This is a genomic window from Brevundimonas sp. NPDC046655, from assembly GCF_044901625.1.
Lineage (GTDB): Bacteria > Pseudomonadota > Alphaproteobacteria > Caulobacterales > Caulobacteraceae > Brevundimonas.
The window spans coordinates 1-56528 of the sequence record NZ_JBJDPV010000006.1 but is presented as its reverse complement, the minus strand read 5'-3'; the positions used below and the strand labels follow the sequence as shown (position 1 = coordinate 56528).

At 66.6% G+C, this 56528-nt stretch carries 50 protein-coding genes, 1 tRNA gene and 1 pseudogene (1 of these 52 running past the window's edge); 24 read left to right on the top strand and 28 right to left on the bottom strand.

What is annotated here, in order from left to right:
- Together ACI2KI_RS15205 and ACI2KI_RS15200 are read right to left on the bottom strand one after the other, a co-directional pair.
- Positions 1-2996 carry the 5' portion of a M1 family aminopeptidase gene (locus tag ACI2KI_RS15205; protein WP_404621404.1) on the bottom strand. 580 nt of this gene lie to the left of the window's left edge, so only the first 2996 of its 3576 coding nucleotides appear in the window; it begins with the start codon at positions 2994-2996; the stop codon falls past the left edge of the window.
- A gap of 10 nt (positions 2997-3006) precedes the next feature.
- Entirely contained in the window at positions 3007-3900 is an 894-nt protein-coding gene (locus ACI2KI_RS15200) for an ABC transporter ATP-binding protein (protein WP_404621402.1), read from the bottom strand.
- A 170-nt stretch (positions 3901-4070) separates the two neighbouring features.
- Between ACI2KI_RS15200 and ACI2KI_RS15195 the strand changes: the two genes are divergently transcribed.
- Complete coding sequence (locus tag ACI2KI_RS15195) at positions 4071-5627, top strand: carboxylesterase/lipase family protein (RefSeq protein WP_404621400.1); 1557 nt, start codon at positions 4071-4073, stop codon at positions 5625-5627.
- Here ACI2KI_RS15195 and ACI2KI_RS15190 read toward each other — a convergent pair.
- From ACI2KI_RS15190 to ACI2KI_RS15180, 3 genes are all read right to left on the bottom strand, one after another.
- Positions 5624-6598, bottom strand: a complete 975-nt coding sequence (locus ACI2KI_RS15190; RefSeq protein WP_404621580.1) for an alpha/beta hydrolase — start codon at positions 6596-6598, stop codon at positions 5624-5626. The genes ACI2KI_RS15195 and ACI2KI_RS15190 overlap by 4 nt on opposite strands.
- 77 nt (positions 6599-6675) lie before the next feature.
- Positions 6676-7926 carry an MFS transporter gene (locus ACI2KI_RS15185; protein WP_313472608.1) on the bottom strand — a complete coding sequence of 417 codons (1251 nt, stop codon included), beginning with the start codon at positions 7924-7926 and terminating at the stop codon, positions 6676-6678.
- Between the two features lie 141 nt (positions 7927-8067).
- The gene (locus ACI2KI_RS15180; protein WP_404621398.1) at positions 8068-8895 is read right to left on the bottom strand and encodes a 2-keto-4-pentenoate hydratase; all 828 of its coding nucleotides are present in this window, start codon (positions 8893-8895) and stop codon (positions 8068-8070) included.
- A gap of 171 nt (positions 8896-9066) precedes the next feature.
- Here ACI2KI_RS15180 and ACI2KI_RS15175 point away from each other — a divergent pair, with 171 nt between their 5' ends.
- Positions 9067-10116, top strand: coding sequence for a LacI family DNA-binding transcriptional regulator (locus tag ACI2KI_RS15175; protein WP_292081896.1), 1050 nt, complete (start codon positions 9067-9069; stop codon positions 10114-10116).
- Between the two features lie 69 nt (positions 10117-10185).
- Here ACI2KI_RS15175 and ACI2KI_RS15170 read toward each other — a convergent pair whose 3' ends face one another.
- Positions 10186-10827: an RpiB/LacA/LacB family sugar-phosphate isomerase gene (locus ACI2KI_RS15170; RefSeq protein ID WP_292081898.1), complete on the bottom strand. Its 642-nt coding sequence runs from the start codon at positions 10825-10827 to the stop codon at positions 10186-10188.
- 177 nt (positions 10828-11004) lie between these two features.
- Here ACI2KI_RS15170 and kduI point away from each other — a divergent pair, with 177 nt between their 5' ends.
- The 4 genes from kduI (at position 11005) to ACI2KI_RS15150 (ending at position 15467) form a co-directional block, all read left to right on the top strand.
- On the top strand, positions 11005-11850 hold the full coding sequence (gene kduI / locus ACI2KI_RS15165) for a 5-dehydro-4-deoxy-D-glucuronate isomerase (protein ID WP_404621577.1): 846 nt from the start codon (positions 11005-11007) through the stop codon (positions 11848-11850).
- 12 nt (positions 11851-11862) lie between these two features.
- Positions 11863-12621, top strand: a complete 759-nt coding sequence (gene kduD, locus ACI2KI_RS15160) for a 2-dehydro-3-deoxy-D-gluconate 5-dehydrogenase KduD (RefSeq protein WP_404621395.1) — start codon at positions 11863-11865, stop codon at positions 12619-12621.
- A 21-nt stretch (positions 12622-12642) separates the two neighbouring features.
- Positions 12643-13689 carry a PfkB family carbohydrate kinase gene (locus ACI2KI_RS15155; RefSeq protein ID WP_404621393.1) on the top strand — a complete coding sequence of 349 codons (1047 nt, stop codon included), beginning with the start codon at positions 12643-12645 and terminating at the stop codon, positions 13687-13689.
- Between the two features lie 128 nt (positions 13690-13817).
- On the top strand, positions 13818-15467 hold the full coding sequence (locus ACI2KI_RS15150; RefSeq protein ID WP_404621391.1) for a pectate lyase: 1650 nt from the start codon (positions 13818-13820) through the stop codon (positions 15465-15467).
- A gap of 18 nt (positions 15468-15485) precedes the next feature.
- Here the strand turns inward: ACI2KI_RS15150 and ACI2KI_RS15145 are convergent, their stop codons facing one another.
- Genes ACI2KI_RS15145 through uxaC form a run of 3 tightly spaced genes read right to left on the bottom strand, consistent with a single transcriptional unit; the run spans position 15486 to position 19870 of the window.
- Positions 15486-16985 carry a UxaA family hydrolase gene (locus ACI2KI_RS15145; RefSeq protein ID WP_404621389.1) on the bottom strand — a complete coding sequence of 500 codons (1500 nt, stop codon included), beginning with the start codon at positions 16983-16985 and terminating at the stop codon, positions 15486-15488.
- A 3-nt stretch (positions 16986-16988) separates the two neighbouring features.
- Entirely contained in the window at positions 16989-18458 is a 1470-nt protein-coding gene (locus ACI2KI_RS15140; RefSeq protein WP_404621387.1) for a mannitol dehydrogenase family protein, read from the bottom strand.
- The gene (uxaC, locus tag ACI2KI_RS15135) at positions 18455-19870 is read right to left on the bottom strand and encodes a glucuronate isomerase (protein ID WP_404621385.1); all 1416 of its coding nucleotides are present in this window, start codon (positions 19868-19870) and stop codon (positions 18455-18457) included. Before uxaC ends, ACI2KI_RS15140 begins: the two co-directional genes overlap by 4 nt.
- Positions 19871-20216: 346 nt before the next feature.
- Between uxaC and ACI2KI_RS15130 the strand changes: the two genes are divergently transcribed.
- The gene (locus tag ACI2KI_RS15130) at positions 20217-23075 is read left to right on the top strand and encodes a TonB-dependent receptor (RefSeq protein WP_404621383.1); all 2859 of its coding nucleotides are present in this window, start codon (positions 20217-20219) and stop codon (positions 23073-23075) included.
- A gap of 68 nt (positions 23076-23143) precedes the next feature.
- On the opposite strand, the gene ACI2KI_RS15125 is transcribed toward ACI2KI_RS15130, so the two are convergent.
- Both ACI2KI_RS15125 and ACI2KI_RS15120 read right to left on the bottom strand, forming a co-directional pair.
- The gene (locus ACI2KI_RS15125) at positions 23144-23692 is read right to left on the bottom strand and encodes an NADPH-dependent FMN reductase (protein ID WP_404621381.1); all 549 of its coding nucleotides are present in this window, start codon (positions 23690-23692) and stop codon (positions 23144-23146) included.
- Positions 23692-24654, bottom strand: a complete 963-nt coding sequence (locus ACI2KI_RS15120) for a LysR substrate-binding domain-containing protein (protein ID WP_404621379.1) — start codon at positions 24652-24654, stop codon at positions 23692-23694. Before ACI2KI_RS15120 ends, ACI2KI_RS15125 begins: the two co-directional genes overlap by 1 nt.
- A gap of 115 nt (positions 24655-24769) precedes the next feature.
- On the opposite strand from ACI2KI_RS15120, the gene ACI2KI_RS15115 reads away from it, so the two are divergent.
- The 3 genes from ACI2KI_RS15115 to ACI2KI_RS15105 all read left to right on the top strand — a co-directional run bounded on the left by ACI2KI_RS15115 (position 24770) and on the right by ACI2KI_RS15105 (position 27014).
- Positions 24770-25642 (top strand): pirin family protein, encoded by an 873-nt coding sequence (locus tag ACI2KI_RS15115; protein ID WP_404621377.1) that lies wholly within the window; start codon positions 24770-24772, stop codon positions 25640-25642.
- A gap of 62 nt (positions 25643-25704) precedes the next feature.
- Positions 25705-26601 carry a pirin family protein gene (locus tag ACI2KI_RS15110; RefSeq protein WP_404621375.1) on the top strand — a complete coding sequence of 299 codons (897 nt, stop codon included), beginning with the start codon at positions 25705-25707 and terminating at the stop codon, positions 26599-26601.
- A 14-nt stretch (positions 26602-26615) separates the two neighbouring features.
- Complete coding sequence (locus tag ACI2KI_RS15105) at positions 26616-27014, top strand: OsmC family protein (RefSeq protein ID WP_313102744.1); 399 nt, start codon at positions 26616-26618, stop codon at positions 27012-27014.
- A 6-nt stretch (positions 27015-27020) separates the two neighbouring features.
- On the opposite strand, the gene ACI2KI_RS15100 is transcribed toward ACI2KI_RS15105, so the two are convergent.
- Positions 27021-28496, bottom strand: a complete 1476-nt coding sequence (locus tag ACI2KI_RS15100; RefSeq protein ID WP_404621373.1) for a cobyric acid synthase — start codon at positions 28494-28496, stop codon at positions 27021-27023.
- A gap of 153 nt (positions 28497-28649) precedes the next feature.
- On the opposite strand from ACI2KI_RS15100, the gene ACI2KI_RS15095 reads away from it, so the two are divergent.
- From ACI2KI_RS15095 to ACI2KI_RS15065, 7 genes are all read left to right on the top strand, one after another.
- A complete protein-coding gene (locus tag ACI2KI_RS15095; protein WP_404621371.1) occupies positions 28650-30251 on the top strand; it encodes a M20/M25/M40 family metallo-hydrolase in 1602 nt (533 codons plus the stop codon).
- Between the two features lie 219 nt (positions 30252-30470).
- Complete coding sequence (gene bioB / locus ACI2KI_RS15090; protein ID WP_404621369.1) at positions 30471-31466, top strand: biotin synthase BioB; 996 nt, start codon at positions 30471-30473, stop codon at positions 31464-31466.
- Positions 31463-32599: an 8-amino-7-oxononanoate synthase gene (locus ACI2KI_RS15085; RefSeq protein ID WP_404621367.1), complete on the top strand. Its 1137-nt coding sequence runs from the start codon at positions 31463-31465 to the stop codon at positions 32597-32599. Before bioB ends, ACI2KI_RS15085 begins: the two co-directional genes overlap by 4 nt.
- On the top strand, positions 32596-33216 hold the full coding sequence (bioD, locus tag ACI2KI_RS15080) for a dethiobiotin synthase (protein ID WP_404621365.1): 621 nt from the start codon (positions 32596-32598) through the stop codon (positions 33214-33216). Before ACI2KI_RS15085 ends, bioD begins: the two co-directional genes overlap by 4 nt.
- On the top strand, positions 33216-34505 hold the full coding sequence (gene bioA, locus ACI2KI_RS15075; RefSeq protein WP_404621363.1) for an adenosylmethionine--8-amino-7-oxononanoate transaminase: 1290 nt from the start codon (positions 33216-33218) through the stop codon (positions 34503-34505). Before bioD ends, bioA begins: the two co-directional genes overlap by 1 nt.
- Positions 34502-35119, top strand: coding sequence for a pimeloyl-ACP methyl esterase BioG family protein (locus ACI2KI_RS15070; RefSeq protein ID WP_404621361.1), 618 nt, complete (start codon positions 34502-34504; stop codon positions 35117-35119). Before bioA ends, ACI2KI_RS15070 begins: the two co-directional genes overlap by 4 nt.
- Complete coding sequence (locus ACI2KI_RS15065; RefSeq protein WP_404621359.1) at positions 35116-35859, top strand: methyltransferase domain-containing protein; 744 nt, start codon at positions 35116-35118, stop codon at positions 35857-35859. Before ACI2KI_RS15070 ends, ACI2KI_RS15065 begins: the two co-directional genes overlap by 4 nt.
- Here the strand turns inward: ACI2KI_RS15065 and ACI2KI_RS15060 are convergent.
- The 4 genes from ACI2KI_RS15060 to ACI2KI_RS15045 form a co-directional block, all read right to left on the bottom strand.
- Entirely contained in the window at positions 35856-36467 is a 612-nt protein-coding gene (locus ACI2KI_RS15060; protein WP_404621357.1) for a GntR family transcriptional regulator, read from the bottom strand. The genes ACI2KI_RS15065 and ACI2KI_RS15060 overlap by 4 nt on opposite strands.
- 232 nt (positions 36468-36699) lie before the next feature.
- Positions 36700-38334: an alkaline phosphatase D family protein gene (locus ACI2KI_RS15055; protein WP_404621355.1), complete on the bottom strand. Its 1635-nt coding sequence runs from the start codon at positions 38332-38334 to the stop codon at positions 36700-36702.
- Positions 38335-38441: 107 nt separating this feature from the next.
- Positions 38442-41495, bottom strand: coding sequence for a TonB-dependent receptor (locus ACI2KI_RS15050; protein WP_404621353.1), 3054 nt, complete (start codon positions 41493-41495; stop codon positions 38442-38444).
- Between the two features lie 101 nt (positions 41496-41596).
- Positions 41597-42820, bottom strand: coding sequence for a hypothetical protein (locus ACI2KI_RS15045; RefSeq protein ID WP_404621351.1), 1224 nt, complete (start codon positions 42818-42820; stop codon positions 41597-41599).
- Positions 42821-43263: 443 nt separating this feature from the next.
- On the opposite strand from ACI2KI_RS15045, the gene ACI2KI_RS15040 reads away from it, so the two are divergent.
- From ACI2KI_RS15040 to ACI2KI_RS15015, 6 genes are all read left to right on the top strand, one after another.
- Positions 43264-43644 (top strand): GntR family transcriptional regulator, encoded by a 381-nt coding sequence (locus tag ACI2KI_RS15040; RefSeq protein ID WP_404621349.1) that lies wholly within the window; start codon positions 43264-43266, stop codon positions 43642-43644.
- Positions 43645-43646: 2 nt separating this feature from the next.
- Positions 43647-44564 carry an ABC transporter ATP-binding protein gene (locus ACI2KI_RS15035; protein WP_404621347.1) on the top strand — a complete coding sequence of 306 codons (918 nt, stop codon included), beginning with the start codon at positions 43647-43649 and terminating at the stop codon, positions 44562-44564.
- A complete protein-coding gene (locus ACI2KI_RS15030) occupies positions 44561-45283 on the top strand; it encodes a hypothetical protein (protein WP_404621345.1) in 723 nt (240 codons plus the stop codon). Before ACI2KI_RS15035 ends, ACI2KI_RS15030 begins: the two co-directional genes overlap by 4 nt.
- A 3-nt stretch (positions 45284-45286) precedes the next feature.
- Positions 45287-45937, top strand: a complete 651-nt coding sequence (locus ACI2KI_RS15025; RefSeq protein ID WP_404621343.1) for a DedA family protein — start codon at positions 45287-45289, stop codon at positions 45935-45937.
- A 145-nt stretch (positions 45938-46082) separates the two neighbouring features.
- Positions 46083-48035, top strand: coding sequence for a S9 family peptidase (locus tag ACI2KI_RS15020; RefSeq protein WP_404621341.1), 1953 nt, complete (start codon positions 46083-46085; stop codon positions 48033-48035).
- Between the two features lie 228 nt (positions 48036-48263).
- Positions 48264-48797: a transposase gene (locus tag ACI2KI_RS15015; RefSeq protein WP_404621575.1), complete on the top strand. Its 534-nt coding sequence runs from the start codon at positions 48264-48266 to the stop codon at positions 48795-48797.
- Positions 48798-48845: 48 nt separating this feature from the next.
- On the opposite strand, the pseudogene ACI2KI_RS15010 reads toward ACI2KI_RS15015, so the two are convergent.
- From ACI2KI_RS15010 to ACI2KI_RS14960, 11 genes and pseudogenes are all read right to left on the bottom strand, one after another.
- Positions 48846-49468, bottom strand: a pseudogene (locus ACI2KI_RS15010) (tyrosine-type recombinase/integrase).
- Between the two features lie 204 nt (positions 49469-49672).
- Positions 49673-50491 (bottom strand): type II CAAX prenyl endopeptidase Rce1 family protein, encoded by an 819-nt coding sequence (locus tag ACI2KI_RS15005; RefSeq protein ID WP_404621339.1) that lies wholly within the window; start codon positions 50489-50491, stop codon positions 49673-49675.
- Between the two features lie 39 nt (positions 50492-50530).
- Complete coding sequence (locus tag ACI2KI_RS15000) at positions 50531-51286, bottom strand: hypothetical protein (RefSeq protein ID WP_404621337.1); 756 nt, start codon at positions 51284-51286, stop codon at positions 50531-50533.
- A 127-nt stretch (positions 51287-51413) separates the two neighbouring features.
- Positions 51414-52085 carry a hypothetical protein gene (locus ACI2KI_RS14995; RefSeq protein ID WP_404621335.1) on the bottom strand — a complete coding sequence of 224 codons (672 nt, stop codon included), beginning with the start codon at positions 52083-52085 and terminating at the stop codon, positions 51414-51416.
- A 213-nt stretch (positions 52086-52298) separates the two neighbouring features.
- Positions 52299-52631: a hypothetical protein gene (locus tag ACI2KI_RS14990; protein ID WP_404621333.1), complete on the bottom strand. Its 333-nt coding sequence runs from the start codon at positions 52629-52631 to the stop codon at positions 52299-52301.
- A 19-nt stretch (positions 52632-52650) separates the two neighbouring features.
- On the bottom strand, positions 52651-52893 hold the full coding sequence (locus ACI2KI_RS14985) for a hypothetical protein (protein WP_404621331.1): 243 nt from the start codon (positions 52891-52893) through the stop codon (positions 52651-52653).
- Between the two features lie 157 nt (positions 52894-53050).
- Positions 53051-53785, bottom strand: a complete 735-nt coding sequence (locus ACI2KI_RS14980; protein WP_404621329.1) for an NYN domain-containing protein — start codon at positions 53783-53785, stop codon at positions 53051-53053.
- On the bottom strand, positions 53775-54176 hold the full coding sequence (locus ACI2KI_RS14975; protein ID WP_404621327.1) for a hypothetical protein: 402 nt from the start codon (positions 54174-54176) through the stop codon (positions 53775-53777). The genes ACI2KI_RS14980 and ACI2KI_RS14975 overlap by 11 nt, the downstream gene beginning before the upstream one ends.
- On the bottom strand, positions 54176-54445 hold the full coding sequence (locus tag ACI2KI_RS14970; protein ID WP_404621325.1) for a hypothetical protein: 270 nt from the start codon (positions 54443-54445) through the stop codon (positions 54176-54178). The genes ACI2KI_RS14975 and ACI2KI_RS14970 overlap by 1 nt, the downstream gene beginning before the upstream one ends.
- Before the next feature lie 244 nt (positions 54446-54689).
- The gene (locus ACI2KI_RS14965) at positions 54690-54902 is read right to left on the bottom strand and encodes a cold-shock protein (protein ID WP_404621323.1); all 213 of its coding nucleotides are present in this window, start codon (positions 54900-54902) and stop codon (positions 54690-54692) included.
- A 558-nt stretch (positions 54903-55460) separates the two neighbouring features.
- Positions 55461-55802, bottom strand: coding sequence for a hypothetical protein (locus ACI2KI_RS14960; RefSeq protein WP_404621321.1), 342 nt, complete (start codon positions 55800-55802; stop codon positions 55461-55463).
- A gap of 378 nt (positions 55803-56180) precedes the next feature.
- Here ACI2KI_RS14960 and ACI2KI_RS14955 point away from each other — a divergent pair, with 378 nt between their 5' ends.
- Positions 56181-56456, top strand: a complete 276-nt coding sequence (locus tag ACI2KI_RS14955; protein WP_404621319.1) for a hypothetical protein — start codon at positions 56181-56183, stop codon at positions 56454-56456.
- Here the strand turns inward: ACI2KI_RS14955 and ACI2KI_RS14950 are convergent.
- A tRNA-Met gene (locus ACI2KI_RS14950) sits at positions 56435-56511 on the bottom strand. The two genes, ACI2KI_RS14955 and ACI2KI_RS14950, sit on opposite strands and share 22 nt — an antisense overlap.
- Between the last annotated feature and the right edge of the window lie 17 nt (positions 56512-56528).

The following is a 56528-nucleotide window of genomic DNA, read 5'->3' as shown; positions in this document are numbered from 1 at the left end:
GGCATCTCCTCCAGCCGCTCCATGCCGCGCGAGCGCAGATAGCGATCCAGCTCGTATTTCAGGAAGCGACGGATCTTGTCGGGCCCGTACAGCTTCTCCATGACCATCAGCGCCGAGTACTGCGCCAGGGATTCCGACAGCAGGGTCGAGCCCTGCTGGTCCGAGCCGACCACCTGGTGCGCCCACCACTGGTGACCGACTTCGTGCGCGGTGACGTAGGTGACGTAGTCGATCTTCTCCTCGTCGGTCAGGTCGGCGATGAAACCGAGGCCTTCCGAGTAGGGCATGGTGTTGGCGAAGGCCTGGGCGAAACTGGCGTAGGCCGGGAACTCGATGATCCGGGCCTGACGGAACTGGTACGGGCTGAAGGCCGTGCCATAGTAATCCAGCGCCGACTTCATGCCGTTCAGCATGCGCTCGACGTTCCGCTCGTGACCCTTGTGATAATAGACGGCCAGTTCGATAGGGCCGTGCTGTTCCTTGGCCACTTGGTAATCGGCCGACTGCACCGAGAAGAAGTTCAGCACCGGCGCCTCGGTGACGAAGCGGGCCGTGCGGCGGCCGTTCTTCGTCACGTCCGACACCTTGTAGCCCGGCGCGATCGGCGTCTGATCGGCGACCGTGGTCACGGTGATGTCGGCGTTGACCCAGTCGGCGCCGATATAGTTATGAGCCCGCGCGCTTTCGTCCTCCAGCTTGGCCATGCGCAGTTCGGGCGTCAGGCCGTGCTTGCGGCGCTTCGAACGATCCGACAGCAGGCCGTCGCGGCCCATGCCGATGGTCAGGCCGAACTCGCCGTTGTTGACGAAGGTGCCGTTGTCGACGATCCGCGTGGTGTCGCCGCTGTTCTTGAAGCCGCGCTGTTCCAGCACCGTCTCAAAGGCGATGGTGCGCTTCTCGCCCGGCTGCATCGGCGTGGCGAAGCGATAGATGCGGTACTCGAACTGCGGCCATTCCTTCGCGACCGTCGCACCCTGGACGTCCAGCCTGGCGATCTTCAGGTCCTGGCTCCAGCGCAGATGGACCTCGCCCAGGGGCGCGCCCGTGCGGTTCTCGATGACGTAAGTTCCCTTGGTCGTCAGACGCGGCTGGTGCGGATAGAGGTCCAGGTCCAGCTTGACGTCGGTGATCGCGGGCTGAGGCGTCTTCTCGTACTTGAGCAGGGTCTTCTCATAGTCCGCCATCAGTTGTTCGCGCTGATCGCGGCTGCGGTACTCGTTCCACACATTGGTGTTGATGAAACTGAAGACGCCCAGGGCCACGAAGGCGGTCAGGGCGACGCCGCCGATCACCCCCGCCGGTCCCATCAGGCGACGCGGCAGACGCTTCAGGCGCGGCAGGAAGCGCGTCTCGGCGCCACGACGCCACAGGCCGTAGGCGATGACCAGCAGGACGACGGCGAAGGACGTCCAGTAGGCCTGCATCCAGGCGGCGTAGCCGGCGAACTTGCCCAGGCCGTTCATGTCCGACAGCGGCATGCCCGTGCCCGAACCATAACGGTACAGGACATGGTCGAAGCCCATATTGGACAGGACGATGGTCGAGATCAGATAGACCACCATGACGGCCCAGCCGACGAACTTGTTCGGCGACAGGGCCTGCACGAAGATGGCCAGCACGGCCATCAGCGCGAAGCTGATCGACTGCGGCACGACGTACCAGAACAGGTATTTGCCGATCTCGTAATTGGTGTAGCCCTTGATCGTCTGCACGATCATACCGGCCAGCGATGCGGCGAGCAGCGTCGACACCAGCACCAGAACCAGGGCCAGGGTCTTGGGCAGCAGGAAGGTCCAGTCGGGCGTCGAGGTGGAATCGATGATCTCGTGCGTGCGCCGCTCACGATCACGCCAGACCAGTTCGCCCGAATAGTAGATCGAGATGATCATGACGATCAGACCGAAGGAACTGCCCAGGGTCTCGATCACCACGCGCGTGACCGGCAGGACGGGTGCCCCGTACATCTCGCCCGCGAACAGCAGGACGGCGATGCCGAAGGCGAAGCCCAGGGCCAGCATGACGAAGTAGGCCGGGCTCTTGAACACCGCCTTCATCTCGAAAAGGGTGCGCGAGATCAGCTGGGTCCAGCCAGCCTTGAAGCCATAGGACGGCGAGGCCAGCGGCGCGACAGGCGCGCCGGCGTCCGGCGAGGCCTCGGCCATCGCCTTCAGCTTCTCCTGCTTGCGCAGCTTCGAGCCGCGCGGCGACGGGCGATACAGGGGGAAGGCGGCGGCCAGGAAGGCCAGGCTGACGCCCAGCCACAGCAGCTTGTTGCCCAGCAGCAGGCCGGTCAGCGGCGCATTGATCGTGTTGCGCTCGGCCGAGGTCCAGTAGCGGGTCGCCAGACCATAGGCGCCGGCGCCGAAGGGCTCCAGCCAGGCCACCAGGGTCTCCAGCTCCGGCTTGGAACCGAACACCGTGGTCGTCGTCATATAAAGGATGAAGACCCCCACGACGCCGACATAGGTCGCCATCATCGAGCGCGTGACGGTCGCCAGGGTGAAGAAGACCGCCGAGCTGAACAGCAGCCCCGGCAGACCCATGACCACGAAGCTGTAGAGGTAGTCCAGCGGGCGGAACGGCCCGACCGTCTCCTTGTCCACCCAGGGCATCAGCGTGCCGATCAGGATGCCCAGAGCCACCGACAGGAAGGCCAGGGCCACCACGGCGAAGGCGCCGAGGAAGCGTCCGTAGAGGTAGTCGAACTTCGACAGACGACTGGCCTGGATCATCGGACCGAAGCCCGTCGAGGCGTCACGCACGACGACGTTGGCGACGATGGCCGTGGTCGCCAGCATGAAGAAGAGATTGAAGGCCAGCATCGCCTGAGCGATCGCGAAGGGCGCGTTCTTGAAGACGTTGCCGCCCGAACCGAGGCTGATGTTGGGGCTGGCGACCGTGCCGAAGCTCAGCAGGAAGAAGAGGATGGATATGACCCAGAAGGCGGGCTGGCGAAGCTGATAGCGGAACTCGAAGGCCGCGACTTTCCCGAACATGATCCAGGCCTCAGGCGGCTTGAGCGGCGGCGGGGCGTCGCGAGGCCGCCAGCGTCGAGAAGTAGACGTCCTCCAGACCGCCCGAGGCCGGCTCGAAGCCCTCGCCCGGCTTGGCGTCGGCCACGACGTGGATCACGGTCTGCCCCGCGAACAGGCGCGTCGAGATGACCTCGAAACGGGCGCGGTGTTCCGGCAGGGCCTCCTTGGCGATGGCCTTCTTCCAGACGCGGCCGGACATCTGCTTCATCAGCTCCAGCGGCGCGCCTTCCAGCTGGATCTTGCCGCCCGCCAGCACCGCCATGCGCGGGCACAGGTCGGCCACGTCCTCGACGATGTGGGTCGACAGGATGACCACCACGTTCTCGCCGATCTCGGCCAGCAGGTTGAGGAAGCGGTTGCGCTCCTCCGGGTCCAGTCCGGCGGTGGGCTCATCGACAATGATCAGGCGCGGGTTTCCGATCAGGGCCTGGGCGATGCCGAAGCGCTGGCGCATTCCTCCCGAGAACCCGGCCAAAGCCTTCTTGCGGACGCTCCACAGGTTGACCTGGTTCAGCAGGGCCTCGACCGTCTGCTTGCGCTCCTTGCCGTCGGCGATGCCCTTCAGCACCGCCATGTGGTCCAGCATGTCGTAGGCCGAGACGCGCGGATAGACGCCGAAGTCCTGGGGCAGATAGCCCAGGGTGCGACGCAGCAGCTCCGGCTGGCGGATCACGTCGATGTCGCCGAAGCGAATCTCGCCCGAGGTCGGGCTCTGCAGGGTGGCGATGGTGCGCATCAGCGTCGACTTGCCCGCCCCGTTCGGGCCCAGCAGGCCGAACATGCCGGTCGGAATGGTCAGGCTGACGTCGTCCAGCGCCCGTGTTCCGTTGCCGTAGACATGAACCAAATTGTTGATCGACAGCATGACGCGCCCCCGCGGATGTAAAAGACACTTCACACTGACGGCTTCCCCTCCCCCTCGACAAGTTACAGATTGGACAGGTTTGGCGCCGGGCGACCGTTTCAACGGGCCTCTGGAGCCCGCAAGCCGTTGCCTGCTACAGTCAATGACACCGGTTTCTTGGGAGGGTGACCATGGGAATGACGCGACGCGCCGCCGTTCTGGCGGGGATGGCCGCCACGGCGACGGCGACCGCTGTTCACGCCGCGCCGCGAGATCCCCGCGCCGTCACGACGACCGGTCCGGTCCTGGGCCGCCGTCAGGACGGGATCAACGTCTTCAAGGGCGTGCGTTACGGCGCGCCGACGCGGCGTTTCCAGCCGCCCGAGCCGCCGACACCGTGGCGCGATGCGGCCCCTGCCTTCGACTATGGCGCCGCCAGCCCTCAGCGCGGCGATGAGCCGAACCAGAGCGAGGACTGCCTGTTCCTCAACGTCTGGACGCCCGGTCTCGACGCGGGTCGTCGGCCGGTCATGGTCTATATCCACGGCGGCGCCTATTCGAGCGGGTCGGGGTCCGACCCCCTCTATGACGGGACACGGCTGGCGGCGCGCGGCGATGTGGTGGTGGTGACGCTGAACCACCGGCTGAACGCCCTCGGCTATGCCTATCTGGCGCGGCTGGCGCCGGGGTTTGAGGACTCGGGCAATGTCGGCCAGTTGGACCTGATCCTGGCCCTGCGCTGGGTGCGCGACAACATCGCGGCCTTCGGCGGCGACCCCGAGCGGGTCATGGTCTTCGGCCAGTCGGGCGGCGGGGCCAAGATCGCGACCCTGATGGCCATGCCCGAGGCGAAAGGCCTGTTCCACCGCGCCGCGACCATGAGCGGTCAACAGGTCACGGCGTCCGGCCCGATCAACGCCACGACCCGCGCGACCGCCTGGCTGGAGGCCCTGGGCCTGACGCCCGACCGGGCGCACGAGGCCACAAGCCTGCCGGTCGAACGACTGCTGGAAGCGCAATCGGTCGAGGATCCCATCCTCGGCTACGGCGGGCTCTACTTCGGACCCGTGCTGGATTTCCGCAGCCTGCCGCGCCACCCCTTCTATCCCGACGCCGCGCCGCAGGGCCTGACCATCCCCATGATCATCGGCAATACGCGCGAGGAAACCCTCGGCTTCATGGGCAATGATCCCAGGAATGTCGGCCTGACCTGGGAGACCCTGCCCGCCCGCCTGTCGCCCGGCGTCATGCGTATCGACATCACCCCGGAAGCCGTCATCGCCGCCTATCGCCGTATGCACCCCGACTGGTCGCCCGATCAGGTCCTGATCGCCGCCACCACCGCCGGGCGCTCCTGGCGCGGCGCGGTGATCGAGGCTGAGGAACGGGCGAGGGCCGGAGCCCCCGCCTGGGTCTATCAACTGGACTTCCCCGGCGAGACGGCGTCGGGCCGCAAGGGCGCCTTCCACACCGCGGACATCCCCCTGGTGTTCGACAATGTGAACGCGACCGGATCGCGCACGAATGGACCGGGCGCGCAGACGGTGGCGGACCGGATGAGCGACGCCTTCATCGCACTGGCGCGCACCGGCGATCCCAACCACGCAGGCCTGCCGCGCTGGGAGCGCTATGAGCTGCCGACGCGCCAGACCCTGTTGTTCGACGTGGAGCCCCGGATGGCCAACGACCCGCGCGGCAATGAACGGGCCTTCTTCTCGGCCATCCCCTACATCCAGCCGGGAACCTAGAGAGCGAAGTCCAGACGGGCGGCCCAGGCGCGCGCCAGCTCGGGCCAGACCGCTGCCGGTCTTCCCTGGATCAGGCGGATGCCGAAGCCATGGCCGCCTTCCTGGAACAGATGGGCCTCGACCTTCACCGAGGCGGCCTTCAGCGTGGTCAGCAGCATCAGGCTGTTCTCGACCGGCACCGAGGCGTCGTCCATGGCGTGCAGCAGGAAGACCGGCGCCGCACCGGCCCAGGACATCTGCTCCAGGGAATAGGCGGCGATGCGCGCCTCGCCCGGTGTTTCTCCCAGCAGGTGCGTGCGCGACCCCGCGTGGACGTGCGGGTCGCTCATGGTCGCCACCGGATACATCAACATCGTCAGGTCGGGGCGCAACGAGACCTCGTCCGCCACGTCGACCGGGGCATAGGCCGCGTCCGTCCGTGCGCTGGCCAGCCCCGCCAGATGCCCGCCCGCCGAGGCGCCCAGCACCGCGATCCGGTCAGGGCGAACGCCGAACTCGGCCGTGCGGCTGCGGATCAGGCGGATGGCGCGCTGGGCGTCCTGCAAGGGCGCATCCGCCCCCGCCGCCCAGCCGTCGGCGGGCAGGCGATAGCGCAGGACGAAACAGGTCGTGCCGCTGGCGACGAAGACGCGAGCGACGTCGAAGCCCTCCTTATCCAGCACCGACCAGCGATAGCCGCCGCCGGGGATCAGCAGCATGGCCGAGCCGTTGGGCTTGTCGGGCCGCATCACCGTCATGATCGGATCGGTGGTGTATTGGGCGTAGCGGTCGCGATAGGCCGGGTCGGTCGAGCGCTCGGGCACGACGGGGATGACCGTCACCCCCTCCCCGCCCGGCGCGCCGTTGGGCCACAGACGGACGACCTCGGTCGGATCGGGGGGCGCGACGGTCTGCATCCCTGCGCTGACCGGCAGGGCTGTCGCCAGCGCAGGGGCTGCGGCCCCCATGATCAGCAAACCACGTCGATGCATGTCCACGTCCGTCTCCCTCCAGAATTGAAGAAGGGCGCTCGCCCCCTCAGACGAGCGCCCCTCTCGGCGTCAGGTCATCAAACCTTGGCCGGTTCGTATCGTGGCGAGATGATGTGAACCACCAGCAGGGCCACCAGATAGGCCGAGGCCGCCACCACGAAGATCGGGGTGTAGGTGCCGATCTTGTCCAGCACGAAGCCGGCGTACTTGGCCATGATCATGCCGCCGATGCCGCCCAGCATGCCGCCGATGCCGACGACCGAGCCCACCGCCGAACGCGGGAAGACGTCGCCGGGGAAGGCGTAGAGGTTGGCCGAGAAGCCCTGGTGAGCCGCCGTGGCCAGACCAATGATCAACACCGCCACCCACAGGTTGGATGCAAAGGCGGCGAAGGCGACCGGCACGGCGCACAGGGCGCAGATCAGCATGGTCAGCTTGCGCGCCTTGTTGAGATTCATGCCGCGCTTCATGAACTGTCCCGACATCCAGCCGCCGCCGACCGAACCGACGTCCGACAGCAGGTAGATTGCCACGATCGGCGGGCCGAAAGTCTTCAGGTCCAGGCCGTAGCTCTTGCCCAGGAAGTCAGGCAGCCAGAACAGGAACATCCACCAGATCGGGTCGATCAGGAACTTGCCCGCGGCGTAGGCCCAGGTTTCCTTGACCGTCAGCAGCTTCTTCCAGCCGATCTTCTCCACGGTGTCGGCCGGGTCTTGCTCGATCCACTCCAGTTCGGCCGTGGACAGCTTCTTCACTTCACGCGGACGGCGATAGACCAGCAGCCAGATCGGCAGCCAGATCAGGCCCATCAGACCGGTGACGACGAAGGCCATCTGCCAGCCGAAGCTGAGCACCAGAACCGGAACCAGCAAGGGGGTGACGATGGCGCCGATATTGGTGCCGGCGTTGAACAGGCCGGTGGCGAAGGCGCGTTCCTTCTTGGGGAACCACTCGGCCACGGCCTTGATGCCGCCGGGGAAGCCGCCGGCCTCGCCGACGCCCAGGATCATGCGGGCCATGATGAAGTGCGACAGGTCACGGGCCGCGCCGTGCATCATGTGGCCGATCTGCCAGATGAAGAAGGCGACCCCCAGGCCCCAGCGCGCGCCGACCTTGTCCATCACCCGACCGAAGATCAGGTAGAAGACGGCGTAGGAGGCCTGGAACCAGAAGACGATGTCCGCATAGTCCGTCTCGGACCAGCCGAACTCAGCCGACAGCGTCGGCTTGAGGAAGCCGATCATCTGACGATCGACGTAGTTGATGACCATGGCCGCGAACAGCAGCCACATCACGATCCAGCGGTACTTGCCCGCCGGCGGCGCCATCACGCGGATCGGCCCCTCCCCGGCGGGTGCGGCTTTCGAAGCGTCACTCATGGTACGAGACCCATTCCCTTTGATTTCCTCGGCGCGCCCCGTCTTCTTGACCACCCTGAACGGCGGACAGGTTCACGCAGTGATTAGATATTAGTCTGACGTCGGATGCGGCGCGGCCTTCACGACCGTGCAGCGGACTTCTCCCACGCCTTCGAACACGCACGTCGATTCACTGCCGGCGTAGATGCGGTGCACGCCGGTGACGGCGCCGGTCGAAACCAGCGTCCCTGCCGTCAGCGGGCGGCCCCAGCGTGCGCAATGCTCCAGCAGGAAGCGCACCGATTCCAGAGCGCCGCCGGCCAGCGAGAGCGAGCCGCCCGTGCCGACGCTGACGCCGTCGATGATGGTCTCGACCTTGGTCGCATCCATGCGGTCGCGCCAGTCGGTCAGTTCCGGGCCGATCACCAGACCGCCGTTGTTCCCGAAATCCGAGGCGACCACGGCCGAACCCAGGTCGTTGATGGCCGACAGCGGGCTGCCCGCCAGTTCCACGCCGATGAAGACGGCGTCGATCTGGTCGGCGGCCTCCTCGACGGTCCAGTCGGTCTTGGCCGGGTCCGCGTCAGCGCCGATGCGGGCGATAAACTCGGCCTCGACGGCGGCGAATCCGCCCTCGATGGCGGGCAGAGGCGTCGGGGCCTCGCCGACCGTCCAGACATTGCCGGCGAAGATGGCGCCGGCCAGGCGATGGATGCCCAGGGCCGGCTGCTGCGCCGGGGGCACGCCGCCGACCTTCCAGCCCACGACCCGGTCCGGATAGAGAGCGATGGCGGCGTCCTGAATGGCGTAGGAACGGGCCATGTGTTCGGGGACGTCGCCCGGATAGCCCGGCACGGCGCGCGCGGCGAGACGCGCGCTGACAAAGGTCTCGGCGACAGCCTGATCCGAGATCGGCGCCTGCACGGGAGCGGCCGTCATGCGCAGCGCTCCGAATGATTGATCTGGTCGGTCAAATGACGCCCCATTGGAAAACGCCGGATAATGGGCGGCTTAGGAAACCGGTGTCAATCCGCCTTGAAAACAGCCCATGGCGCCCGACGCCGAGCGGAGCTATGCCTAGCGTCAACAAGAACACGAAGGGGAACGCTGTTGTCGGAAGACGATTCGCGCACAGCAAAACCGGGCAAGCGCGCCACCATCAACGACGTCGCCCGCGTGGCCGAGGTCTCCAAGAAGACGGTGTCGCGCGTCATCAACCAGTCGCCCTTCGTGCGCGAGGACACGCGCGAGCGCGTTCAGGCCGCCATCGACGAGCTGGGCTTCGTCCCCGACCCGCAGGCGCGCGGTCTGGCCTTCCGTCGGTCCTTCCTGGTGGGCATGATCTACGACCAGCCCAGCCCCACCTATGTCGTCAATATGCAGCAGGGAATCCTGGACGCTCTGAAGGGCTCGGGCTTCGAGCTGGTGGTCCATCCTTGCAGCCGCAACTCCCCCACCCTGCTCAAGGACATTCGCGGCTTCATCGAACGCCAGCGCCTGTTCGGAGTCATCATGCCGCCCTCGGTGTCCGAAGACGATTCGGTGATGGAACTGCTGCGTGAGCTGGACTGCCCCTATGTCCGCATCGCCTCGCTGACGCTGGATGAGCCCCAGAACATGGTCGTCACCAATGACTGGATCGGCGCCGCGGAAGCCGCGCGCCATCTGGCCGACCTGGGCCACCGCCGAATCGCCCTGGTGCGCGGCCTGGCTTCCTTCCGTTCGTCCGTCGTGCGCGGTCAGGGCTTCATCGACGCCCTGGCGGAACGCGGCATCGCCCTGCCACCGGAATATGACCTGCAGGGCGCCTATACCTACGAATCGGGCGTCGAGGCGGGCCATGCCCTGCTGTCCCTGCCCCAGCCGCCGACCGCCATCTTCACCCTGAACGACGACATGGCGCTCGGCGTCATGCAGGCGGCGCGCGAGCGCGGGATGGAGTTGCCGCGCGACCTGTCGGTGGTCGGCTTCGACGATCTGCCGATGGCGGCGCGGGTCTGGCCGAACCTGACCTCGGTGCGGTTGCCTATCCGCGACATGGGGAGGATGGCCGCAGAAAAGCTGCTGGCCCCCACGCGCGGCGTCGATCCCGCCAAATTGCAGCAGCCCGAGGTCCGTCCGGCCCTGGTCGTGCGCCAATCCGCCGCGCCACTGGCCTAGCACCTCAACGACAAAGGCGGCCGGCGCCTGCGCGCCGACCGCCTTTTTTTACGCCGTATCGAACGCCGATCAGGCGTTGATGACGCCCTTCAGATACTCGCGGATGCCTTCGTCAGTGGCATTGGCGAAGAAGTATTCCTGGAACTTTTCACCGGCCACGGTCGCCTTGAGCAGGTCCTGGTCGATGGACTTCAGGACGGTCAGCATGTCGTTGCAGGTGACGGCCTTCAGGCTCTTCAGGATGCCGCGGTTCTTGGCCATGATCTCGGCGCGTTCCTTGGGATAGCCCAGACCGCGCTCGCCCTCGAACAGCTTGCGATAGACGTCCTGCAGGTTCAGCTCGGCCGCCCAGCCGAAGCCCTTGGCGTAGGGCATGGAGATGGCGTTGCCGTCGTTGATCTGGCCGAACAGGAAGGCGTCGGTCGGGTCGATGACCAGGCCGCAGAAGACGCCCGGCATGGAGTTGGCGGCCAGCATGGAGCCCATGCCCGTGCCGCAGCCCGTGACGACGAAGTCGGCGGCGCCCGAGTTCAGCAGGATGCCCGCCAGAAGCCCGTTCATGACGTAGGTCAGCGAGGCCTTATCCTCGGGCGTGTACATGCCGTAGTGGAAGACCTGATGGCCCAGGGGCTCGGCAACGGCGGTCAGGGCGGAATGCACCGTCTCGCTCTTCGCGGCCTGGCTGTTTTCAATGATGAGAGCGATTTTCATGGGGGCGATCCTCAAGACGGTGGCGAAGCGATGCCGATCTGATGCCGGCGATTATGGTCTAACCGATTGCATCATAATATGACACCGGTTACCTAGTCCACTGAAGGACGGACGCAAGATCCGTCACGGCGGCTCGCCCAGCGAGCCCCCAGGGAGCCCGGCATGTATTACGACCCCATGTACGACAAGGTCTATCAGGCCACCCATCCCGACATGATGGACGGCGCCTCGAACCAGCAGCTGCGGGATCGCTACCTGATCCAGGGCCTGTTCGTGCCGGGCAAGGTCAGTCTGAACTATTCGCACCACGAGCGGATGATCATGGGCGGCGCGACCCCGACGACGAGCCCCCTGACCCTGCCGACCCATTCCGTACCGGCTTCGCTGGCCGGCGCGCCCCTCCTGCAAGGCCGTGAACTGGGCATCGTCAATATCGGCGGCGCCGGAGCGGTCACCGTCGACGGCGAGGTGCTCGAACTGGGTTTCCGCGACGGCGCCTATGTGCCGATGGGCTCTATCGATGTCTCCTTCACCTCGAAGGACGCTGCCGAGCCCGCCAAGTTCTATCTGGTCGCCACCCTGGCCCACACCCGGTACGACCTGACCAAGATCTCGATCGCCGACGCCGTGCCGCTGGAAATGGGCGCGCTGGAGACGTCCAACGAGCGGACGATCTATCAGTACATCGTTCCGGCCAAGGTGAAGTCCTGCCAGCTGCTGCTGGGGGTGACGGTTCTCAAGCCCGGCTCGGTGTGGAACACCATGCCGCCGCACATTCACGACCGCCGCTCGGAAGCCTACCTCTACTTCGGCCTGGGCCAGGACGACCGCGTCTTTCACTTCATGGGCGAGCCGGACAAGTCCCGCAATATCGTCGTCGCCGACGGCGAGGCCGTGATCTGCCCGCCGTGGTCGATCCACATGGGCGCGGGCACGTCGAACTATACCTTCATCTGGGGCATGGGCGGCGAGAACCTCGACTACACTGACATGGACAAGCTCGACATCTGTCAGCTGAAATAAGGACCTATGGGCATGGCCAATCCTTTTGATCTGACCGGCAAGGTCGCACTGGTCACCGGCGGCAACACGGGCATCGGTCAGGGCATCGCCCTGGCTCTGGCCGCAGCGGGCGCCGATGTCGCCTCGGTCGCACGCCGCGCCTCGGACGACACGGTCGGCAAGGTGCTGGCCAAGGGCCGCAAGGCTGTCTCCATCCAGGCGGACCTGACCTCGATTGAGCCGGTCGAGCGCGTTCTGGACGAGGCGACCGCCGCCCTCGGCCCCGTCGACATCCTGGTGAACAACGCCGGCATCATCCGCCGCGCCGACGCCGTGGACTTCTCGGAGCAGGACTGGGACGACGTCATGAACGTCAACCTCAAGGTCCTCTTCTTCCTCAGCCAGGCGACGGCCAAGCGCATGATAGCCGACAACCGTGGCGGCAAGATCATCAACACCGCCTCCATGCTGTCCTATCAGGGCGGCATCCGCGTGCCGTCCTACACTGCGTCGAAATCCGGCGTGGCGGGCCTGACCAAGCTGATGGCCAACGAGTGGGCCAAGCACGGCATCAACGCCAACGCCATAGCGCCGGGCTACTTCGCCACGGACAATACCCAGGCCCTGCAGGACGACCCGGTGCGCTCCAAGGAAATCCTGGGCCGCATCCCGGCCGGCCGCTGGGGCGACCCGTCGGACATCGGCGGCGCCGCCGTCTTCCTGGCCAGCCGCGCCAGCGACTATGTGCAGGGCATCACCCTGCCGGTCGACGGCGGCTGGCTGGCGCGCTGATCCCGCGCTAGCGTTCCGACCATGACCCAGACGAAATCGGGCGGCCGCATTCTTTGCTTTGGCGAGATGCTGCTGCGGTTCAGTCCGAACCAGAACGAGCTGCTGCTGCAATCCCCTGCCCTGACCGCGCGTCCGGGCGGGGCCGAGGCCAATGTCGCCGTCGCCCTGGCCCGCTTCGGCGCGCCGGCGGCGATGGCCACGGTTCTGCCCGACAACGCCCTAGGTCAGGCCGCACGCGACGAGGTGCGGCGCTACGGCGTGGACACCACGCCCATCGTCTTCTCGCCTGGCCGCATGGGCCTCTATTTCCTGACGCCGGGCGCGGTGCGTCGCCCGTCCGAAGTCCTCTACGACCGCGCCGGCTCGGCCTTTGTCGAGCGCGTCGCCGACGCCTTCGACTGGGATGCCCTGCTGGACGGCTATGAGTGGCTGCACGTCTCGGGCGTGACACCCGCCACCGGCCCCAACGGTTCGCGCGCGGCGGTCGAACTGGTCGAGGCCGCCGTCAAGAAGGGCGTCCGCGTCAGCTACGACGGCAATTTCCGCGGCAAGCTGTGGGAACAATGGGCAGGCGATCCGCCCGGAACCCTCGGCCAGATGCTGGCCGGCGCCGAGATCGCCTTCGCCGACGACCGTGACTTCGCCCTGGTGTTGAAGACCAAGTTCGAGGACGCCGATCCCAATGCGCGCCGCCGTCTGGCCGCCGCCGCGGCGTTTGAGGCCTTCCCCCGCCTGCAACGCATCACCTGCACCCTGCGCGTGCAGGAAAGCGTCGCCGATCAGGCCCTGTCGGCGGTCATGCTGACGCGCGGAGCCGGCGGCGAGGTCGTCGAGACCTGTGCCGAAGCCATCCACATGACGGGCGTGGTGGACCGGGTCGGCGGCGGCGACGCCTTCGCCTCGGGCGTGCTGTTCGGCCTGTGGAGCGGCTGGTCCGACCAGGAGGCCCTGGACTTCGGTCTGGCGGCAGCGGGTCTGAAACACTCGGTGCCCGGCGACTTCAACCTGTTCACCGCCGCCGAGGTGCGCGCGGCCATGGGCGACGGCGGCTTCGACATTCGTCGCTGACGGTTTCGTGAAAACCGGGGCGTTTTCAAGGGCGCCCCGCCACTAGGAAACCGGTGTCAATTGTGTTTAGCTTCGCTGAACTCAAGCAGCCGTCAGAGCTGCGAGGCGACGCATCCGAGGAAGACACCATGACGCTCATGAACCGCCGCGCCCTGCTGGCCGCCGGCGCCGCCGCGACCTTCACGGCCGCCTCCGCTCCCGCCCTGGCTAAAACCGTCCTTCAGGCCGCGCCCGACCGCGCGGCTGTCTTGGCGGCTATGAAGCGCGCCACCCGCTTCATGACCGAGGAGGCCGCCGTCGAGGGCGGCTATGTCTGGAACGTCCTGCCCGACTTCTCGCGCCGCTGGGGCGAGCTGGAAGCCTCGCCGACCATGATCTGGGTCCAGCCGCCCGGCACGGCGACGGTCGGCCACGCCTTCCTTGACGCCTACCACGCCACCGGCGACGAGCAGTTCTACGAGGCCGCCAAGTCCGCCGCAGACGCCCTGGTGCGCGGCCAGCATCCGGCGGGCGGCTGGAACTACGTCATCGACACGGCCGGCGAGGAATCGCTCAAGCGCTGGTACGCCACCTACGGCAAGAACGCCTGGCGGATGGAGGAATTCCACCGCTACTACGGCAACGCCACCTTCGACGACGCGGGTACGGCCGAGGCCTCGCAGCTGCTGCTACGGGTCTATCTGGAGAAGCGTGAGCGCAAATATCGCGCCCCGCTGGACAAGGCGATCCAGTTCGTCCTCGACGCCCAGTACCCCAACGGCGGCTGGCCACAGCGCTATCCCTTCGTCGAAAACGGCGGCATCCACGGCCACGAGGACTACACCCCCTACATCACCTTCAACGACGACGTGGCGGGCGAGAACCTAGAGTTCCTGCTCTATGCCTATCAGGGCTTGGCGGTGAACGGTCGCGGCGATGCGCGCCTGCTGGACGCCATCCATCGCGGCATGGACATCTATGTGAAGACCCAGCAGCCCATGCCGCAACCGGCCTGGGGCCTGCAGCACTTCCCCGACACCCTGAAGCCCGCCGGCGCGCGGACCATCGAGCCGCAAGCCTTCGCCACGCACACCACGGGCGCCAATATCAAGTCTATGCTGGGCTTCTATCGCCTGACCGGCGATCGCAAATACATGGCGCGCCTGCCCGAGGCCCTGGACTGGCTGGATCAGGTGAAGACACCGCAGAACCTGATCGCGCCGGGCCGCACCCACCCGACCTTCATCCTCGAGGGCTCGAACACCCCGGTCTATATCCACCGGCGCGGGTCCAACATCACCAACGGCCAGTATTACGCCGACACGAACCCGAACAATCTGATCGTCCACTACGGCTCGTTCCGCAACGTCGACACGGCCGCCCTGCGCCGCGAGTACGAGGAGTTGGCGGCCCAGTCGCCCGAAGAGGTCAGCCGCAACTCGCCGCTGAAGGCCCGCGCCGGTTCGCTGAAACTGCCCAAATACTTCACGCTTCAGGATGTGGACGTCTGGGACATGTCGTCCGACGCCCGCCGTCTGGCCAAGCCCGCGCCGGGCCGCGCCGCGGAACTGGTCGCCGGGCTGAACGCGCGCGGCTACTGGCCCTCGCCCCTGACCACGACCTCCAACCCCTATATCGGCGAGGCCCCGGCGGCGGTGACAGGCGGCGAGTACCAGACCACCCGCGTCGGCGACCTGTGGGACACCTCGCCCTACAACACCGACTATCCGGTCGAGTGCGTCTCGACCCAGGTCTTCATCCGCAACATGGGCGAACTGATCGAGGCTCTGGAGGGCTGATGAGTCTGGCGTCGGCGCCTAGAGATAGGCGCCGACCTGCCAGGGCACGAACTCGTTGTCGCCGATACCGAGGGCTTCGGACTTGGACGGCTCGCCCGAGGCCACGGCCAGCATCCGCTCGAAGATGGCGCGGCCGACGTCCTCCATCGCCACGCCGGTCAGGACCGGAGAGGCGTCGATGTCCATGTCCTCGTCCATCCATCTGGCCAGCCTGGCGTTGGAAGCGACCTTGACCGACGGCGCGGGCTTGGCGCCGAAGACCGAGCCCCGCCCCGTGGTGAAGACGATCAGATTGGCCCCGGAGGCGATCTGCCCCGTCGCCGAGCAGGGATCATAGCCGGGGCTGTCCATAAAGCTGAGCCCCTGGGTCGTCAGCGGCTCGGCATAGCCGATCACGTCGTTCAGCGGCGTCGAACCCGACTTGGCCACCGCGCCGAGCGACTTCTCAAGAATCGTCGTCAGGCCGCCCTTCAGATTGCCGGGCGACGGGTTGTTGTTCAGCTCCATGCCGTGCTTGTCGGCATAGGCCCGCCACCATTCCAGACGCGCGTTCAGCCGATCCGCCACGTCCTGCGACGCCGCCCGGCGCAGCAACAGGTGCTCCGCGCCCCAGATCTCCGGCGTCTCCGACAGCATGGCCGAGCCGCCATGCGCGACCAGAAGGTCCACCGCCGCACCCAAAGCCGGATTGGCGGTGACGCCAGACCAGCCGTCCGACCCGCCGCATTGCAGACCGACCGTCAGGTGCGAGGCCGACACCGGCTGGCGCTCGACCTTGGCGGCTTCGCTCACAAGTTCGCGGACGATCTCAACGCCCGCCTCGATAGCGCGGGCCGTGCCGCCGGCTTCCTGAATGGTCAGGGCGCGCAGGGTCGGACCGGCTTCGAGGCCCTCATTGGCCAGCCAGGCCGGAATCTGATTGGCCTCGCAGCCCAACCCGACGATCAGGATGGAATGGAAGTTCGGATGCCGGGCGTATCCCGCCAGTGTCCGCTGCAGCAGGGTCGTGTCGCTCGACAGCGACGAGCCGCCGCAGCCGCCCTGATGGGTGAAGGCCACCACCCCGTCCACGCCCTCAGGCAGGCTGGCGTCTGGGAAGGCGTCGGCGATCCGCCGCGCCACCGTGGCCGAGCAGTTCACGCTGGTCAGGACGCCAATATAGTTGCGCGTCCCCACCCGACCGTCCGCACGGACGATGCCGCTGAAGGTCGCGCCCGACAGGGCCTCAGGCGTCCGCACGTCCGCCCCCACCTCGGCCTCGCGCCCGTCCTCGGCCATAGCCAGGTTGTGGACGTGGACATGATCGCCAACCGCGATCGCCGCCTTGGCCCGGCCGATGACCTGCCCATAGCGGCGGACCAGACCGCCCTCCTCCACCGCTCTACGGGCGATCTTGTGCCCGGTGGCGATGTCGGCGCGCGCGGGCGCAGCCAGACCTTCGGGCGTTTCGCCCACAGCGATATCGTCCAGGGCGATCGCCACATCATCGGCGGAGTTCAGGATCAGGACGCGGCTCATGCTCTACTCCGTCACGCGGCGCGCGGCCTCAACCGCCCCGTGCTCTTTCAGGGACAGGAAGGCGCCGGTGACCGCCTCGACGAAGCGTCGATCACTGGCCAGGGCCTCGGGGAAGACGGCCGACAGGGTCAGCAGGGCGCGGACCTGGGCCTCATCGTTCTCGGACGCCGCGATCAGTTCGGCGGTGCGCGCCGCCAGAGGATCGTCGACCACAACGGCCTCACCGCTCTCCGTCACGCCCTCCTGCCAGCGCATCCAGGCGGCGACGCCCAGGGCCAGAGCCTCGATCCCCTGCCCGGCCGTCAGCCGTTCTGCCGCGCCCGCCAGCAGTCGTTGGGGCAGTTTCTGCGACCCGTCCATGGCGATCTGGCGCGTCCGGTGCATCAGGGCCGAGTTGGAGAAGCGGGCCATCAGTTCCTGGCGATAGGCGGCCACATCCAGCCCCGGCGGCGGGTTCAGCGTGGTCTGCGCCTCGTCCCACAGGGCCTCGATGAAGGCGCGGAAGGCCGGAACCGCCACAGCCTCATGCACGTGTTCGTAACCCGACAGGGCGCCGAGGTAGGCGACGGCGGAATGGGCGCCGTTGAGCAGGCGCAGCTTGGCGTCTTCCCATGGCTCAACCCCGTCGGTCAGTTGCACGCCGAAGGCGGCGAAGTCCGGCCGCTCTCCCGCGAACCAGTCCTCGATCACCCACTGGGTGAAGGGCTCGGCCTTGACCATGCCCTGATCCTCGACGCCCAGACGCGCGGTCAGGCGGGCCACGTCGTCAGGAATGGTGGCCGGCACGATCCGGTCGATCATGGTCTGGGGGAAGGCTCCCTCGGTTTCGATCCAGTCGGCCAGCGACGAATCAATGCGCCGGGCCATGGCGATGACGCCGGCCCGGATGCGCTTGCCGTTATGGGGGATGTTATCGCAGCTGATGACGGTGAAGGGCGCGAGCCCCGCCGCCTTCCTCGCCTGCAGGGCCGCGACGATGAAGCCCGGCGCGGTGCGCGGCGAGGCGATGTCGGCCAGGTCGGCGGCCACGTCCGGATCGTCCACCAACAGATCGCCGGTAGCTGGATCAAGACGATAGCCCTTCTCGGTCACCGTCAGGGTGATGATGTGGACGTCGGCGTCGGCCATGGCCGCAACCAAGGCGGCAGGTTCTTCCGGCCCGACCAGAACACCGCGACCAACGCCGATGACGCGCAGATGCTCTTCCGCCCCGTCGCGAACGACCAGTGTGTAGAGCCCGTCCTGCGGGTTCAGTTGGTCGCGCACGCCCGGCGACCTCAGCGAGGCGCCCAGCACGCCCCAGCGCAGATCGCCGCTCGCCAGGGCGTCGTCGAACACCACCGCCTGATGGGCGCGATGGAAGGCGCCGATGCCCAGATGGACCACTCCGGTCTTCACCTGAACACGGTCATAGGCCGGGCGCGCGACGTCGGCGGGCAGCCCCTTCAGGGCCGCGTCATTCAGGCGGGTCACAGCTTGTAGGCCGCCTTGACCAGACCATAGGTCAGGGCATGGGCCAGTTCGTGGGCCTCGTCCTCTTCCATCCGGTGCTCGACCACCAGCTTGGCCAGGAAGCCGCAGTCCATGCGGCGAGCCACGTCGTGACGGGCCGGGATCGACAGGAAGGCGCGCGTGTCGTCGTTGAAGCCGACGGTGTTGTAGAAGCCCGCCGTCTCGGTGACCTGCTCGCGGAAGCGACGCATGCCCTCGGGGCTGTCGTGGAACCACCAGCTCGGCCCCAGCTTCAGCGCCGGATAGTGACCGGCCAGAGGCGCCAGCTCGCGGCTGTAGGCGGTCTCGTCCAGGGTGAACAGGATCAGGGCCAGGCGCGTGTCCGAACCGAAGCGATCCAACAGGGGCTTCAGCGCCCGCACGTAATCCGTCTGGGTCGGGATATCGCAGCCCTTGTCGCGGCCGAAGCGGTTGAAGACCGTGGCCGAGTGGTTTCGGAAGCTGCCGGGGTGAAGCTGCATCACCAGACCGTCCTCGACCGACATGGCGGCCATCTCGGTCAGCATCTGGCCGCGGAAAAGTTCGGCGTCAGCCGCGCTGGCCGGGGCGGTGGAGACGCGCTTGAACAGGGCCTCGGCGTCCGCCTTCGACAGGTCGGCGGTGAAGGCGGTCGGGTGACCGTGGTCCGTCGAGGTCGCGCCCATTTCGATGAAGAAGGCGCGACGGTCGCGCAGGGCTTGCAGATAGCCCTCCCAGTTCATCGTATCGCGCCCGGTCTGCTCGGCCAGAACCTTCAGATTGTCGCGGAAGCCCTCGTAGTCGGGGTCCAGCACCGGGTCCGGGCGATAGGCGGTCAGGACCCTGCCCTTCCAGCCCGAGGCGTTGATGACCTTGTGGTGCTCCAGGGTGTCGAGGGGACTTTCCGTCGTAGTCAGGACCTCGATGTTGTAGCGGTCGAACAGGGCGCGCGGCTTGAAGGCGTCGGTCTTCAGCGCGGCGTCGATGACGTCGTAATAGTGATCCGCCGTCTCGGCCGACAGACGCACGTCGATGCCGAAGGCCTCGGCGTAGACCCAGTCGTGCCACATGCGCGAAGGCGTTCCGCGGAACAGGTGGTAGTTCTCGGCGAAGCGGCGCCAGATCTTGCGCGGATCAGCCTCGACCGGCCCGCCGTCGGCGCGCGGCACCCCCAGGTCCTCCATCGCCATGCCCTGCGAGTGCAGCATGCGGAAGACGTAGTGGTCGGGCGTGATCAGAAGTTCGGCCGGGTTGGCGAAGTTCTCATTGCCCGCGAACCAGCTGGGGTCCGTGTGGCCGTGCGGGCTGATGATCGGCAGGCCCTTCACCTCGGCGTAGAGACGACGCGCGACGGCCCGCGTGTCGGCGTCGGCCGGAAACAGGCGGTCGGGGTTCAGGCGAAGCGGCTGGGTCATGCGACAACTCGGGACTGGATTTCGGACAGTCAGAGCAGGACGCAAGGCTCAGCGAATCGCATTGTCGTCGGACCCATTGATCCGAATCCGACAGGGCCGCTTCCCCTTTCGCCGCCCCTCTGACGGGGGTGGTCGTTGGTTCTTTTCTTCGGGCGCAGAACCGACGTGCGGCTTCGATGCGATCAGCGTTCGTCATCATCTTGCCACACACTGGAAACTGTGCGTAGCTTTATATGACACCGGTGGCAGAGGCTGACAAACGCCAAATGACACCGGTTCCCGCGATCGCGGAGGCTGGAACGGAGGCGCTCGATCTCCGAAAGGCCCAACTGGGAGGAGGACATAGATGACCCACCACGCTACCCGTGCGCGCTACGCGCTGACCCTCGGCGCCTCGCTCGGCGCCCTGACTCTGGCCCTGGCCGGCGCCGCTCATGCGCAGGACGCCAGCCCGGCCGACGAACAGGACGCCACCACGGTCGATGAGATCGTCGTCACCGGCTTCCGCGCCAGCCTGCAAAACGCCCTGAACATCAAGCGTCGCGAAGCCGGCGTGGTCGACGCCATCTCGGCCGAGGACATCGCCGACTTCCCCGACACCAACCTGGCGGAATCCATCCAGCGCATTCCGGGCGTGTCGATCGACCGTGACGCCGGCGAAGGCCGCTCGATCACCGTGCGCGGCCTGAGCTCGGAGTTCACCCGCACCCGCATCAACGGCATCGAGGCCCAGGCCACGACCGGCGCGACCGACTCCTCGGGCGGCGTGAACCGCGGCCGCGGCTTCGACTTCAACGTCTTCGCCTCGGAACTCTTCAACAACATCACGGTCCGCAAGACCGCCTCGGCCGAGGTCGAGGAAGGCTCGCTGGGCGCCACCGTCGACCTGCGCACCGCGCGTCCGTTCGACTATCAGGGCTTCACCGCCGTCGCCTCGGTGCAGGGCGGCTACAACGACCTGTCCGAAGAGTGGAGCCCCCGCTTCGCCGGCCTGATCTCCGACACCTGGATGGACGGCAAGTTCGGCGCCCTGCTGTCGCTGGCTTACAGCGACAAGAGCTCGATCGAAGAGGGCTTCAGCTCGGTGCGCTGGGGTCCCGCCAACGGCGACAACGGCTTCCAGAACCCGGGCGCCCTGCCCGGTGGTTCAGCCGCAGCGGGCGGCCTGTTCCACCCCCGCATCCCGCGCTACGGCCGCCTGAGCCATGAGCAGGAGCGCATCGGCGCGACCCTGTCGCTGCAATGGCGCCCGTCGGATGCGACGACCATCAGCCTGGACGGCCTCTATTCCAAGCTCGATTCGACACGGAAGGAGAACTTCCTCGAAGCCTGGTCGCTGAGCCGCAACGCCTCTCAGGGCGGCAAGCCGCAGGTCGACATCGTCGAAGCCATCGCCGACCCGAATACGGGCGAGCTGGTCTATCTGCGCCTCGACGACATGGACATGCGCACCGAGGAACGCTTCGACATCCTGAAGAGCGAGTTCTCGCAATACACTCTGGAAGTCGAACATGACTTCTCGGACACCGTCCGCTTCCGCGGCGTGGCCGGCCGCTCCAAGTCGGAATTCGGCAACCCGCTGCAGGTCAACGCCATCATCGACCATCAGGACGGCGACGGCTGGTCGATCGACTTCCGCGAAAACCGCAACCTGCCCAAGATCGTCTATGGCTTCGACGTCACCGATCCGAACCAGTGGAAGATCACGGGTCCTGCCGGCGCCCAGCCGCTGTCGGAACTGCGCATTCTGTCCAGCGAACAATCCAACACCTACACGACCTTCGAGGGCGGCTTCGAGTTCGACATCGACGACCGCATGACCTTCAAGGTCGGCGCCAGCTACAAGGAATACCAGTCGCTAGGCTCTGGCTATGCCCGTCAAACCAACGCCGCGCCCGCCATGCCGGCCGGGGCGACGATCGGCAGCCTGACCTATCTGCTCGACGGTTTCGGCAAGAACCTGGACCTGCCCTCGGGCTCGGCTACGGCCTGGATCTCGCCCAACCTCGACGCCATCATGAAGGCCTATGGCGCCGACTGCCTGTGCAACACCGGCGTGGCCGGCGGCGATTTCCGCCTGCTGGGACTTGAGAACGGGTCCACGGCTCTGGGCAACTGGCGCGACGTGACCGAGAAGGACACCGGTCTGTGGGCCCAGATGGACTGGAACACGGAATGGGCCGGCATGCCGGTTCGCGGCAACTTCGGCGCGCGCTGGGTGAACACCGAGGTCGAGGCCGCCGGCTACTCCGCCCTCAGCGGCGTGACCACCCGCGTCACCGGCGCCAATAACTATGACGACATCCTGCCGTCGCTGAACCTGTCGATCGAGCCCATCGAAGACGTCATGGTTCGCTTCGGCGCGGCTCGCGTCATGTCGCGCCCGCCAGTCACCAACCTGGTGCCGGTCTTCTCGCTGAGCGCGCCGAACGCCGCCAACCGTACGGCGTCGCTGGGCAATGTGAACCTGGACCCCTACCGCGCCGATACCTTCGACCTGTCGCTGGAGTGGTATTTCGCGCCGGAATCCCTGCTGTCCCTGGCGCTGTTCTACAAGGACATCTCGACCTATGTTCAGACCACGCAGCAGACGCTGACCTATGCGGAGCTGACGGCGATGAACCCGGCGGCCTTCCCGGCTGGCGCCGATCGACCGCCCTCGGACCAGTATGTCTTCAGCACCCCCACCAATACGCCGGGCGGACCGCTGACGGGCTTCGAGATCAGCTATCAGCAGCCCTTCACCTTCCTGCCGGGCGCCTTCTCGAACCTGGGCGTGCAAGCCAACTTCACGCACGTCGAGTCGGAAATCGACTACTGCACCACGGCCGCCTGCAACGTCTATGTGACAGCGAACCTGGTGAACCTGTCGCCCGACGCCTGGAACGCGACGCTGTATTATGACGACGGTCGCTTCAACGCCCGCGTCTCGGCCGCCTATCGCGACACCTATTATCAGCAGGTGCCGGGCGCCAACGGCGGCACGCGCGGCATCGCCGTCACCGGCAAGACCGAGACCCTCAGCATCGACGCCTCGGCCTCCTTCGACGTCAACGACAAGCTGGCTCTGTCGATCGAGGGCATCAACCTGACCGACGAGTTCAACCGTCAGAACCACAGCGAACTCGATGGCGTGCGTGACAGCACCTACGTCTATCACCACACGGGCCGCCAGATCTTCGTGGGCGCCCGCTACAAGTTCTGATCCGACTTACATCGCACTCCTGAGCGGTGAACTTCGGCGCTGGCGGTCTGACCGCCAGCGCCTTCTTTTTATGTCCGGCAGTGCTCGACGAAGCCATTGATGAAGCGCGCCAGACGGCGGCGGGCGTCCTCGTCCGTCAGCTGACCGTCCGCGTCGAAGGCCGAGCCCGCGTGAGGCAGCATCATGCGCCCGCCGAACCAGGGCGCGGTTCCCAGGGTCCGCAGGACCGGCAGCCAGGCGGCCTGGCTCATCATCGTGCCGAAGGGACCGGGCGAGGCGCCCAGGACCGCCACCGGCCGCCCGCCGAACACCCTTTCGATGTCCGAGGCCGGACGGCTGAGCCAGTCGATGGCGTTCTTGAACACGCCGGGAACGCCATTGTTGTACTCGGGCGTGAACAGCAGCAGGCCGTCGCAGTCGGCGATCAGATCCTTCAGCACGACCACCGCCTCGGGAAGGCCCTGATCCCGCTCGACGTCGCCGTCATAGAGAGGAATCCCCCTGATCGAGCCCTCGATCAGGTCCACGCCCTCGGGCGTCATGCCCTGGGCCGCCCGCAGCAGGGCGCTGTTATAGGAGGCGGCCCGCAGGCTGCCCGACACTCCAACCAGACGCATCAGTCTTTCGTCTCCGCAAAGGCATAGGGAGTCGCGCGCGGCGACGCAGGCGTTTCACCGTGAATCTGCTGCTCGGCGCAACCTTCGGCGAGGAAGTCGAGCAGCAGCCGCACCGAGGGCAGCAGGCCGCGCCGCGACGGGAAGACCGCGTGGACGATCCACTTCCTGGGTCGCCAGTCCGGAAGGATGTCGATCAGCCGCCCGGCCGCCAGGTCGCCGGCCACCGCCACCGTCGGCAGCAAGGCCACGCCCAGTCCCTGACGCGCACCCTCGTGAAGCATATGCAGGTCGTCGGTCACCAGCCGCGGCGCATGACGCACCGAGGCGGTCATCCCATCCCTGTGGTGCAGGGCCCAGACGTGGTCGCGATGCGCCGGACCGAAGTCCAGACTGGGCCAGCTCGCCAGGTCCGCGGGGCCGGCGGGCGTCGCGAACCGCGCGAGCAGATCGGGCGCCGCGACCAGACGGTGCACGCTCTCGTCCAGCTTGCGCATGACCAGATCCGTCTGCTCCAGCGGCGGCTCGCGCACGCGAATGGCCAGATCGAAGCCCTCGCCGATGACGTCCACCCGGCGGCTGGTGCCGTCCAGTTGCACATCGACCTCGGGATACCGGGCCATGAAGCGGGCGATCAGCCCGCCCATCTGATAGGTCAGCAGTCCCGGCGCGCAGGCCACGCGGATGGTGCCGCAGGGCTCGGATCGCGCGCCGTCGATCACCGCCTGCGCAGCCTCGGCCTCGACCAGCATGGCCAGACAGTGCCGGTAGTATTCCTGACCGACCTCGGTGACCGAGAAACGGCGCGACGACCGCTGGATCAGGCGCGTCCCCAACTGGTCCTCCAGAAAGGCGATGCGTCGGCTCAGCTTGGACTTCTGCATGCCCAGAGCCCGCGCCGCGGGGGCGAAGCCGCCGTGATCCACCACCTGGACAAAGTAATAGAGGTCGTTGAGGTCTCTCATCGTCCTATTGATAGGACGCAGCGAGGCGATTTCGCAATCTTCTGCGGTCGGCGTTCCAACGGCATAAGACCTCAACGCGATCGGCAGGGTCTGGTCGCCCCGAAGGAGACACATCATGAAGAAGGTTCTGGGACGTTACGGCAATGATCGCGGCCACTGGGTCGGCGACGGTTTCCCGGTTCGCTCGCTGTTTTCCTATGACGCCGCAGGCAAGCACGTCACCCCCTTCCTGCTGCTCGACTACGCCGGCCCCTACAACTTCGAGCCGACGACCGAGCGGCGCGGCGTGGGCCAGCATCCGCACCGCGGCTTCGAGACCGTGACCATCGTCTATGACGGCGAGGTCGAGCACCGCGACTCGACCGGCCAGGGCGGCATCATCGGCCCCGGCGACGTCCAGTGGATGACAGCGGGCGGCGGCATCCTGCACGAGGAGTTCCATTCTCCGGCCTTCTCGCGCACCGGCGGTCCGTTCCGCATGGTGCAGTTGTGGGTCAACCTGCCCGCCAGGGACAAGATGACCCGCCCCGGCTACCAGTCGATCCTGAACGCCGACATTCCGACCGTTTCCCTGCCCGACAACGCAGGCACGGCCCGGATCATCGCCGGCGCCATGGACGGCTCGAAAGGCCCGGCCAGCACCTTCACCCCCATCAATGTGTGGGACGTGCGGCTGAACCGGGACGCCGAGACGACGCTGGACCTGCCGGAAGGCCACACCGCCATCGTGGTCGTGCTGTCGGGCCACGTCACCGTCAACGGCGATCAGCCCGCCGGGTCCGCCGAGGCCCTGCTGCTGGACCGTCAGGGCGACAGCGTCACTCTGCACGCCGATGCGGACACGACCCTGCTGATCCTGACCGGAGAGCCGATCGACGAGCCCATCGTCGGCTACGGCCCCTTCGTGATGAACAGCGAGGACGAGATCCGCACGGCGATCACGGACTTCAACAGCGGCCGCTTCGGCGACATTCCCGCCGCCGTGTGACAAGCTGAACAACAGGCGGTCCGGCGCGTTCCCCGGACCGCCGCCCCATTCGAGGAAACACCATGATCGAACTCGTCATCGACCAGCGTCGCAAGGATCTCGGCGGCTTCGAGGTGGGGCGCGTCCTGCCCTATGCGAAGCGCCGCATGGTCGGCCCCTTCGTCTTCTTCGACCACATGGGGCCGGTCGACATGCCCGCCGGCATTCCAAAGACCGTGGACGTGCGCCCGCACCCGCACATCGGCATCTCGACCCTGACCTATCTGTTCGACGGCGAGATCACGCACCGCGACAGCCTGGGCGTGCAGCAGGACATCCGTCCGGCCGAGGTCAACTGGATGACCGCCGGCAGCGGCGTGACCCATTCCGAGCGCTTCGAACGCGCCCGCATGGAGGGTCTACGGCTGGAGGGCATTCAGGCCTGGCTGGCCCTGCCCAATGGTCAGGAAGAGATCGACCCGTCCTTCCAGCACGTCGGATCGGCCGACCTGCCCACCTGGATCGAGAACGGCGTGAAGGGGCGTCTGGTCGCCGGCGAAACCATGGGCATGAAGGCGGGGGTCAGCACCTTCTCGCCCCTGCACTACATGCATCTGGAACTGGAGCCCGGCGCCCGCTTCCAGACTCCGACCGACCATTCAGAGAGCGCGGTCTACGTCGTCCAGGGCCTGGTCGAGATCGACGACGGCAAGCCTCTGGGTCACGGCCAGATGGCGGTGTTGTCCAGGGGCGCCCCGTCGGTGATCCACGCCCTGCAACCGACGACCGTCATGGTGCTGGGCGGCGAACCGGTGGGCGAACGCTTCATCGAATGGAACTTCGTTTCCTCGTCGCGGGACCGCATCGAACAGGCCAAGGCCGACTGGCGCGCCGGGCGCATGAAGCTGCCCGACATGGACGATCAGGAGTTCATTCCCCTGCCGCCCGATCGCCCCGACTCCGCCCCCGCGATGTCCTGACCGGAGCCCTCAGCATGGCCATCGCCCACGCCCATATCGGAACCGCCCGCTACCGGACCTCGATCCGGACGGGCGGAGATTTGAAACACGAACTGACCGCGGACGAGCCCGAACGCCTGGGCGGCGCAGACAGCGGCCCTGCCCCGTTCGATCTGCTGATCTCGGCGCTGGGGGCGTGCACCGCCATCACCCTGACCATGTACGCCGAGAAGAAGGGCTGGCCGCTGGAGGGCCTGGACGTCCAACTGGAATACCGGGGCGGCGAAACCCCGCCGCGCATCGAACGCGTGCTGACGCCCGAAGGGCCTCTGGACGACGCCCAGCGCGCCCGTCTGGCCGAGGTGGCCGAGCGCACGCCCGTCACACTGGCGATCAAGAACGGCGTTCCGGTCCACACCACCCTGGTCGCCTAGAGCCGCTCAGGTCAGGCCGGCGATCCGGCTGAGGGCCGGAATGTCGAAGTGCGCTTCCAGCACCTCGGCGATCCGGTCCAGGGCGCGGTCGACGCGCTCGGTCTGGTCCACCCCGTCCGACGAAGCCCCTAGATCGGCCAAGATCGCCGCCCGCGCCTCGGCCTGATCGAACAGGCCATGGACATAGAGGCCGGCGATCCGACCATCGGCCGACATCGCGCCATGCGGACGCCCCTCGATGCGGGCGAAGGGGCGGCTCGTATCCGGGCCATCGGTCTGGCCGAGGTGAATTTCATAGCCTGCGAACGCCGCATCCGAGGCCGCCAGCGCCCCTGTGGTCTGGCGCAGGGTCTTCTCGCCGGCCAGCACGGTCTCAACGTAGAGCAAACCAAGGCCCGGCGCCGAGCCCGCCACGCCCTCGACGCCGTCAGGGTCGCTGATCGTGCGGCCCAGCATCTGATAGCCGCCGCAGACGCCCAGCACCCGCCCGCCGCGCCGCACATGGGCGGCGATGTCGACGTCCCAACCCTGAGCGCGCAGGAAGGCCAGATCGGCCAACGTCGCCTTGGTCCCCGGCAGGATGATCAGGTCGGCGTCGCCCGGGAGAGCCGTGCCCGGCGGGACGAAGCCGAAGTCCACGCCCGGCTCGTGCCTTAAGGGATCGAAGTCGTCGAAATTGGCGATGCGCGACAGCATGGGCACGGCGATGCGCACGCGCCGCCCCGCCCCGCGCCCGGCGGCCCGATCCAGCACTACCGCATCCTCGGCCGGCAGGGATCGCGCATCGGCCAGCCAGGGCGCCATGCCCAGATCGGCCCAGCCGGTGCGGCGTTCGATCTCGGCTCGACCTTCATTGAACAGGGATGGATCGCCCCGGAACTTGTTGATCAGAAAGCCCTGGATCATCCCCCGGTCGCCCTCATCCAGAACGGCATGCGCGCCGACCAGGGCGGCGATGACATGGCCCCGGTCGATGTCGCCGACCAGCACCACCGGCACATCGGCGGCGCGAGCGAAGCCCATGTTGGCGATGTCGCCGGCACGCAAATTGGTCTCCGCCGGACTGCCCGCCCCCTCGACGATGACCAGATCCGCCTCGGCCTGAAGGCGGTGGAAACTGTCGAGCACCACGTCCAGCAGAGCGGCCTTGCGGTCCTGATAGCCCGCCGCCTGCCAGACGCCCTCGACCCGGCCACGCACGACCAGTTGAGCCCCCGTGTCGCTCTGCGGCTTCAAGAGGACAGGGTTCATGTCCACGGTCGGCGGGGTGCGGCAGGCCAGGGCCTGAAGCGCCTGCGCACGGCCGATCTCGCCGGATCGCCCCTCGGCGTCGGGGGCGGTGACGGCGGCGTTGTTGGACATGTTCTGCGGCTTGAACGGCCGCACGGTCAGGCCGCGATTGGCGAACAGTCGGCACAGACCCGCGACCAGCACGGACTTGCCCACGTCCGAGCCGCAGCCCTGGATCATCAGCGCCGCCATCGGCCCTCCGCGTACATCCCGTTCATCATTGGACCTAGGGCCGCGCCCTGGTCTGGGTCAACCAAAGACCGGACGCCAGCGTCGCCGCGATTTGCAGAGCGCCCGCGCATGGCGTCAAATCCCCGCAGTTTTGATTCTCGGGGGCTTCCACACATGAAACGTCTGCTCGTCGGCCTGTCGGCCCTGTGCATCGCCACGCCTGCCTTGGCCCAATCGGTGGACCGCGTCGCCATCAACGGCATCATTGATCAGGGCCTGAACCACAGCGAGGTCATGCAGACCGCCGCCTATCTGACCGACCGGATCGGCGGGCGGATGACCAATTCGCCGCAGATGCGTCAGGCCGAGCAGTGGAGCCAGCAGCAGTTCCGCGACTGGGGTCTGTCGAACGTCCGCGCCGAAGGGTTCGAGTTCGGCCGCGGCTGGTCCATCGTCCGCTCCAGCGCCCGCATGACGGCCCCGCGCGCCATCGAACTGCGCGCCATTCCGGTGGCCTGGACCCCCTCGACCAACGGGACCATCAACGCCGACGTCATCGTCGCCCCGATCACCAAGGTCGAGGACTTCGACAGGTGGCGCGGCAAGCTGTCCGGCAAGATCGTCATGCTGACCCGCCCGGACACGGGCTCCGAGCCGACCGAGCCGGCCTTCCGCCGCTGGACCGACGCCGAACTGCGCGACCGCAACACCTATATCCAGCCGCAGCACGCCCACGTCCCCGTCGAACGCCAGCTGAAGATGGCCGAGTTCGCCGGCCGCCTCGACGCCTTCCTGGCTGAGGAAGGCGCCCTGGCCTGGGTGCGTATGTCCCAGCGCGACGGCGGCCTGCTGCACGGCACCGGCTACACCTATCAGGTCGGCGCCACGCCCAAGCTGCCGGGCATGGAGATCGCCGCCGAGGACTATCGTCGCCTCGCCCGCCTGGCCCTGACCGACACCCCGCCGATGCTGTCGTTGCTCAGCGAGGTCCAGTTCCACGACGAGGACGTCAACGCCTACAATATCCTGGCCGATATTCCCGGCACGGACCGCTCGGGCGAGTACGTCATGGCCGGCGCCCACCTCGACAGCTGGGTAGCTTCCGACGGGGCCCAGGACAACGCCGCCGGCAGCGCCGTGGTCATGGAGGCCGCCCGCATCCTGTCGCAGATGAAGGTCAAGCCCAAGCGCGCCATCCGCTTCGCCCTGTGGAACGGCGAGGAACAGGGCATCCTGGGTTCGCTGGCCTATGTCGACCGCTATCTGGCCACGCGCGCGCCCGCGACGGACCCGGCCCTGGCCGCCCTGCCCAACAACCGCACCTGGCGCAACCGCTGGCCGGTCGAGCCGCGCCCCGGCTATCGCGACCTGGTCGCCTATTTCAACCTGGATAACGGCTCTGGCAAGATCCGGGGCATCAACACCGAGGGTAATGTCGCCGCCGCCCCCATCTTCCAGGAATGGCTGGCGCCGTTCGCCAGCATGGGCGCCACCACCGTCTCGCTGCGTCCTTCCGGCGGCACTGACCACGTCTATATGCAGACGGTGGGCGTACCCGGCTATCAGTTCATCCAGGACCCGCTCGACTATTCCAGCCGCATCCACCACACCAGCATCGACAGCTATGACCACCTGAAGCCCGAAGACCTGCGTCAGGCGGCGATCATCCTGGCCAGCTTCCTGCTGAACGCGGCCAACCGCGACGCCCCCCTGCCGCGCATGCCGCTGCCCACCGAACCGACGCCGACCGACCCGTTCGCGTACCCGGCTGACTAAGGCGCACTGACAAGCGAAACGGTCGGACACCCCCGCACACCTCGTGCGGGGGTGTTTTCGTTTAGTGCCACCTCTTTCGAATACGACGACCGCTGGCAAGACTGATCGACTCGCCCTATTTCAGAATAATATATAATATTGGCTCGAATATCCACTTTTACAGAATGATATCTATCATTTAGATCGGCTCTCGCTGGCATTGCAGTTTGAGCACTCAGAATGATAGATAATTCAAAACCCGACGCAGCCGCGATCTACAACGCGCCATTCATGGAACTGCTCTATCGGGCTCAGACGGTGCATCGGGCCCACTTCGAGCCGAGCACGATCCAGTGCTCCAAGCTTCTGTCCATCAAGACCGGGGGCTGCCCCGAAGACTGCTCCTACTGCTCGCAGTCGGCGCGCTACGACAGCGAGCTGTCAGCCTCCAAGATGATGGAGGTCCAGAAGGTTCTGAACGAGGCGCGCAAGGCCAAGGCGGCGGGCGCGACGCGCTACTGCATGGGCGCGGCCTGGCGCTCACCCAAGGAACGCGACATGCCTGGCGTCCTGGCCATGGTCCGGGGCGTCAAGGCCATGGGTCTGGAGACCTGCATGACCCTGGGCATGCTCAGCGACGACCAGGCGGCCCAGCTGCGCGAGGCCGGCCTCGACTACTACAACCACAACATCGACACCTCGGAGCGCTACTATTCCGAAGTCATCACCAGCCGCACCTTCGCCGACCGGCTGAACACGCTGGACCGCGTCCGCGCGGCGGGGATCAACGTCTGCTCGGGCGGCATCGTCGGCATGGGCGAGACGGCCGACGACCGTATCGACATGCTGCGCACCCTGGCCGAGATGGAAGAGCCGCCAGAATCCGTGCCGATCAACATGCTGATGCCGATGAAGGGCACGCCGATGGCCGACATGGCTCCGCTGGACCCCATCGAGATGGTGCGCACCATCGCCACGGCCCGCATCCTGATGCCGCGCGCCTATGTCCGCCTGTCGGCCGGGCGCTCGGAGATGAGCGACGAGCTTCAGGCGATGTGTTTCTTCGCCGGCGCCAACTCGATCTTCGTCGGCGACACCCTGCTGACCGCCGACAACCCCGGCGAGGACAAGGACGCCCTGCTCTTCAACAAGCTGAACCTGCGCGCCGAAACCGTCGAGGCCGCCCCGGCCTGCCTCAAGCCCGCTGAGGAGCCCGTGCAAGAGCAGGCCGCGTGAGCTCCCATCCGCGCCATCGCGCCGGCCTGGACGCCCTGGCCGCGCGCGATCGGTTGCGGGCCCGAGCCCCGGCGGCCGGACTCGACTTCGCCTCCAACGACTATCTGGGGCTGGCCGGGTCCGACCTGCTGAAACAGGCCGCGCTCGACGCCCTGGGCCGGGGCGTGCCTGTGGGGGCCGCCGGGTCGCGGCTGCTGCGCGGCAACCACCCGGAACACGAAGCTCTGGAGGAAGAGGCGGCCGCCTTCTTCGGCGCCGAGGCCGCCCTCTTCATCGGCGGCGGCTTTCAGGCCAACCACGCCCTCTTCTCGGTCCTGCCCATGCAGGGTGACCTGGTCCTGTACGACGCCCTGATCCACGCCAGCGCCCACGACGGGATGCAGCTGGGCCGGGCCGACACACGCCCCTTCGCCCACAACGACGTCGCCGCCGCCGAGGCCGAGATCCAGTCCTGGCGCGCCGGGGGCGGATCCGGCCGCGTCTGGCTGGCGGTCGAGAGCCTCTATTCCATGGAGGGAAACCTCGCCCCGCTGGACCAGCTCTTAGAACTGGCTCGTCGCCACGACGCCGTCCTGGTGGTGGACGAAGCCCACGCCACCGGCCTGTTCGGTCCCATGGGCGCGGGCCGCGCGTTGAGCCAGCCGCACGACCCGAACCTGCTGACCCTGCACACCTGCGGCAAGGGGCTGGGGGCGGTCGGGGCCCTGATCTGCGGCGACGCGGTGCTGATCGAGACCCTGGTCAACAAGGCCCGCCCCTTCATCTTCGCCACCGCCCCCTCGCCGCTGAACGCCGCCGTGGTGCGCGCCGCTCTGGCCGCCCTGCGGGACCGTCCCGACCTCCGCGAGCGCGCCTGGGCCCGCATCGCCCACGCCCACGCCGAGGCCCGGCGCCTGTGCGGGCTGGACGGCTTCGAAAGCCAGATCCTGCCCGTCCACATCGGCGCGGACGGCGAGGCCGTCGCCCTGGCCCGGACGCTGCAATCGCGCGGCTACGACGTGCGCGCGGTCCGCCCGCCCACGGTGCCCAAGGGCACGGCGCGCCTGCGTATCTCGCTGACCGGCGCCGCGGATCAGGCCGCCGTCACGGGCCTGTTCGAAACCCTGTCAGACGTCGGATCCGCCTACCTATGAGCACTGTCATCGTCACCGGCACCGACACCGGCATCGGCAAGACCGTCTTCAGCGCCGGGCTGACCCGCGCGCTTGGCGCCACCTACTGGAAGCCGGTCCAGTCCGGCCTGGACGAAGCCACCGACAGCGAGACCGTGGCCCACCTGTCGGGCCGACCCGTCCTGCCCGAGGCCTATCGCCTGCAGATGCCCGCCTCGCCCCACCTGTCGGCCGAGGCTGAGGGCGTCGCGATCGACCTCGCCCGCCTGACCCCGCCCACGGTCGAGGGACCGCTGGTGATCGAAAGCGCCGGCGGGCTGATGGTGCCGCTGACGCGGCAGCACCTCTTCCTCGACGTCATCGCCGGATGGAAAGCCCCTGTCATTCTGGTGGCGCGCACCAGCCTGGGCACCATCAACCACAGCCTGCTGTCGCTGACCGCCCTGCGCTCCATGGGCTGCACGGTGGCGGGCGTCGCCTTCGTCGGCGAGGAGATGGCCGACAGCCGTCGCATCATCGCCGAGATGGGCGGTGTGCGCGATCTGGGGCGGCTGCCCTTCCTCGCTGACCTGACCCCTGACGCCTTGACCGCCGCCTTCGAGGCCATCGACGTCGCCGCCATTTGCGAGACCCTGTGATGGACGACGCCATCGCCTTCGACCGTCGCCACCTCTGGCGCCCCTACGCCGGGATGCGCGAACCCGGCCCGGTCCATTACGTGGTCGAGGCCGAGGGCGTCTGGCTGACCCTGGCCGACGGCACACGCATGATCGACGCCATGTCCTCCTGGTGGTGCGCGGCCCACGGCCATCGCCATCCGCAGATCGTCGCCGCCATGACGGCCCAGCTCAACCGCATGCCGCACGTCATGTTCGGCGGCCTGACCCATGATCCCGCCATCGATCTGGGGCGGCGGCTGGTCGCCCTGCTGCCCGACGGGTTGAACCGCATCTTCTATTCCGACAGCGGCTCGGTCGCCGTCGAGGTGGCGCTGAAGATGGCGCTGCAGGCCCAGGTGGCGCGCGGCTTTCCCGCCCGCACCGCCTTCGCTGCCGTGCGCGGCGGCTATCACGGCGACACCTGGAAGGCGATGAGCCTGTGCGACCCCGACACGGGGATGCACGGCCAGTACGGTCGCGCCCTGCAGATCGAGCACTTCGTCGCCGCCCCGCCCATCCCCTTCGACGCGAAATGGGACGAGGACCCGGCCCGCAACGGCCTGGCCGAAGTGGCGCGGCTGTTTGAGGCGCACGGCGAGCGGATCGCCGCCTTCATCCTTGAGCCCGTGGTTCAGGGCGCGGGCGGGATGCGCTTCTATCACCCGGCCTATCTGACCGGCCTGCGCGCCCTGTGCGACGCGCACGGCGTCCTGCTGATCTTCGACGAGATCGCCACCGGCTTTGGTCGCACCGGGCGGATGTTCGCCATGGATTTCGTCAGCGTCGTCCCCGACATCCTCTGCCTGGGCAAGGCCCTGACCGGCGGCCACATCACCTTCGCCGCCACAGTGGCCCGCGAGGATGTAGCCGAGGCCATCTCGGCCGGGTCGCCCGGCGTGCTGATGCACGGCCCCACCTTCATGGCCAATCCCCTGGCCTGCGCCGCCGCCGGGGCCAGTCTTGATCTTTTGCAGGACGGCGGCTGGCGCGACGCGGTCGCCCGGATCGAGGCCCAACTCCGCGCCGAACTGGCTCCGGCCCGACGGCTCGACGGCGTGCAGGACGTCCGAATCCTCGGCGCCATCGGGGTGATCGAGATGAAGGCTCCGCTGGACACCGCCCGCGTCCACGCCTTCGCAAAAACCTCGGGCGTCTTCCTGCGCCCCTTCGGTCGGCTGCTCTACGCCATGCCGCCCTATGTCGTCCGGCCGGACGAGCTGACGCGCATCACCACCGCCATGCTGGACATCGCTGGGTGGCGCGCATGAAGGCTCAGTGGCTGCAACGCGACGGCGCTGACGAGCTGATCGTCGTGTTCGGCGGCTGGGCCCTCGGCGCCGCGCCCTTCGCCCATCTGGGCGGCGAGACCGACGTTTTGCTGCTCACCGACTATCGGAGGCTTGATTTCGACCCCGAGCCGCTGCGCCCCTATGCCCGGCGCAGCCTGATCGCCTATTCCTTCGGCGTCGGGGGGACAGGCCACGCCCTAGCCTCGAAAGAACTCGACTTCGATCGCATGATCGCCGTGTGCGGCTCCCTGCACCCCGTCGACGAGCGCCTCGGCATCCCGCCCGAGCGGGCCCGCCAGACCGCCGACCAGTTAACCGAGACCAGCCTGCGCCAGTTCGCCCGCCGCGCCGGCGCTCCCCTGCCCGAAGCCAGCGACATCCCCGCCCTGAGAGACGAACTGCACGCTGTCATCGCGCGCGGCCCCGCTCCCCACCCCGGCTTTGACCGCATCTGGCTGGGACGCAATGACCGCATCTTTCCGCCCGAGAATCTGGAAGCGGCATGGCGCGATCAAAGCGACCGCGTCTGCTGGCTCGACGCCGGCCACAACCCGTTCCCCGCCTTCGCCGACTGGCGCGACCTCCTGGCATGAGCGCCATCGCCCGCGTTCAGCGCAGCTTTCGCCGGGGCTTCGCCACCTATGACGACAGCGCCCTGGTGCAGAAGGCCATCGCCCGGGGCCTGATCCGCCGTCTGCTGCGCCACGCCGCCGACACCCGCCTCACCCGCGTTTTCGAAGCCGGTTACGGCACCGGCCAGCTGACCCGGCTTATGCTGCAGCGCCTGCCGATCGAGACCCTGCACCTGAATGATCTGGCGGCGCCGCCCCTGCCCTTCGCGCCGCAGGCCGACTACCGCCCTGGAGACATCGAAACCCTGGCTCTGCCCCCGGACCTCGATCTGGTCATCTCGGCCTCCATGATCCAGTGGATCGCCGATCCGCAGGGGCTGATCCAGCGCCTGTGTGAGGCGGTGCGGCGCGGCGGCTGGCTGGCCCTGTCCGGCTTCGGCCCCGACCACTTCCCCGAGCTTCAGGCCCTGGGCAGTCAGGCCGCCGCCCCGTCGCTGCTGTCGGCCGCCGCCATGGCCAGTCTGCTGCCGTCCGGCTGGACCGTGCAGGAGTCAGGGTCGCGCGTCCGATCCCTATGCCTCGCCACGCCGCGCGAAGTACTGCGCCACCTGCGCGACACCGGCGTCAACGGCCGCGCCAGCCGTCCCTGGACCCGCCGCGATCTCGACGCCTTCTGCCACGAATATGATGCGCGGTTTGGCCAGTCAGGCCGCGTCCCCCTGACCTATCAGCCCGTCTGGCTGATCGCGCGAAAGGCCTAGACCGCCCGTCCCAGATGGCGCTCGGCCGTGGCCAGCGCCCCCTGCACGTCGCGGGCGCGGATCGCCGCCATCAAGGCGTGGTGGTCGGGATCGGGCCGCGGCTTCCACCGCTCCCTGTACTGCACCAGCATATGCCGCGAGCCGTGCAGTTGCAGATTGCCCACCTCTTCCAGCAGGCGCGGCATGCCGCAGGCCGCCATGGTCCCCAGGTGGAAGGCGCGATTGGCCGCCTCCCAGCTATGGATGTCGGTCGCCGCGTCGCAGGCCAGACGCAGGTCCTCCAGCCGCCCGATCTCGTCCTGGGTAAGGTTAGGCACTGAATGCATCAGCGCCACCGGTTCCAGCGCCGCGCGCATCAGCTTGACCTCGCGCTGGGCCGCCTGATCCAGTGGCGCGACCCGAACCCCGACATTCGGTTTGCTGACCGCCAGCCCCTTGGCCACCAGACGCAAGAAGGCCTCGCGCACCGGGACATGGCTGACCTTGAACTCGTCGGCGACGTGTTCCTGGCGGAGCTTGGCGTCCGGCGCGAGTTCGCCGCGCACGATCCGAACCGTCAGTGCATCAGCGATGCCGTCCGCGGAAACACCAGGTTTGGAAACGGCCACACAACCTCCGACGTCGCGCAATTATCTACAATTGCACTCATAGGCCGTCAACGACATTGGCGAGCTCGACCAAGCAGGCGCCGTTGGAGAGATTGCAGGGCCACCTGAACCACGTCGCCCCGGCCCCCCATAGAAGCGCCGGAGACGACGAAAGCGATCGTCGAACCTAGCGTTCTACTGATCGCCGCCACCCCAGGCGCTTTTGAGGCGTCGCGCCCACGCGGACATGCCGTCAGGCGATGAAGCGTCTTCTTCCCTTCTCGACCGCCATCCGGTGCGTGCTCACGACAGCCGTGCTGCGGGCCTTGATCGTCTCCATGAATATCCACTCGCCGCCGACGCGCTCTGGCGTGATGTCGATCATCATGTAGCCGCGCCCGCTGGTCTGGGCCCAGGCCATCTCAGGATTGGCGGCGACGAAGGACCGGGCGGCGACCGACGGGGCCACGCCCAGCTGGCGCTCGATGCCGTTGGAGGTCACGGCCTGGCCGGCGAACTCCACCCCGGCGGGGCGGCCGTCCTCGGACAGGGAATAGGCCCAGGCGTTGTGGCTGTCGCCGGCCAGCATGACCAGGTCGGCGTCGGCCGCCTGCGCCGCCCTGAGGAAGCGCGCGCGCGCCGCCGGATAGCCGTCCCAGCGGTCCGTCCACATGGGCAGACCGGCCCGACCCGCACGGGCGGCGTTGGTGAAGGAGCGGACGACGCCTTCGCTGAGGTCCGGACGCAGCCAGCTGACGGCGTCCTGGGGCATGACGGTGCGGCCCATGATCGTGCCCATGCCCACCACCTGCCAGGCCGTGGTCCGGGCGTTGGCCCGCAGTTCGCGCGCCAACCAGGCTTCCTGGGTCGAGCCCAGCATGGAGGCCGAGGCGTCCTGCCAGACGCCGTCGCGGAAGGCGGTCAGGGCCGCGTCGGTCCCCTCGCGATAGGCGGCGCCGATGTCGGCCTGGCGCGTCCGGCCGATCAGCCGCGATTCCGTGCGGTAGAGGGTGGCCAGATCGCCGATCGGATAGGCCTTCCAGGGCTCTTCCGAGATCGGCATCCATTCCAGATAGGCCAGAGCGGCGGCGGCGCGGCGCGTGCTCCAGTCGCCCTCGGTCGCCGCCTGATGGTTCTGGGCTCCGCCTTCCCAACTGTCGTTGGTCGATTCATGATCGTCCCAGACGCAGACCATGGGCGCCGCCGCGTGTACAGCCTGCAGGTCAGGGTCGGCGCGATAGCAGGCGAAGCGCAGGCGATAGTCGGCCAGGGCGACCATCTCATGATCGTGGGCCGGCAGGACCGCGCGCTCGGCGATGCGATCATCCACGGCGTAGGAGCCCAAGCCGTACTCATAGACATAGTCGCCGACGTGCAGCCACAGGTCGACGTCGTCGCGCGCCGCCGCATGGGCATAGGCGTTGAACCACCCCATCGGCAGGTTGGAACAGGAAAACAGGCCAATGCGGAACCGCTCGGCCCGACCGACTGGCAGGGTCCGCGCCCGGCCCGCCTGCGACTGCGACCCGTCTGGGCCGATGAAGCGATACCAGTAGGTCATGCCCGGCTGCAGGCCGTCCAGAGTGATCTTCACCGTCCAGTCGCGATAGGCGCCGGTGCGGGCCACGCCACGCGCCGCGATCTGGCGGAAGTCGCGGTCCAGGGCGATCTCCACATCCAGCCGGACCTCGTCGGCTCCACTCGCCGGGACGTAGCGGCTCCACAGCAGCAGGGAGTCCGGCCCCGGCTCACCGCTAGCCACGCCGTGGGTGAAGCCTGAGGCGCCGAGAAGCGCCTGCGCCAGGGCCGCGCCGCCCGGCAGGCCCAGCGCGGCCAGGCCCAGGCCGCCGCCCAGCACCAGCCGGCGTCGATCAAGCTGCAGAGGCATGAGATTATCCTTTGGAGGTCGAGGGACGCCCTCCCTCAGGTCGAACTCCCGGCGGCCGCACCGTCGCAGGAAGGCGCGGCCACCGGGTCTTCAGGTCGATAGGGCGATCAGAAGACACCCTTGACGCCGATGTTCCACATCGAGCCGTAGACGGTGTACTGCTGCACCCGATCACGCTCGTTGGAGTAGATGACGTCCGGCGAATTGAAGATGTTGCGCCCCGCCAGCATCAGGTCGAAGCGGTCGTTGATCTTGTAGTTCACGCTGACGTTCCACAGCTCGCGCGGCGAGTGGTAGAGGACGCCGTTGTTGGCCGTGGTCGGCGTGTTGTTCAGCCCGCTGACGCGATATTTCGACTGCCAGTTGCCGTTCAGCTGGAAGTCGAAGCGGCCGATGTTGTAGCGCACGCCCCAGTTGGCGGCCTGTTTCGGCGTGCCCTGACGCTCGCCGTCCGGATCCAGATAGGTCACCGAGCCATGCAGGCCCAGGCCGCGCCAGGCGCCGGGCAGGAAGGTCAGCTGCTGGCTGTATTCCGCGACATAGCCCCGGTTGGTGCTGGTCCCCGGCAAGTTCTGGGCGCTGCGGAAGGTGTAGCCCGCATACTCAGCCGGATCGAAGCCGACATCCTCAGGGTTCACCGTCATGCCGGTGACCTGCATGTCCTGCATGTCGAGCTGGTAGGCCGACAGACCGATGATGCCCGCCGGCGCCAGATAATACTGCAGGCTGGCGTAATACTTCGTCGAATGCTCCGGCTTCAGCTCGGGGTTGGGCACGGTGACGATCATGGTGTCGTCGTTGACCGACACCACCCCGCCCAGATTGCCGTAGTCGGGACGCAGGACCGCCTGGCTGAAGGACAGCTGCCCCACCAGCTTGTCGGTGAAGTCGTATTTGACGCCGCCGCTCCAGAACCAGTCGTCATACTCGCCCTTGCGATCCTGATAGGTCCCGTTGTTGTACTGGTACAGCAGCCCCTCGACCGTGTTGACCGACAGGCCGGCGTCCGTGACCTCCTTGAGCGGCCGAACGACGGCGATCCGGGACGCGGTCTCGGTCTTCTCATAGCGCAGCCCCAGGTCGAACCGCGCGCGGCCGGCGTCGGCCTGAGCCTCGACATAGGCGGAGGTGATGTCCTCCTTGACCCGCTTGTCGTTGTCGAGACGGCGCTTCAGGTTGCCGACCTCGTCCGCCACGAAGTACTCAGGGTGTTCGCGGTAGATGTCGTACATGCCGTAGTGGCTGTCGGCGCGCCAACCTTGGGCGTTCATGTTGCCCGCATCAAAGCCGATCATCTCGAAGCGGTATTTCTGGGTCCACGGCACCACGGCTTCGGGGGCGGTCTGGGTCAGGTCGCCGGTCGAGCCGACGTACTGGAACTGCTGATAGGAGCCCTCGTCGGTGCGCCAGTCATTGCTGCGCGCGCCCATGCCGCCCATCAGGGTGAAGTAGACGTCGCCCAGGCTGAGCCGCTTCTTCACGTCCAGGTTCAACGAGTACATGTCGTTGACGGCGTCCGATTCCGCCGTGCGGACATTGTTGCCGATGTCGATGTCGCGGTTGAAGTTCATCGGATCGCTCCACGAACGACCCGCCGTCTGGCGCAGATACCAGGCGTTGGAGTCCGTGGAATCGCGCTCCATCTCGAAGCCAATCCCCGTCAGGTGGTTGTCGGTTCGCTGGAAGAAGCCCTTGCTGGTGTCGCGGAAGTTGAACTCCGCCGACGAATAGCTGGCGCGCAGCGCCGCTTCCCACGTCTCGCCCTTATACTCCAGCTTGGGGGCGATCAGATAGGTCGGCGTCCCGGCGTAGCGGTGCGAATAGCCGGTGTGCAGGCGCGTGTTCCGACCGTCCGGATTGACCACGATATGCGTGCCCGTCGAACCCGGCGCGGCGTAGGACCGGATCGTCGTGCCGAAGGTCAGATAGGTGTACTGGTTGAAATACTCGACATCGTAGAACGAGTAGTTGCTGCGCAGCGAGAAGATCAGGTCTTCGGTGAACTTGTAGTCCAGCGCCAGGTTGGCGGCCGTGCGGCTGGTCAGTTTTGGGCCCGGACGCCACATGACCTGATAGGGCAGCACCCGGCCGTCGGCCAGATAGGACCAGTCCGTCTGGATGCGGTCCTGCTGGACGTAGTTGGCGTTGTGGCTGGCGCTGACCGCCACGCCCAGGCGGCCGTCCATGAAGACGTCGGCGTAGGAGAACTGGCCCGAAGGATAGAGGCTGGCGTGCTTCTTGTCGTCGGGCATGTAGTGACGCGACAGGGCCGAGTCCGAGGTCGCCACCCCGCCAACCTGGAAGCGCAGCTGCCGCTCGGGCAGTTGGAAGGCGTACTTGCTGCGCAGGTTAATGCTGCCGCCCGGCGAGTCCGCGTCCATGCTGGCCAGCAAGGTATGGTTCAGTTCGATCGTCTCGATGCCGGTGATCGACATCTGCTCGAACGAGTTCTGACGGCCCGAGTTGTTGTTCGAGGTGGCCGTGGCCATCCTGGCCCCGTCCATGGTGAAGGTGGAGTACTTGGGCGGCAGGCCGCCGATGCGAACCGCCGTGGCGTCCACCTCGGTGTAGTCGATCGACAGGCCCGGCATGGACTTCATGAACTCGCCCACGTCGCCCATGGTCAGGGCGCCGAAGTTGTCGGCCGGGACCACGTTCTTGGCGTTCATCGCCACGCGGCGCTCCATCAGCGCCTTGGCCTGGCCCCCGCGCGCGGCCGTGACCACGATGTCCTCCACGGCAGAGGCCTCGTCGGAGCCGGCGTAGAGCGGCGCCTTCAGCTCGATGTCGAGAACCGTCGTCTGGCCTGCGATGACGCTGGCCGTGGCCCGCGCCTCCTGCAGGCCGGCGTAGCGGACCACAAGCGTGACCTCGCCAGTCGGCACGCCGCTGAGACGGAAGGCGCCGCCGTCCTCGGAATAGGCAACGATGCTCGTGCCTTCGACGCGAACCTCGGCGTTGCGCAGGTACTCGCCACTGACGGTGTCGAGCACCCGGCCGCGCAGGGCGCCGGCGGCGGCGGGCGCCTGGGCCGCGGCCTGGCTGGTCGTTTGCGCCTCGGCCGCCTGAGGCGTCACGGACGCAAAGGCGGCCGCCATCAGCGGATACAGCAAGAGGGCTCGCGGGCTGACGCTGGCGAGGTGGCGAGAACGGGCCTTCATGGGAGTTTACTCGAACAACTGGGAGGGAAGAGAAAAAGCGAGGGGATGCAGGTCGCCGCGAGCGGCGCGCCGAGAGAGCGGGCGCAGCCGTCAGGCGCGGCTCAGGGCGTGGGGGTTCGTCTCAGGCGTTCATCGGCGTCGACCGGCGCGAAAGGGGCCCGGGGATCGCCGGTCCAGCGCATCAGGGTCAGGTCGGCGGTCTGGCTCCCCTTCCCGCCCGAATTCACCGCCAGATAGAAGAGACCGCGCCCCAGGGGCTCCAGGCCGACGTCCGCCTTCCAGCGCCAGCCGCGCAGACCTGTGGCGGGGTCTTCCAGACCGTCCTGAGCCAGAGGCAGGATCAGGCCCTGCTCCCAACCTTCGCTGGACGACGCGGGCACGCCGATCAGATCCCCCCGCGTCGGCCGGGCCTCGGCCTCGACGGCAAACAGAAGATAGTTGGGGAGGCCGAGCTTGCGGCCTTGATAGACGCCCATGAACCAGCGCCCGACCTCGGCGTCGTAGGCGAGGGTCTGCACCCCATAGGTCGTATTGCCGGTGCGGACGAAATACTTGCCGTCAACAGCGGCGGGGCCGGCACGATGCGGCTCGGCCTCGGACAGCGGACGAGCGTAACGGCCCCAGTCGGCGATGTCGTACTGCAGCAGGACCTGATGATCATTGTCGGTCCGCGTCACATCGCCGTAGACGCCATAGGCCACGGTCAACAAGGAGGGGCCGCCCCTGCGCCCGAAGCGCGGGCCGAACGCCACCCCGTCGATGCCCGAGGCGCCGTAGCGATGATCGCGCGTCGCGGCCACGTCACCGTCAAAGCGCCCATCGCCGTCCATATCGGCAGCGTAGTCCCTGGCGACCTCGGCCAGATGGACCGTTTTGAACAGGTCGCTGCGGCTGGCCTCGACCCCGACCTCATTCAGGCCCGCGACATCGATGACGGCGATATAAAAGGCCTGGTCCGCCTTGTACTCCAGCGAGCCGTAAAGCTTGCCGTCGACCGGATTGAAGGCCAGGTCGCCCAGATGGCCTGTCCATCCGACCAAGGTTCCGACCAGTCGCCCTTCAAGGTCGTATTTGGCCAACAGGTTGGTGAAGGAATAATAGATGAAGCCGCCGTCGACATCGACGGCGACACCCTGAACATGGCCAGAGTTCCACGTCCCGCCGTTCTGGCTCAGCGGCAAGCGAGCAAGAGTCTCTCGAGCGCTACGCTCCACCATGGAAGCTTGAGCCGGATGAGGAGGAACGGCGATCAAGGCCGCCGCCACAAGCGCCGCGCCCGCCATGGCCAGCGGCACGGTTGCGCGTGGCGAAATACTGAACTTCATCGGCGCCCGCCTCCCCTTGCGACGGGGACGGCACCTAGGGCGAGTTCATGATCGACTGCTCACGTTTAAGCTACAATCGCAGCAAGCTTGGGCAACAGTTTCCATAAAGAAGCGATTGAAGCGGAACATCTTTGTCCCCCACCCCCAACACAGCCAGCCTTGATCCGGTATTCGCCGCCGATCCAGGCGATCGGTCCGCGCAGAGCCACGGTGAATTCCACGGCGAGGTCGCAGCACCTCAACCCCCGACCACCGGCGCCCCACCAAACGCCGTCGGACGGAGCGGGTCATCCAGAACCAGCGCCGAACCTGGCGGCCCGCCTGGCGCTGCGGCAGGCGCGAAATGCAGAAAGCCCCACGGTTGGAGGCCATGGGGCTTAATGTCGATTGACGGCGTGCGATTGGTGTATTAGTTCACCGATACACCAATCGGACACCGCTCCTTGCACTTCTCCATCAACCCCACGGACAGCCGCCCCATCTACGTCCAGATCATGGACGAGGTCCGGCGCGGCATGGCCTCAGGCGCGCTCGCTAGCGGCACCCCCCTGCCTTCCGTCCGCCAGCTGGCCGTCAGCCTGAAGGTCAATCCCAACACCGTGGCCCAGGCCTATCGCGAGCTGGAGCGCGAGGGCCTGGTCTATGTCCAGCGTGGACAGGGCACCTTCGTCGGCTCCGCGCGCCAGATCGACGACGACCGCACTGCCCTGGCCCATGAACTGGCCCAGCGGTCGCTGGTCGAGGCCGCGCGCCTGGGGCTGAACACGGAACAGTTCATCCAGGCGATCCGCTCGGTCGACTCCTCGAAAGCCCCGCTCAAATGATCATGCCCTCTTCCGCCGACGGAGACGCCGGCCTCGCCGTCGCGACCCACGCCCTGTCCAAAATCTATGGACGGGCGACCGCCTTGCAGGCTGTCGACCTGCGGGTTCCCGTAGGCGCCGTCTATATGCTGGCCGGAGAGAACGGGGCGGGGAAGTCCACCCTGCTGCGCCTCCTGCTGAACCTGGAGCGACCGACCGGAGGTCAGATCGAGGTCACGGGCCTGGCGGCGGATCGACACGGCGCGCGCGTTCGCGCCCGTGTCGGCTATGTGCCGGAAGGCTTCGGCATGGGCCCCAGTTGGATGACCGTCGAGCGCTGGTTTGCCGAACGGGCCGTCTATTATCCGGCCTGGGACGCGGCCTACGCCGCCGCCCTGTCTCGTCGCCTGGACATCGACGTCTCTCGACGGATCGGCCAGTTGTCCAAGGGCCAGGCGCGCCGCGCGCAGATCGTGGCCGCCATGGCGCACCGCCCGCCCCTGCTCCTTCTGGACGAGCCCACCGACGGTCTGGACCCGGCGGCGCGCGACACGGTGCTGGAGCTGGTCTCGGATCATCTGTCCCAGACCGACTGCACCATCCTGGTCTCCACCCACCTGATCTATGAGCTGGACGCCTTGGTCGATCAGGTCGGCGTCCTGTCGCACGGCCGCCTGACGGCCCAGACGCCGCGCGACGCCCTGCGGGAATCCGTGAAGAACTACCGCATTCGCGGTCCCGAAGGATGGGAGCCCCCGTCCGACATCCCCAGCGTGCTGCATCGCGGCCAGTTCGGTCGCGAGCACAGCTGGGTCATCCGTGGCGAGGAAACAGAGGTCGCCGCGCACGTCGCCGCATCCGGCGGCGAGGTTCGGGATGTCGCCTCCCTCACTCTCCACGACGCCGTCGTCCATCTGATGCGCCAGGGAGCGGCGTCATGACCACCAACACCAGCCACGAGCCGCCCCGCGCGGCCGCCGTCTTTCAACTGCAGCTCAGGAAGATGGGCCGCGTCCTGCGTCCCGAGCTGATCGGTCTGGTCCTGATCCTCAGCCCTACCGCACTGATGGCGCTGGGCTTGCTGATGCAGCGCGATGCGGCTCTCGACTACCCCCTGGAGCTGAGCTTCCTCCTGCCGGCCGCAGCCTTTCTGCTGCCCTTCAGGCTCTGGAACAGAGAGGGGCTGTTCGAGCGCGGCGATTTCCAGCTCATGCCCGTCGAGCGTCGCAGGCACGTCCTGATCAGGGTCTGCGCCGGCTCCGTCTGGGCCCTGGGCCTGGCCGGCATCGTCGTCCTTCTCTTCAATCTGCTGGCGCTGGCGGCAGGCTCTCCGACGATCGGAGCTTCGGCCTGGCTGTGGCTGGTTCCTCTGGGCTCCGTGGCGACGGCCTATCTGATGGGCAGCGCCCTGGTTCTGGCCCTGCGTCATCCGCTGCGCTGGAGCGCCGGCCTGATCCTCGCCTTCGTCCTGCTTTCGGCCTTCAACCTGAGCGCGCCTCTGGACCCCATGATCCAAGTCATCCTCCAGGGCGATCTGGGGCTGGAGCGGGTTCTGACCGGCGGCGCTTCGAGCACGGCCTGGATCGTCGCCCTCCTCTTCTGGTTCGGGCTGGGCCTGATCGCCGTCACCCTGGCCTCCCTGCGTCACCGGGAGGGCTGAAGGATGGAGGGCTTCATTCACGACGCCGCCGCCTTCATCGCGCGACACGGCGTCTGGGCCGGTCCGCTTCTGGGCCTGATGACCTTCGGGGAATCCCTGGTGCTGGTCGGCGCCTTCGTGCCGGCCACCGCCCTGATGGCGGCGACGGGCGTCCTAGTGGCGACGGATGCCCTGTCGCCCGCGCCGGTGCTGTTCTGGGGATGCGTCGGCGCCGTCCTGGGCGAGGCCCTGTCCTATCACCTGGGGCGGCGGGCCGGACCGGCGATCTGGCGCCACCGGCGACTGCGGTCCCAGCGGAAATCCGTGGCGCGCGCCCGGCTCTACTTCCGACGCTATGGCGCGACCTCCATCTTCCTCGGCCGCTTCCTGGGTCCCCTTCAGGCCGTCGTCCCCCTGACGGCCGGCGCGACCGGCATGGGTCAAGGCCGCTTCCATGTCGCCAATGTGCTGTCGGCCCTGATCTGGACGCCCGCCATGCTGGCGCCGGGATATGTGGCGGCCGGGGGCCTGGACGGGTGGAGTCCGCCGCTTCTGAGCCAGAGCTCCTCGCTCGTTCCTGGGATCACAGCCGTCGCCGTCATGGTTCTGGGCTGTCTGCTGATCCTCGAATCCCTGTTCAGCGATCGGCGGGGTTGGACCCTGCACCCCATATGACCCCGCCCTTCTCCCTGCCGGTCGAGGCTCCCTTCCTGCTTCTCGGCACGAGCCTCTGGCTCCTGATCTGCTTCGCCGTCGTCTTGAGCCGGCCACGCTCGCGGTCCTGACCGCCCTTCCCATCCCTCCATCTCAGAGATTTTTCATGACACGCTCACCAGCGCGCCTTTCCGCATGCCTGGCGTCCAGCCTCGTCCTGGCCCTGGCCGCAGGAACCGCCGCCGTCGCCGCCCCCGTCGCCGAAGCCTCGGCCGCCAGGCCTGCCGCCTACAGCGCCGCGCAATTCTATGAGACGGTCGACCACCGGCTGGCCGGCGGCTCGGGCCTCGCCTTCTCGCCCGACGGCCGTTTCGTCCTGATGACCAGCGACCAGTCGGGCGTGTTCAACGCCTACGCCGTTCCGGTGGACGGCGGCGCCCCCGTCGCCCTGACGACCTCGACCACAAACGCCATAGAGGCCCTGAGCTGGTTTCCCGAGGACGAGCGCATTCTGGTGATCTCGGACAGGGGCGGCGATGGACGCACCCACCTCTATGTCCGCGAACGTGACGGCGGCTTGCGCGACCTGACGCCCGAAGGTCGGGTCACGTCGGACCTGCTGGGCTGGAGCGGCGATCGCTCCACTATCTGGATCGCCTCCACGGCCCAGGATCGCCGCGCTCCGGACATCCTGGCGGTCGATCCCGTCACCTACGAAAGCCGCCTACTGTTCCAGAACCCCGGCATGTTGATCGAAGCCGTTTCGCCCGATGGACGCTGGGTCGCCCTGCGCCGACAGTCCGGCTCGGCCGACAGCGACCTCTATCTCGCGGATCTGACCCAGGCGGGCGAGCCGCGCCTGATCACCCCCCACGTCGGCATGGTCCGCCACCATGTCTTCGACTTCACGCCCGATTCCTCGGCCCTGATCTTCGGTTCTGACGGCGCGGGCGAGTTCGGACAGGCCTATCGCTACGATCTGTCCAGCAGCGCGATCACCGAGGAGTTGAAGGGCGACTGGGACGTGATCGCCGCCCACTTCTCTCCGTCCGGCCGCTACCGGGTGTCCGCCTTCAACGCCGACGCCCGCACGGAGATGACCGTCACGGACATGACCACCGGCGCGCCGATCGCTCTGAAAGGCGTGCCGGCGGGCGACATCGGCGCGGTGCGCTTCCGTGCGGACGAAGGACGGATCGTCTTCACCGTCTCCTCCTCCACCTCGCCTGCCGACGTCTTCATCGCCGACCTGACGACGGGCGAGACGCGAAGACTGACCCAGGCCCTGAACCCGGCGATGCAGGAGGACGACCTCGTGGAAGCCGTGGTCGTTCACTATCAAGGTGAAGGCGGCGTGACGATCCCGGCCAACCTCTATCGCCCCAAGGGGGCCTACGCCGCGACCCCGGCTGCGGGCGTGGTGATGGTTCATGGCGGACCGGGCGGTCAGGCGCGTCGCGACTATTCGCCGATCATCCAGCACCTGGTCAATCACGGCTACGCTGTCCTGGCGGTCAATAATCGGGGCTCGTCAGGCTACGGCAAGACCTTCTTCCGAATGGACAATCGAGCGCACGGCGAGGCCGACCTGCGCGACGTGGTCGCCGGCGGCCAGTGGCTGCGCGATCAGGACTGGGTCGCCGACGATCAGGTCGCGGTGATGGGCGCCTCCTATGGCGGCTACCTGGCTCTGGCCGCCCAGACCTTTCATCCCCAGGCCTTCGAGGCGGCGATCGACATCTTCGGCGTCACCAACTGGACCCGCACCCTGGAGGAGGCCGCGCGCCTGCCCGAATCCCGACGCACCGCCCTCTACGACGAGATGGGCGACCCCGCGACGGACGCCGAGCGCCACCGCCGCATCTCGCCCCTGTTCCACGCCGCCAACATCGTCAAACCCTTGCTGGTGGTCCAGGGCGCGAACGACCCCCGCGTCCTCAAGATCGAAAGCGATGAGCTTGTCGCCGCGGTCAGGGCCAACGGCACGCCGGTGGAATATGTGGTCTTCCCCGACGAAGGCCACGGCTTCCGGCGGCGCGAAAACCGGGTGGCGGCGCAGGAAGCCTATCTCAGGTTCCTCGACCGCCATCTACGTTCCCGGCCCGCACCGGAACGCTGAGCCCCGATCAGTCCGCAAGGAATCTGGCCAGCGAGGCTATGTCGGAGGCGCAGTGGGCAGCGTAGATGGGGCGCCACTGCGTGCTCACGCCGCGCTTGACGAAGGCCGCAACGCGCCAGAAGCGGTCATCGCCATTCGGCCAGAAAGTAGACCTTCGCGCCCCCTCTCGTCCGGCCGCCATGACTCGGCCAGAGGCACAGCTTCAACCGCCTCTCGGAAAGCGTCCTCCTGGCTCGCTGCCTGAATGAGTTCAGAGAACCGGTCCACCAGGTCGGCCTGGAGGCCGGCACGCTCTCCCGGCACCTGATCTATGGCCTTCGGGAAGCCGGCTTCGACGTCGTGTGCATGGAGGCGCGGCAGGTTGCTGCAGCCCTTTCAGCCATGCGCAACAAGACCGAGAGCCACGACGCCCGCGGCATCGCCCAGATCCTCCACTCTGGGTGGTACAGCCGGGTTCATGTGAAGAGCGTCGAGAGCCATCATTTGCGGGCCCTGCTGACCAGCCGAAAGGTGATGCAGCGCAAGTGCATCGACCTGGAGAACGAGATCCGCGGCCTGCTGAAGATCTTCGGCGTCAAGCTGCCGATGCGCCTGTCGCGCGGCGCCTTCGACGTCGCTGTGCGCGATTCCATCGAAACCCTGAGCCACGCCCTCCAGCCAATGCTCCAAGGGCGGCAGATGCTGTTTATCGGCGTCATCTTTGGACAACAGGATCGCTTCTACGGAGCTGCGGTGCCGCAACGGGATGGGGAAGCCCGCTAACCACCCTTAGGCGACAATGACCGGGGCCACTTCGAGCCCGGTCGCGAGTCACAGATCGATCTGTTCCGACATTTCCAGAGCGTCGCCCACCTCGATGCCGAGGTATCTTACGGTGCTCTCCAGCTTCCTGTGACCGAGCAGGCGCTGACAGGCCCGGAGGTTACCGGTCTTCTTGTAAACGAGCGGCACCTTCGTCCGCCTGAGGCTGTGGGTCCCGTAGCCCTGCGGTTCCAGGTCGATCATCTGAACCCAACGATCAAAGAGCCGCGCGTACTGACGGGTGCCAATGTGCTGACCTGGCCGGCTGCGGCTCGGAAACAGTCATTGTCGCGCTGACCGCGGATCGCCAGCCAAATGGCGATGGCGTCGCGCGCAGGCTCCGTGATCTCGAAAGGAACAGGCCTTCCGGTCTTCTGCTGGATGACAATAGAGCGCTGGCGAAGCACGCCGCCGGGCGCCACATCGCTGACCCGGAGCCGAACTAGGTCACAGGCCCGCAGCTTGGCGTCCAGGGCGCAGTTGAATATCGCAAGGTCGCGCACCCTCCTCGCGACTTTCAACTGCTGTCGAATTGCCCAGATGTGCTTCGGCTTCAGCGGCGCCTTGTGGCCGATGAGACGGCCAGCATTCCGCGGGCGCTTGGGTTGAATGAACAGGTCAGCCTGGCGCATGGCCAACCTCCATTAAGGTCGCCTCCCTGTCAGTTGCTAGTCTACGCTCTCAGCATCTCCTCAGCGCCATGAGCGGCATTCGTACCCGCCCGCGTCTAAGTCTGGGCGCCGGCGCAGAACACCACCACGGTGCCGATCGAGAGAGCATCCCGCAGGAGCAAGGAGAAAGTATGGGAGACTCTTCGGTCAATGGCCGTGGAGTCGTCAGCTCATCGTGTGCAGAACGATCAGAATGCCAAAAATGGTCCAGTCGTTAACAATGTGGGTGGTCGCCGAAGCCCAAGGGCTCTTGGTTACCAGGTACGGCAACGTCAGCGCCAGCCGGGCTGAGCTGATGATCCCGAACGCCTGGAGCAGGTGCCAGCCGTATGTCGGCAAATGCAAGGCGCCGAAAATCAAGGCCGATATGATCCAGGCCAGGAGCACCGCGCCCAGTCTTGGGATCTTCATCCTCGACCGGAACAGGGTCAGGAGAGCCAAAAACGGCAGTATGGTGACCAGTTCCTCGCCGAACAGTTGAGGGGCGGTGGAGGCGAAGAACTCTATCCTCTCGCCCGTCGCCATTCCATACAGGAGATCCTTGACCGGATTGCCTGAAGTCGAACTGAACGCTTGTACGACGAGCGCTGCAGCTATCGAAACCGCCCAGGTCACTGGCAGAAAGGCGATCCCGATCCAGAAGTCCTTCCAGCGTGGAGCCGGAAACAATGCCGTCCAGTTGCGCCCCGCCGCCAGGATCACACCCAGGATCGGAAACGCCACGAAGACGGTCACGCCGGCCCAGTGAGCCACATGGGACGGCAAGGACGCCAACTGCGGGAGCGCTCCGGGCGCGCCCGACAGCATTCCGGGGAGAGTGATCAGACCCGCGAAGCCGACAACGCAGCCGAGCATGACGACCAGCCACCGCGCGGCCGACAGACCTGTGGGTTTGCCGTCGTAGAAGGGGAAATCCCGGCTTCCGTCCATCACCCTGCCCTTCAAACACCCCTCACTGCGGCGCCGCGACGCACGCGAGCGCATGGCGTGATCCGGTCGCGCGCGCTCCTTAAACAGGTCCGATCAGTAGGGATCCATTGAACGGACATCGCCCGATGCCCTGACCGTGCAGCGCGAGCGATAGGAGCCGGTAGCCATAGTCAGTTCGTACTCGCCGCGCCCCAGATCGCGCACGCCGATCGGCACGCTGGAGCCATAGGGACGGTTCTGGAACTCGTCGGCGCTGCGCGCACAGGCCTGCTGCGCGGCCGGCGGGGCGCCCTGGACCCAGCGGCTGTTCGAATGGCGGCGATTGCGCGCCTCATCCTCGCCGGCGAGATAGCCCTCATGATAGCCCTCGGTCTCGTGGCGGTCATCATAGTTGGCGCCGTACAGGGCCGCCTGATAGCCGCGCTGATATTCGCGGTCATGATTATCGTCAGCGTCATGGTGGCGATTGTTGTGGGCGGCGACAGCGGCGGCCAGGCCGACGATGGCCACGCCCGCGACCACGGCGGCGGCGTCACTGGAGCCGGAACGCCCTCCGCCGCCGCATTCGCTGCGTCCGGCGCGATTGATTGAGGCGTATCGGCCGTCGCGGGTCATGATCGCGACGCAGTCGTCGCCCTTGCGCCACCAGGTCATGCGGCCGTCGCCGACGACCTCGGACCGGTCGGTGGCCTGATAGCCGCGGCGTTGCAGTTCACCCTCGGCTTGACCCGCCCGGGCGTCGACCAAGTCGCTGAGCGCGCCCGGCGTCTGGGCCCAGGCCGAGGCGGAAGAGGCCAGAACGAAGGCGCTCGCAGCAATGGCTACGATGGTTCTTTGACCGAAGGACATGACGGTTTCCATTGCGAGCGTTTCACCGCTGACTTTCGGCGACGCCTACAAAGAGCATGGATTTTCGAGAGCGGCAATTGACCAAGCGTTTCAGAACCGCAGCGACGCGCGACAAGGGGGGCCGCAGTCACCCCCAGACGATGATCGCACCCAGACCAAAAGCGATCGCTGAACCGGTCCCGTAGCCGCCAAGAGCGATCAGAGCCGCCGCAAAAGGATATCGGCCACACTCTTTTCGCAGCCAGACCATCTCGACGGCGATGTACCAGACCGTCGTCAGAAGCAGAATGGCCACGCCCGCCGCCACGCCCCAGACATTGGGATACCGGATGCAGGCGGTGCCCATGCTGATGAGGATGGCATAGGCGCCGGCAAGATAGCACTGGGCGAAGAAGGGCGTGCGCAGACTTTCCCGATCCAGCCGCTTACCCGTCAGGCCCAGGGCCAATGACGCAAAGATGAGCGCGTAGAGGCTGTACAGGAGAGCGCGAAAGGCCAGAAGCGCCTGTTCATTGCCGGTGATCACACGGCCGATTTCCGAGGTTCCATGCTGGACCTTGAAGCCGAGCGCGAGTTCCAGGCCGTGAGAGAGCAGTATGCTCAGGACCAGAAACAATGGCGGACTCAGGGTTTCCAGATACTGCTTCTCAGGCTTGTCCCGTTGTTCCTGATCGGAATAGTGCATGGTTTGCAGCGGACGGGTCAGCGTCATCCACAGGGTCCGCGGGTAGAAGAGCAGCCAGGAAATCACCTCATAAAGCAGCTCTTCCACCGACCGCAGGATCGTCAGAACATTCATTGGCTCCCCCCGAAACGGCAGGATAGCAGACATCCCTCGATTTGGTCGGCAGCCTTCAGCCACAGTCAGCGACAAAGCGCCGCCGTACGCCGTCGATGCGCCGGGCACAGTCACTCGGGCTTTGCTCGGAAGACGACTGTCCGAATATCCGGCGATGACCCGCTTTCGAGCCAAAGTGCATGGAGCCTGAATCGACCCGCAGGGGCGCCCGGGTCATGACCTGTCGCCAGGATCGACTTGACCAATGGGTAATATTACACCGCCGCGCTCTGAATCCGCCTCCGCTTCGGCCACTCGCGCCTTGCGGTTTCGCTCCCTGGCGCGGCGATAGCCTACGTAGACGACCAGAAATGATGCGAGAACGATCAGCACGACGGGCGCCCAGTTTTCCCGGAGAGGCAGGGCGTAAACTTTTCCGATTGTGTACAGCGAGACCATCGCAACAGTCGCGCCGCACAAGCCCGCCAGCCACGGCCCTCCGGTTGGCGTCGGGGCATATAGTTCCGCTCGCTCGGCCGCCTCACGCTTCCTCTTCGCGTCTTCCACGGCTTGCCTCCCGACAGCGCTAGACCAATCGCCAGCCATGAAGCTGACCTGACGCCAGTTGCACAGTGACGACATCGCCGACCAGGCTGACTTCTGAAGAGCGACGCCCCGACCCAAGGACGTCAAGCTCATGATTATTGGCTAACCGAACCCTTCGACCACCCTGCGGCAAGAGCCCAATGACATGAGCAGCCATCGCGATGGGGGTCTGTCCAGGCAGAGTATTCCTGGCGGTGATCTCGTAAAGTTTGTTGAAAGCCATGACGAACATTTCCTGTCGGTCCAAACGAACGACCCAGATGGATATGGGGAGGCGTACCTGCTTCCCAGCGCTACTGGCCTCCGCTTTCCACCTAGGCGAGGCTTGCTGGGCACACGGCCCGCGTCAAAAGAACCCGCCGCCGGACGCCCGATGCAGGTCAGGCCAGGTCGCGTATGCGCATGGTTCCGCTGTTGCTCGTCTTCACCTCGAAGCGTCCGCTTGCGCGAATGAGATCAGACAGCTTGGCGTATCCATATGTTCGCTGGTCGAAATCCGGGTGGGCGTTGCGCAGACGGTTGCCGATCCCGCCCACAGCGATCCATCCTTCTCCGTCCTCATCCATATCGGCGATCACGCTTGCGATCAGCCGCGCCGCTTCAGCCGGCTTTCGTTTACTCTCGCCTGAGCCGCGCGTCGCCCTTGCGGTGTCTACATCGCCCTCGCCAGGAAGGCTCAGGTTCTCGGTGTAGATGAAGCGGGTGCAGGCCTGACGGAAACTCTCAGGCGTCTTCTGCTCGCCAAACCCGTAGACGTCGACGCCCTCTTCGCGAATGCGCGACGCGAGCCGTGTGAAATCCGCGTCGGACGACACCAGGCAAAAGCCGTCGAACCGGCCGGAATGCAGAAGGTCCATGGCGTCTATGACGAGCGCGATGTCACCCGAGTTCTTGCCCTTGGTATTTGCGAAATTCTGCTGAGGCTGGATAGCGAAACGAGCCAGCACCTTCGTCCAGCCGGAAATCTGGGGACTGGCGAAGTCGCCGTAGATGCGTCGCGCCGATGCTTCGCCCAAGGCCGCGATCTCTGTGAACAAGGCTTCTGCGATTTTCGGAGAAGCGTTCTCGGCGTCGATCAGCACAGCCAGTCGCGGCGCCCGGCCTTCAATCGCCATGATGGATTTTCGCCATTGCCTTGTCGTCGAGAGGCTTCGTGTAGATTCCCAATCTTTGGGGGGAGAGCCGATCTCCCGAAAGGGCCGGCGCCGGCCCAGTTAAAGCCTCGGCGACGGCCGAGAGGAAACGCAACCGCCCTCGAGCCGCAACAGCGGGGTCTTCTCCAACGCGGCCCCCTCGCCCGTCAACGCGGCACGCCTCGTCTCGAAGCCTGCTGATCAGGGCCGCGAGATGTCCCTTGCTTTTGCGGTCATCCATGAGAACGGCATGGGTCCGGGCCTCAGCCAGTCGTCGCTGCAAGGCAGCGTCAACATCCTGCCCCAGACCCGACCTCACGGCCATCTGGACGAAATCATGCGCGTACAAACGCACGAAACTCTCTTCGATCATCAGGGGTCTTTCGAAAGCGACGGCAGGGCCGTCTGATGTCCCGACACAGGCGCAGGCTTCCTTTTCCTGGGCGCGCGGGCGGTCTTGACTGCCGGCGGCTTGGGAATAGCTGCTCGCCTGTCGGTCTCTGCTTCAATCAGCGGAAGAATATCGGATGCAGCCACGATCTGAGGCGGCAGACCATGCTGAACCAGCCGCTGCGCATTAATGCGCAGGGCTGACAGGTCCGCGTCGCTCATCAGTGGAATTTTTTCAGCCAGAGACGACACGAGCACGGCCTTCTTTCGGAGGGTCGGGCCGACGCGTCAGGCGCCACCCCTTCAACTGGTTGAAGCCGATCTCTACTCGCACCTCATCGCCCAGGGTGCTGGTCCTGAGTGGTCGACTGAGACTGGGAAGAACCGTGATAACATGGCCATTGGCCAATCGGACCCGGCGCGCTCCCAGAGGAAGCAGGCCGGTCACCACGCCGTCGAAGGCGATCTTGTCATCGCGAAAAGAGACGATGTCGCCCTAGCCCGCCACCGCAAGGCGGCCGGCGGATTCCTTGCCGCTGCGGGCGTCCAGCTCGACCTCAAAGTTGAGCTTCTGTCCCTCGTTAAGAGAAGCAAACTCGGACACCTCCACCGCTGAAGCATGAACGAAGACGTCCTTGCCTCCATCGTCAGGCGCGATGAAGCCGTAACCCTTGGTGGAATTGTACCATTTGACTGTGCCGGTAGCCATTTTCAGACCTCCATATAGCGTTAGCGACAGAGAAAACCTCTGAGGCCTGTCGGGTCTGGATGGGATCGGCTTTTGAACTTCTGTGCGTCGTGCAGAAAAGAGCAGCAGCGTTACGCAAGAAGATCGACAAATCTCATATGGGAATGAGACGACAGCAGCGCAAGGCGGAACGGCCGATCGTCAAAAAATATCCGCAGATCAGGATTCACCTTCAAATGGTTCCAGCACACCCATGACGGGCAAATTCGTCGATTTGACTGATTTTAAACGCCCCACGCCTTCAACAAAACATTCCACATCATGGATAAAATCGTTGGGTTTTCGGCGGACATTTTTCGGTTTGCTTTTAGATTCTTTAGCGCTTGAACTCTCGTACTAGCCTACGTCGACACCAAAATCGTTGCCGCCAAGTGTGGCCGTGCCATGATTTCGCCTAAGCGCCAGCAGCGGTCACTCGCACCATGCCGCAAACACGACATTCCGCGCGTGTGCCGAAGGTCCGCTTTCGGGCGCGGTGCCTATTTCTCAAACCGACCCGTTGCGGACATATCGCTCCACTCAGCGGTTGCCCGAGGTTTTGCGAACGACGCCGATCAGTATCATCCGATGGAACTGAAAGATCAGCCAGCAAATGAACGCCGAGATTGGGACGGCCACCAGATCACTAATTTGGCGAGGCGGGGTCACAATCAGCGCCAAAATGACCCAGAGGATCCAGAATATTCCAAAACCCCAAGCCATTATCCGCACCGTCAACTTGGTCTTGGGGCCAAGCTCAATCTGTGGCTTGGGCGTTGGCGCAATGGGGGATGCTGGCGGAGCATTCTTGCGCTCCAGTTGGTCTAGCGCCTTGGCCAACTCTTGGAGTTTTTCTTCGCTAGATTGGGGCGGCCTGCTCATTGGCGAAGCCTAGCCGCCGTAATGTCCGCTTTCCACCCCTTCGAGAAATTGGGACAGTCCGCTTGCCGGCAGACCGTCCAAGCCAGCCTAGATGTCTATCTGCTCCGAGATCTACAGCGCGTCAGCCACTTCGATGCCGAGATACCTAGCCACCTCCCACGATCGACACCCCCTTCTCAGGATACACTCCATACGGCACCTCGAACGAGTGCCGCTGGAACGCGAACTGACGGAGATTGAGCGCAAACTGAATCGTGCGCAGGCCATGTGCCTATACGGCGCGATCGAGACGGCAGAACTGAAGACGATCAGCACCCCGCTGAAGACCAGCCGGAGCGAGATCCAAGCCCGACTGGCGGCCGACGCGCCGCCCCGTCGGTGATCCAGCTGCACCCCGGCGCCGCCGAGGCCTACCGCCGGCTGGCGGAAAACCTGCACCAGGCGATCGACGGAGAGGACGGCGAGGAGGTGCAGACGGAATTGCGCAAACTGATCGAGCGCATGGACTTCATCCCGCAGGAAGGCCTGGGCAAGTTCCAACTGGAGGTGCACAGCAGCCTGGCGGCGCTGTCGGCGCTGAGTCCAGGCCCAGAAAGCAGAAAACCCCACAGGGGGCGCCTGTGGGGTATCACTGGGTGCGGGAGCAGGATTTGAACCTGCGACCTTCAGGTTATGAGCCTGACGAGCTACCGGGCTGCTCCATCCCGCGGCAAGGCGGTGTGTGAG

What these genes read in the sequence shown, in the direction of transcription:
- ACI2KI_RS15200 (WP_404621402.1), bottom strand. Translation starts at nt 3,900, where the DNA reads ATGCTGTCGATCAACAATTTGGTTCATGTCTACGGCAACGGAACACGG.
- ACI2KI_RS15195 (WP_404621400.1), top strand. Translation starts at nt 4,071, where the DNA reads ATGGGAATGACGCGACGCGCCGCCGTTCTGGCGGGGATGGCCGCCACG.
- ACI2KI_RS15190 (WP_404621580.1), bottom strand. Translation starts at nt 6,598, where the DNA reads ATGCATCGACGTGGTTTGCTGATCATGGGGGCCGCAGCCCCTGCGCTG.
- ACI2KI_RS15185 (WP_313472608.1), bottom strand. Translation starts at nt 7,926, where the DNA reads ATGGCGCCGCCGGCGGGCAAGTACCGCTGGATCGTGATGTGGCTGCTG.
- ACI2KI_RS15180 (WP_404621398.1), bottom strand. Translation starts at nt 8,895, where the DNA reads ATGACGGCCGCTCCCGTGCAGGCGCCGATCTCGGATCAGGCTGTCGCC.
- ACI2KI_RS15170 (WP_292081898.1), bottom strand. Translation starts at nt 10,827, where the DNA reads ATGAAAATCGCTCTCATCATTGAAAACAGCCAGGCCGCGAAGAGCGAG.
- kduI (WP_404621577.1), top strand. Translation starts at nt 11,005, where the DNA reads ATGTACGACAAGGTCTATCAGGCCACCCATCCCGACATGATGGACGGC.
- kduD (WP_404621395.1), top strand. Translation starts at nt 11,863, where the DNA reads ATGGCCAATCCTTTTGATCTGACCGGCAAGGTCGCACTGGTCACCGGC.
- ACI2KI_RS15155 (WP_404621393.1), top strand. Translation starts at nt 12,643, where the DNA reads ATGACCCAGACGAAATCGGGCGGCCGCATTCTTTGCTTTGGCGAGATG.
- ACI2KI_RS15150 (WP_404621391.1), top strand. Translation starts at nt 13,818, where the DNA reads ATGACGCTCATGAACCGCCGCGCCCTGCTGGCCGCCGGCGCCGCCGCG.
- ACI2KI_RS15145 (WP_404621389.1), bottom strand. Translation starts at nt 16,985, where the DNA reads ATGAGCCGCGTCCTGATCCTGAACTCCGCCGATGATGTGGCGATCGCC.
- uxaC (WP_404621385.1), bottom strand. Translation starts at nt 19,870, where the DNA reads ATGACCCAGCCGCTTCGCCTGAACCCCGACCGCCTGTTTCCGGCCGAC.
- ACI2KI_RS15130 (WP_404621383.1), top strand. Translation starts at nt 20,217, where the DNA reads ATGACCCACCACGCTACCCGTGCGCGCTACGCGCTGACCCTCGGCGCC.
- ACI2KI_RS15125 (WP_404621381.1), bottom strand. Translation starts at nt 23,692, where the DNA reads ATGCGTCTGGTTGGAGTGTCGGGCAGCCTGCGGGCCGCCTCCTATAAC.
- ACI2KI_RS15120 (WP_404621379.1), bottom strand. Translation starts at nt 24,654, where the DNA reads ATGAGAGACCTCAACGACCTCTATTACTTTGTCCAGGTGGTGGATCAC.
- ACI2KI_RS15115 (WP_404621377.1), top strand. Translation starts at nt 24,770, where the DNA reads ATGAAGAAGGTTCTGGGACGTTACGGCAATGATCGCGGCCACTGGGTC.
- ACI2KI_RS15110 (WP_404621375.1), top strand. Translation starts at nt 25,705, where the DNA reads ATGATCGAACTCGTCATCGACCAGCGTCGCAAGGATCTCGGCGGCTTC.
- ACI2KI_RS15105 (WP_313102744.1), top strand. Translation starts at nt 26,616, where the DNA reads ATGGCCATCGCCCACGCCCATATCGGAACCGCCCGCTACCGGACCTCG.
- ACI2KI_RS15100 (WP_404621373.1), bottom strand. Translation starts at nt 28,496, where the DNA reads ATGGCGGCGCTGATGATCCAGGGCTGCGGCTCGGACGTGGGCAAGTCC.
- ACI2KI_RS15095 (WP_404621371.1), top strand. Translation starts at nt 28,650, where the DNA reads ATGAAACGTCTGCTCGTCGGCCTGTCGGCCCTGTGCATCGCCACGCCT.
- bioB (WP_404621369.1), top strand. Translation starts at nt 30,471, where the DNA reads ATGATAGATAATTCAAAACCCGACGCAGCCGCGATCTACAACGCGCCA.
- bioD (WP_404621365.1), top strand. Translation starts at nt 32,596, where the DNA reads ATGAGCACTGTCATCGTCACCGGCACCGACACCGGCATCGGCAAGACC.
- bioA (WP_404621363.1), top strand. Translation starts at nt 33,216, where the DNA reads ATGGACGACGCCATCGCCTTCGACCGTCGCCACCTCTGGCGCCCCTAC.
- ACI2KI_RS15070 (WP_404621361.1), top strand. Translation starts at nt 34,502, where the DNA reads ATGAAGGCTCAGTGGCTGCAACGCGACGGCGCTGACGAGCTGATCGTC.
- ACI2KI_RS15065 (WP_404621359.1), top strand. Translation starts at nt 35,116, where the DNA reads ATGAGCGCCATCGCCCGCGTTCAGCGCAGCTTTCGCCGGGGCTTCGCC.
- ACI2KI_RS15055 (WP_404621355.1), bottom strand. Translation starts at nt 38,334, where the DNA reads ATGCCTCTGCAGCTTGATCGACGCCGGCTGGTGCTGGGCGGCGGCCTG.
- ACI2KI_RS15050 (WP_404621353.1), bottom strand. Translation starts at nt 41,495, where the DNA reads ATGAAGGCCCGTTCTCGCCACCTCGCCAGCGTCAGCCCGCGAGCCCTC.
- ACI2KI_RS15045 (WP_404621351.1), bottom strand. Translation starts at nt 42,820, where the DNA reads ATGAAGTTCAGTATTTCGCCACGCGCAACCGTGCCGCTGGCCATGGCG.
- ACI2KI_RS15035 (WP_404621347.1), top strand. Translation starts at nt 43,647, where the DNA reads ATGCCCTCTTCCGCCGACGGAGACGCCGGCCTCGCCGTCGCGACCCAC.
- ACI2KI_RS15030 (WP_404621345.1), top strand. Translation starts at nt 44,561, where the DNA reads ATGACCACCAACACCAGCCACGAGCCGCCCCGCGCGGCCGCCGTCTTT.
- ACI2KI_RS15025 (WP_404621343.1), top strand. Translation starts at nt 45,287, where the DNA reads ATGGAGGGCTTCATTCACGACGCCGCCGCCTTCATCGCGCGACACGGC.
- ACI2KI_RS15020 (WP_404621341.1), top strand. Translation starts at nt 46,083, where the DNA reads ATGACACGCTCACCAGCGCGCCTTTCCGCATGCCTGGCGTCCAGCCTC.
- ACI2KI_RS15005 (WP_404621339.1), bottom strand. Translation starts at nt 50,491, where the DNA reads ATGCGCTCGCGTGCGTCGCGGCGCCGCAGTGAGGGGTGTTTGAAGGGC.
- ACI2KI_RS15000 (WP_404621337.1), bottom strand. Translation starts at nt 51,286, where the DNA reads ATGTCCTTCGGTCAAAGAACCATCGTAGCCATTGCTGCGAGCGCCTTC.
- ACI2KI_RS14995 (WP_404621335.1), bottom strand. Translation starts at nt 52,085, where the DNA reads ATGAATGTTCTGACGATCCTGCGGTCGGTGGAAGAGCTGCTTTATGAG.
- ACI2KI_RS14985 (WP_404621331.1), bottom strand. Translation starts at nt 52,893, where the DNA reads ATGGCTTTCAACAAACTTTACGAGATCACCGCCAGGAATACTCTGCCT.
- ACI2KI_RS14980 (WP_404621329.1), bottom strand. Translation starts at nt 53,785, where the DNA reads ATGGCGATTGAAGGCCGGGCGCCGCGACTGGCTGTGCTGATCGACGCC.
- ACI2KI_RS14975 (WP_404621327.1), bottom strand. Translation starts at nt 54,176, where the DNA reads ATGATCGAAGAGAGTTTCGTGCGTTTGTACGCGCATGATTTCGTCCAG.
- ACI2KI_RS14965 (WP_404621323.1), bottom strand. Translation starts at nt 54,902, where the DNA reads ATGGCTACCGGCACAGTCAAATGGTACAATTCCACCAAGGGTTACGGC.
- ACI2KI_RS14960 (WP_404621321.1), bottom strand. Translation starts at nt 55,802, where the DNA reads ATGAGCAGGCCGCCCCAATCTAGCGAAGAAAAACTCCAAGAGTTGGCC.